Source organism: Dactylosporangium aurantiacum (assembly GCF_000716715.1).
GTDB classification, from domain to species: domain Bacteria; phylum Actinomycetota; class Actinomycetes; order Mycobacteriales; family Micromonosporaceae; genus Dactylosporangium; species Dactylosporangium aurantiacum.
Genome location: NZ_JNYJ01000011.1, coordinates 1 through 56,846, shown reverse-complemented (window position 1 = coordinate 56,846; position 56,846 = coordinate 1). Strand labels below are relative to the sequence as shown.

50 protein-coding genes, 1 tRNA gene, 1 rRNA gene and 3 pseudogenes (1 of these 55 running past the window's edge) are annotated in these 56,846 nt (G+C 73.8%); 18 read left to right on the top strand and 37 right to left on the bottom strand.

The window, feature by feature from the left end; translation table 11 throughout:
• Together OP18_RS14805 and OP18_RS14800 are read left to right on the top strand one after the other, a co-directional pair.
• Positions 1-835 carry the 3' portion of a hypothetical protein gene (locus tag OP18_RS14805; protein ID WP_033359460.1) on the top strand. It extends 161 nt beyond the left edge of the window, so only the last 835 of its 996 coding nucleotides appear in the window; the start codon falls outside the window, past its left edge; the stop codon is at positions 833-835.
• 222 nt (positions 836-1,057) lie between these two features.
• On the top strand, positions 1,058-3,682 hold the full coding sequence (locus tag OP18_RS14800) for a tetratricopeptide repeat protein (RefSeq protein ID WP_081970760.1): 2,625 nt from the start codon (positions 1,058-1,060) through the stop codon (positions 3,680-3,682).
• A 156-nt stretch (positions 3,683-3,838) separates the two neighbouring features.
• Here the strand turns inward: OP18_RS14800 and OP18_RS14795 are convergent, their stop codons facing one another.
• Positions 3,839-4,288, bottom strand: a complete 450-nt coding sequence (locus OP18_RS14795) for a hypothetical protein (RefSeq protein WP_156089528.1) — start codon at positions 4,286-4,288, stop codon at positions 3,839-3,841.
• A 350-nt stretch (positions 4,289-4,638) separates the two neighbouring features.
• Here OP18_RS14795 and OP18_RS14790 point away from each other — a divergent pair, with 350 nt between their 5' ends.
• Positions 4,639-7,641: an AfsR/SARP family transcriptional regulator gene (locus OP18_RS14790; RefSeq protein WP_156089527.1), complete on the top strand. Its 3,003-nt coding sequence runs from the start codon at positions 4,639-4,641 to the stop codon at positions 7,639-7,641.
• A 678-nt stretch (positions 7,642-8,319) separates the two neighbouring features.
• Here OP18_RS14790 and OP18_RS14785 read toward each other — a convergent pair.
• A tRNA-Pro gene (locus tag OP18_RS14785) sits at positions 8,320-8,393 on the bottom strand.
• Positions 8,394-8,488: 95 nt separating this feature from the next.
• Between OP18_RS14785 and OP18_RS14780 the strand changes: the two genes are divergently transcribed.
• Together OP18_RS14780 and OP18_RS52495 are read left to right on the top strand one after the other, a co-directional pair.
• Positions 8,489-8,896: a VOC family protein gene (locus tag OP18_RS14780; protein ID WP_033359458.1), complete on the top strand. Its 408-nt coding sequence runs from the start codon at positions 8,489-8,491 to the stop codon at positions 8,894-8,896.
• Between the two features lie 144 nt (positions 8,897-9,040).
• On the top strand, positions 9,041-9,847 hold the full coding sequence (locus tag OP18_RS52495) for a hypothetical protein (protein ID WP_156089526.1): 807 nt from the start codon (positions 9,041-9,043) through the stop codon (positions 9,845-9,847).
• A gap of 142 nt (positions 9,848-9,989) precedes the next feature.
• On the opposite strand, the gene der is transcribed toward OP18_RS52495, so the two are convergent.
• The 3 genes from der to OP18_RS14760 all read right to left on the bottom strand — a co-directional run bounded on the left by der (position 9,990) and on the right by OP18_RS14760 (position 12,675).
• Positions 9,990-11,375 (bottom strand): ribosome biogenesis GTPase Der, encoded by a 1,386-nt coding sequence (gene der / locus OP18_RS14770; RefSeq protein ID WP_211273551.1) that lies wholly within the window; start codon positions 11,373-11,375, stop codon positions 9,990-9,992.
• A gap of 39 nt (positions 11,376-11,414) precedes the next feature.
• Positions 11,415-12,086, bottom strand: a complete 672-nt coding sequence (gene cmk, locus OP18_RS14765) for a (d)CMP kinase (RefSeq protein WP_245635385.1) — start codon at positions 12,084-12,086, stop codon at positions 11,415-11,417.
• Positions 12,087-12,150: 64 nt separating this feature from the next.
• Positions 12,151-12,675 (bottom strand): MarR family winged helix-turn-helix transcriptional regulator, encoded by a 525-nt coding sequence (locus OP18_RS14760; RefSeq protein ID WP_063745512.1) that lies wholly within the window; start codon positions 12,673-12,675, stop codon positions 12,151-12,153.
• Between the two features lie 92 nt (positions 12,676-12,767).
• On the opposite strand from OP18_RS14760, the gene OP18_RS14755 reads away from it, so the two are divergent.
• Positions 12,768-13,328: an NADPH-dependent FMN reductase gene (locus tag OP18_RS14755; RefSeq protein WP_033359456.1), complete on the top strand. Its 561-nt coding sequence runs from the start codon at positions 12,768-12,770 to the stop codon at positions 13,326-13,328.
• A gap of 72 nt (positions 13,329-13,400) precedes the next feature.
• On the opposite strand, the gene OP18_RS14750 is transcribed toward OP18_RS14755, so the two are convergent.
• On the bottom strand, positions 13,401-14,372 hold the full coding sequence (locus OP18_RS14750) for a helix-turn-helix transcriptional regulator (RefSeq protein WP_033359455.1): 972 nt from the start codon (positions 14,370-14,372) through the stop codon (positions 13,401-13,403).
• A gap of 64 nt (positions 14,373-14,436) precedes the next feature.
• Between OP18_RS14750 and OP18_RS14745 the strand changes: the two genes are divergently transcribed.
• Complete coding sequence (locus tag OP18_RS14745; RefSeq protein ID WP_033359454.1) at positions 14,437-15,375, top strand: ATP-binding cassette domain-containing protein; 939 nt, start codon at positions 14,437-14,439, stop codon at positions 15,373-15,375.
• Between the two features lie 29 nt (positions 15,376-15,404).
• Positions 15,405-16,175 (top strand): ABC transporter permease, encoded by a 771-nt coding sequence (locus OP18_RS14740; protein WP_033359453.1) that lies wholly within the window; start codon positions 15,405-15,407, stop codon positions 16,173-16,175.
• Between the two features lie 10 nt (positions 16,176-16,185).
• Here OP18_RS14740 and OP18_RS14735 read toward each other — a convergent pair whose 3' ends face one another.
• The 4 genes and pseudogenes from OP18_RS14735 to OP18_RS14720 all read right to left on the bottom strand — a co-directional run bounded on the left by OP18_RS14735 (position 16,186) and on the right by OP18_RS14720 (position 20,145).
• The gene (locus OP18_RS14735; protein ID WP_081970757.1) at positions 16,186-17,013 is read right to left on the bottom strand and encodes a pseudouridine synthase; all 828 of its coding nucleotides are present in this window, start codon (positions 17,011-17,013) and stop codon (positions 16,186-16,188) included.
• Positions 17,000-17,704 (bottom strand): annotated as a pseudogene (gene scpB, locus OP18_RS14730) (SMC-Scp complex subunit ScpB); the annotation flags it as partial. The gene OP18_RS14735 and the pseudogene scpB, both read right to left, overlap by 14 nt.
• A 361-nt stretch (positions 17,705-18,065) precedes the next feature.
• Positions 18,066-19,175, bottom strand: coding sequence for a segregation and condensation protein A (locus OP18_RS14725; protein WP_245635384.1), 1,110 nt, complete (start codon positions 19,173-19,175; stop codon positions 18,066-18,068).
• Between the two features lie 34 nt (positions 19,176-19,209).
• A complete protein-coding gene (locus OP18_RS14720) occupies positions 19,210-20,145 on the bottom strand; it encodes a ParA family protein (RefSeq protein ID WP_033359452.1) in 936 nt (311 codons plus the stop codon).
• Between the two features lie 169 nt (positions 20,146-20,314).
• Here OP18_RS14720 and OP18_RS14715 point away from each other — a divergent pair, with 169 nt between their 5' ends.
• From OP18_RS14715 to OP18_RS14705, 3 genes are all read left to right on the top strand, one after another.
• Positions 20,315-21,622 carry a serine/threonine-protein kinase gene (locus OP18_RS14715; RefSeq protein WP_245635383.1) on the top strand — a complete coding sequence of 436 codons (1,308 nt, stop codon included), beginning with the start codon at positions 20,315-20,317 and terminating at the stop codon, positions 21,620-21,622.
• Between the two features lie 104 nt (positions 21,623-21,726).
• Entirely contained in the window at positions 21,727-22,407 is a 681-nt protein-coding gene (locus OP18_RS14710; RefSeq protein ID WP_063745511.1) for a SigE family RNA polymerase sigma factor, read from the top strand.
• Positions 22,337-23,554, top strand: a complete 1,218-nt coding sequence (locus tag OP18_RS14705; protein WP_033359450.1) for a hypothetical protein — start codon at positions 22,337-22,339, stop codon at positions 23,552-23,554. Before OP18_RS14710 ends, OP18_RS14705 begins: the two co-directional genes overlap by 71 nt.
• A gap of 608 nt (positions 23,555-24,162) precedes the next feature.
• Here the strand turns inward: OP18_RS14705 and OP18_RS57140 are convergent.
• Together OP18_RS57140 and OP18_RS14690 are read right to left on the bottom strand one after the other, a co-directional pair.
• On the bottom strand, positions 24,163-24,399 hold the full coding sequence (locus OP18_RS57140) for a hypothetical protein (RefSeq protein WP_033359448.1): 237 nt from the start codon (positions 24,397-24,399) through the stop codon (positions 24,163-24,165).
• A gap of 293 nt (positions 24,400-24,692) precedes the next feature.
• Complete coding sequence (locus tag OP18_RS14690; RefSeq protein ID WP_033359447.1) at positions 24,693-25,268, bottom strand: TetR/AcrR family transcriptional regulator; 576 nt, start codon at positions 25,266-25,268, stop codon at positions 24,693-24,695.
• 60 nt (positions 25,269-25,328) lie between these two features.
• Here OP18_RS14690 and OP18_RS14685 point away from each other — a divergent pair, with 60 nt between their 5' ends.
• Positions 25,329-26,492: an NAD(P)/FAD-dependent oxidoreductase gene (locus OP18_RS14685; protein ID WP_033359446.1), complete on the top strand. Its 1,164-nt coding sequence runs from the start codon at positions 25,329-25,331 to the stop codon at positions 26,490-26,492.
• Between the two features lie 5 nt (positions 26,493-26,497).
• On the opposite strand, the gene OP18_RS14680 is transcribed toward OP18_RS14685, so the two are convergent.
• Positions 26,498-27,469: a site-specific tyrosine recombinase XerD gene (locus tag OP18_RS14680; RefSeq protein ID WP_052386730.1), complete on the bottom strand. Its 972-nt coding sequence runs from the start codon at positions 27,467-27,469 to the stop codon at positions 26,498-26,500.
• 89 nt (positions 27,470-27,558) lie between these two features.
• The gene (ald, locus tag OP18_RS14675) at positions 27,559-28,674 is read right to left on the bottom strand and encodes an alanine dehydrogenase (RefSeq protein WP_033359445.1); all 1,116 of its coding nucleotides are present in this window, start codon (positions 28,672-28,674) and stop codon (positions 27,559-27,561) included.
• Positions 28,675-28,849: 175 nt separating this feature from the next.
• Here ald and OP18_RS14670 point away from each other — a divergent pair, with 175 nt between their 5' ends.
• Entirely contained in the window at positions 28,850-29,584 is a 735-nt protein-coding gene (locus tag OP18_RS14670) for an RICIN domain-containing protein (RefSeq protein ID WP_033359444.1), read from the top strand.
• A 4-nt stretch (positions 29,585-29,588) separates the two neighbouring features.
• Here the strand turns inward: OP18_RS14670 and OP18_RS14665 are convergent, their stop codons facing one another.
• The 3 genes from OP18_RS14665 to arfB are packed head-to-tail and all read right to left on the bottom strand — an operon-like array spanning position 29,589 to position 31,382.
• Positions 29,589-30,224, bottom strand: a complete 636-nt coding sequence (locus OP18_RS14665; protein ID WP_033359443.1) for an NAD-dependent epimerase/dehydratase family protein — start codon at positions 30,222-30,224, stop codon at positions 29,589-29,591.
• Between the two features lie 7 nt (positions 30,225-30,231).
• A complete protein-coding gene (locus tag OP18_RS14660) occupies positions 30,232-30,945 on the bottom strand; it encodes an RlpA-like double-psi beta-barrel domain-containing protein (protein WP_211273550.1) in 714 nt (237 codons plus the stop codon).
• 11 nt (positions 30,946-30,956) lie between these two features.
• Positions 30,957-31,382: an alternative ribosome rescue aminoacyl-tRNA hydrolase ArfB gene (gene arfB / locus OP18_RS14655; protein ID WP_033359442.1), complete on the bottom strand. Its 426-nt coding sequence runs from the start codon at positions 31,380-31,382 to the stop codon at positions 30,957-30,959.
• 122 nt (positions 31,383-31,504) lie between these two features.
• Here arfB and OP18_RS14650 point away from each other — a divergent pair, with 122 nt between their 5' ends.
• On the top strand, positions 31,505-31,909 hold the full coding sequence (locus OP18_RS14650) for an ATP-binding protein (RefSeq protein ID WP_033359441.1): 405 nt from the start codon (positions 31,505-31,507) through the stop codon (positions 31,907-31,909).
• A gap of 9 nt (positions 31,910-31,918) precedes the next feature.
• Positions 31,919-32,485 (top strand): GNAT family N-acetyltransferase, encoded by a 567-nt coding sequence (locus OP18_RS14645; RefSeq protein WP_033359440.1) that lies wholly within the window; start codon positions 31,919-31,921, stop codon positions 32,483-32,485.
• On the opposite strand, the gene OP18_RS14640 is transcribed toward OP18_RS14645, so the two are convergent.
• A complete protein-coding gene (locus tag OP18_RS14640) occupies positions 32,467-32,850 on the bottom strand; it encodes a YchJ family protein (RefSeq protein WP_033359439.1) in 384 nt (127 codons plus the stop codon). The genes OP18_RS14645 and OP18_RS14640 overlap by 19 nt on opposite strands.
• Position 32,851: 1 nt before the next feature.
• Entirely contained in the window at positions 32,852-33,775 is a 924-nt protein-coding gene (locus OP18_RS14635) for an AraC family transcriptional regulator (protein WP_033359438.1), read from the bottom strand.
• A gap of 75 nt (positions 33,776-33,850) precedes the next feature.
• Between OP18_RS14635 and OP18_RS14630 the strand changes: the two genes are divergently transcribed.
• On the top strand, positions 33,851-34,324 hold the full coding sequence (locus tag OP18_RS14630; RefSeq protein ID WP_033359437.1) for an anthrone oxygenase family protein: 474 nt from the start codon (positions 33,851-33,853) through the stop codon (positions 34,322-34,324).
• Positions 34,325-34,366: 42 nt separating this feature from the next.
• On the opposite strand, the gene OP18_RS14625 is transcribed toward OP18_RS14630, so the two are convergent.
• The 8 genes and pseudogenes from OP18_RS14625 to steA form a co-directional block, all read right to left on the bottom strand.
• Entirely contained in the window at positions 34,367-34,963 is a 597-nt protein-coding gene (locus OP18_RS14625) for an NUDIX domain-containing protein (RefSeq protein WP_033359436.1), read from the bottom strand.
• A complete protein-coding gene (locus OP18_RS14620) occupies positions 34,960-36,669 on the bottom strand; it encodes a CTP synthase (protein WP_052386729.1) in 1,710 nt (569 codons plus the stop codon). The genes OP18_RS14625 and OP18_RS14620 overlap by 4 nt, the downstream gene beginning before the upstream one ends.
• Positions 36,670-36,739: 70 nt before the next feature.
• Positions 36,740-38,836, bottom strand: a complete 2,097-nt coding sequence (locus tag OP18_RS14615) for a hypothetical protein (protein ID WP_052386728.1) — start codon at positions 38,834-38,836, stop codon at positions 36,740-36,742.
• A 25-nt stretch (positions 38,837-38,861) separates the two neighbouring features.
• Entirely contained in the window at positions 38,862-39,896 is a 1,035-nt protein-coding gene (locus OP18_RS14610) for a glycosyltransferase family 4 protein (RefSeq protein ID WP_156089546.1), read from the bottom strand.
• A 65-nt stretch (positions 39,897-39,961) separates the two neighbouring features.
• Positions 39,962-41,542 carry a murein biosynthesis integral membrane protein MurJ gene (gene murJ, locus OP18_RS14605; protein WP_033359435.1) on the bottom strand — a complete coding sequence of 527 codons (1,581 nt, stop codon included), beginning with the start codon at positions 41,540-41,542 and terminating at the stop codon, positions 39,962-39,964.
• A 269-nt stretch (positions 41,543-41,811) separates the two neighbouring features.
• Positions 41,812-42,573: pseudogene (locus OP18_RS14600) on the bottom strand (hypothetical protein); the annotation flags it as partial.
• 361 nt (positions 42,574-42,934) lie between these two features.
• Entirely contained in the window at positions 42,935-43,888 is a 954-nt protein-coding gene (locus tag OP18_RS14595) for a copper transporter (RefSeq protein WP_033359434.1), read from the bottom strand.
• A 57-nt stretch (positions 43,889-43,945) separates the two neighbouring features.
• Positions 43,946-45,118, bottom strand: coding sequence for a putative cytokinetic ring protein SteA (gene steA / locus OP18_RS14590; RefSeq protein ID WP_033359433.1), 1,173 nt, complete (start codon positions 45,116-45,118; stop codon positions 43,946-43,948).
• A 15-nt stretch (positions 45,119-45,133) separates the two neighbouring features.
• Here steA and OP18_RS62540 point away from each other — a divergent pair, with 15 nt between their 5' ends.
• Positions 45,134-45,526 carry a PASTA domain-containing protein gene (locus tag OP18_RS62540; RefSeq protein WP_081970785.1) on the top strand — a complete coding sequence of 131 codons (393 nt, stop codon included), beginning with the start codon at positions 45,134-45,136 and terminating at the stop codon, positions 45,524-45,526.
• Between the two features lie 117 nt (positions 45,527-45,643).
• Here the strand turns inward: OP18_RS62540 and OP18_RS62535 are convergent.
• From OP18_RS62535 to OP18_RS14560, 7 genes and pseudogenes are all read right to left on the bottom strand, one after another.
• Positions 45,644-46,102, bottom strand: a pseudogene (locus OP18_RS62535) (DedA family protein); the annotation flags it as partial.
• A gap of 51 nt (positions 46,103-46,153) precedes the next feature.
• Positions 46,154-46,978 carry an MOSC domain-containing protein gene (locus tag OP18_RS14580; protein WP_033359432.1) on the bottom strand — a complete coding sequence of 275 codons (825 nt, stop codon included), beginning with the start codon at positions 46,976-46,978 and terminating at the stop codon, positions 46,154-46,156.
• Positions 46,979-47,464: 486 nt separating this feature from the next.
• Positions 47,465-49,225 carry a DNA repair protein RecN gene (gene recN / locus OP18_RS14575; RefSeq protein WP_033359431.1) on the bottom strand — a complete coding sequence of 587 codons (1,761 nt, stop codon included), beginning with the start codon at positions 49,223-49,225 and terminating at the stop codon, positions 47,465-47,467.
• A gap of 39 nt (positions 49,226-49,264) precedes the next feature.
• Positions 49,265-50,188 carry an NAD kinase gene (locus OP18_RS14570; protein ID WP_052386726.1) on the bottom strand — a complete coding sequence of 308 codons (924 nt, stop codon included), beginning with the start codon at positions 50,186-50,188 and terminating at the stop codon, positions 49,265-49,267.
• Positions 50,155-51,018, bottom strand: a complete 864-nt coding sequence (locus OP18_RS14565) for a TlyA family rRNA (cytidine-2'-O)-methyltransferase (RefSeq protein WP_081970755.1) — start codon at positions 51,016-51,018, stop codon at positions 50,155-50,157. Before OP18_RS14565 ends, OP18_RS14570 begins: the two co-directional genes overlap by 34 nt.
• Positions 51,018-51,221, bottom strand: coding sequence for a hypothetical protein (locus OP18_RS57135; protein WP_156089524.1), 204 nt, complete (start codon positions 51,219-51,221; stop codon positions 51,018-51,020). The genes OP18_RS14565 and OP18_RS57135 overlap by 1 nt, the downstream gene beginning before the upstream one ends.
• Positions 51,221-51,841: a phasin family protein gene (locus tag OP18_RS14560; RefSeq protein WP_245635382.1), complete on the bottom strand. Its 621-nt coding sequence runs from the start codon at positions 51,839-51,841 to the stop codon at positions 51,221-51,223. Before OP18_RS14560 ends, OP18_RS57135 begins: the two co-directional genes overlap by 1 nt.
• 125 nt (positions 51,842-51,966) lie before the next feature.
• Here OP18_RS14560 and OP18_RS14555 point away from each other — a divergent pair, with 125 nt between their 5' ends.
• Positions 51,967-52,305 (top strand): SCP2 sterol-binding domain-containing protein, encoded by a 339-nt coding sequence (locus OP18_RS14555; RefSeq protein ID WP_033359430.1) that lies wholly within the window; start codon positions 51,967-51,969, stop codon positions 52,303-52,305.
• Positions 52,306-52,567: 262 nt separating this feature from the next.
• On the opposite strand, the gene OP18_RS14550 is transcribed toward OP18_RS14555, so the two are convergent.
• From OP18_RS14550 to rrf, 3 genes are all read right to left on the bottom strand, one after another.
• Positions 52,568-53,569 (bottom strand): HAD-IIA family hydrolase, encoded by a 1,002-nt coding sequence (locus OP18_RS14550; protein ID WP_081970784.1) that lies wholly within the window; start codon positions 53,567-53,569, stop codon positions 52,568-52,570.
• Positions 53,562-56,654 (bottom strand): hypothetical protein, encoded by a 3,093-nt coding sequence (locus tag OP18_RS62530; protein ID WP_245635381.1) that lies wholly within the window; start codon positions 56,652-56,654, stop codon positions 53,562-53,564. The genes OP18_RS14550 and OP18_RS62530 overlap by 8 nt, the downstream gene beginning before the upstream one ends.
• A gap of 96 nt (positions 56,655-56,750) precedes the next feature.
• Positions 56,751-56,846: ribosomal RNA gene (rrf, locus tag OP18_RS52485) — 5S ribosomal RNA — on the bottom strand; the annotation flags it as partial.

The window sequence follows — 56,846 nt, the reverse complement described above, 5'->3', positions numbered from 1 at the left end:
CGCCAAGCAGCTGCCGGAGCTGCAGCAGCAGGTCGAGCTCGGTACGGCGCAGTCGAAAGCCGCCGACGAGCAGGTCGCCCTCGCTCAGGAGGTCCTCAAAGCCGCCACGGCGGCGGTCCGGGAAGCGGCACGCGCCAGGACGGACGAGCGGGCTCCCCTCGTCGTCGCGCTGTTCGAGGCGCCGAAATGGCCTCCGTTGATCGATGCGACGCGTGATCGGATGCCTTACGGCAACGAGTTGCCACTGCTCGACCATCGATCCGTGGCGCAGGCCGAAGCAGCCTCGCCGGCGCGGCTCTTCCCACGAAATGAGGAGCGGACCCGGCTGCTGTGGTTTCAGACCCGGGGTGTACTGATCAACGAGGGCGCGACCACCGCACGGGTACGACTCGCCGACGAGGCGCAGTTCGTGGAGGCGACCACGGCGAAGCGGGAGCGCCTGTTGCGACCCGGAGAGGTAGCCCTGTTCGAATGGGGAGCGGGTCACACCATTGCGGAATGGGCGGTCGCCCGCGAGCGACCCGACCCACCCAACCCGCTCGGCGCCTGTTTCCTGACGATCACCGTGTTCGACTCGTTCGAGCACGGCATCTTCGACCACATCCACGTCGTCATGAGCGGCCGGCCGATCGTCCCGGTCGACGACTCATTCGACGAGGTGCGACTCGCATCCCTGGAGTCCGAGGCGGAAATGGCCGTCACCGTCTTCCCCACCCGGCGCACGTACCGCTCCGACGGCGTACGAAGGGACCCCCTGCCCTGGGACGGCACGTACGCGGCATGGTGGAGGGAGAACGGCCGGCGCGCCGCAGGACCGAAGGCACCGTCGCACTGACGGCAGCCCCGGCGGGTGCCCTCCGGCACCCTGATGCCGCGCCCGCAGGGTGATGGGCCGCCCCCGTTTGCCGGCCCATGACCCTGGCGCGCGTCTTCCCGGCGGAAGTGCGGATACCTGGTATCGGCACCTCCGCCGGACATCCCCTTACGATCGCCGGACGCGGTGGTGACCGCCAGGTCAATGGGCGGCAGTTGACCGGCAACTTCGCCAGTCGGCATCATGGGCACGGCACCGGTCGGGCCGATGCGCCGGTCCTCGCCCAGCGGGTGCTGGGGCCGGCACGGAAAGGATCGGATGTTCAGCGCGCAGGTACGGGCCCACCGCCGGCGGCTTGGTATGACGCAGGAAGACCTGGCAGCCACAACGGGTGTGAGCGTGCGCACCATCCGTAACCTCGAAGCCGGCCAGACCGGCCGCGCCCGGCCTGCAACGGTACGACGGCTGGCCGACGCGTTCGCGCTCAGCGGCACCGAACGGGACCGGTTCTGCCAGTCCGCGCTCGACGGCACCGACCAGCGGCCCGCAGACGAGGCCCCGACAAGCGCCGCCGGCACTCCCCCGGCGCACGGACGACCCGTTCCGGCGCAACTGCCCGCCGACGTGGCCGGCTTCGTCGGCCGCACCGACCAGCTGCGACAGCTCACCAAGCTGCTCGACGACGATGACCGGCCGACCGCGGTGGTGATCGCCGCGATCGCCGGCACGGCCGGCGTGGGCAAGACCGCCCTCGCGGTGCACTGGGCACACCAGACCCTCGACCGGTTCCCCGACGGGCAGCTGTACGTCAACCTGCGCGGCTATGACCCCGACCAGCCCGCCACCCCCGCCGAGGTGCTGGCCCAGTTCCTCACCGCCCTCGGGGTGCCAGGCACCGACATCCCCGCCGACCTCGACGAACGCGCCGCCCGCTACCGCACCGAGCTCACTGGCCGGCGCCTGCTCATCGCGCTCGACAACGCCGCCACCGTCGACCAGGTCCGTCCCCTCCTCCCTGGAACCGGTTCCTGCCTGGTGGTGGTGACCAGCCGGGACAGCCTCGCCGGACTGGTCGCCGTCAACGGCGCCCACCGCCTCGACCTCGACCTGCTCCCCCCGGCCGACGCGATCACGTTGCTGCGCCGGCTCATCGGCCACCGCGTCGACGTCGACCCTGACGCCGCCACCACCCTCGCCACCCAATGCGCCCATCTCCCCTTGGCGCTACGGATCGCCGCCGAGCTCGCCGTCGCCCGCCCCACCACCCCGCTGGCCGAACTGGTCATGGAACTGGCCGACCAGCAGCACCGCCTGGACCTGCTCGCCGCCGACGGCGACCCCCGCGCCGCCGTCACGGCGGTGTTCTCCTGGTCGATGCGCCACCTGCCGGCCGACGCCGCCCGCACCTTCCGGCTGCTGGGCCTGCACCCCGGCCCCGACATCGATGCCTACGCCACCGCCGCGCTCACCGACACCAGCCTGTCGCAGGCCCGCCTCGCCCTCGACCGGCTCGCCCGGGCCCACCTCGTGCACCCCACCGGCCCGGCCAGGTACGGCATGCACGACCTGCTCCGCGCCTACGCCACCACCCTCACCGCCGAACACGACGCCGACGCCGACCGCCGGGCGGCGTCGACCCGGCTGTTCGACTACTACCTGGTCACCGCCGCGGCCGCCACGCAACAGCTGCGCCTCGTCGATGCCCACAGCCGGCCCGGCACCGCCGCGCCGGCCACCACCCCGACCCCGGACCTGACCGGCCCCGGCGCCGCCCGGCGGTGGCTGGACACCGAACGGCCCTGCCTGGTGGCCGCCGCCGCGCACACCGCCACCCACGGCTGGCCCGTCCACACCGTGCAGTTGTCGATGACCCTGTACCGCTACCTCGAGAGCGGCCACTACATCGACGCGCTCACCATCCACACACACGCCCGCGACGCCGCCCGGCAGACCGGTGATCTGGCCGGGCAGGCCCACGCGCAGCTCGGCCTCGGCACCACCAACGGTCGCCTCGACCGGCTGGAGCTGGCCACGGAGCATTTCGTCCAGGCGTCAGCGCTGTTCCAGCAGGCCGGCGACCTGGTCGGCCAGGCCCGCGTGCTGACGAACCTCGGCGTCGTCGAGGACCATCGAGGCTTCTACCAGGCCGCCGCCGACCGCTCGGAGCAGGCGCTGGCCCTGTACCGACAGACCTCCCACACCACCGGCGAAGCCATAGCGCTGCACAACCTCGGTGTCGCAGAGGACCACCTGGGCCGCCATCAGGCCGCTGCCGACCACCTCGAGCAGGCACTGGCCCTGTACCGACAGACCTCCCACACCATCGGCGAAGCCATGGCGCTGCACAACCTCGGCCTCGCCGAGATGGGGCTGGGCCGCTACCAGGAAGCCGCCGACCGCCAGGAGCAGGCGCTGGCCCTGTACCGACAGGCCGGCTACCCGCGCGGGGAAGCCTGGGCGCTGTTCGGCCTCGGCAGTGTCCAGACCCACCTCGGCCGGCCCGAGCAGGCCATCGCGCTCCACAGGCAGGCCCTCACCCTCTTCCGGGAGTCAGGTGAGCGCGGCGGCGAAATCCGAGCGCTCAACGGCCTGGGCGAAGCCGCCCTCGCCGCCGGCCGCCCTGCCGACGCGCTGACCCACCACATCACGGCCCTGAGCACCAGCGTCATCCCCGATCAGCAGGCCCGCGCCCACACCGGTGCCGGCCGCGCCCACCACCTGCTCGGCGACCTCGTCCGCGCCCGGCACCACTACGAACACGCTCTGGCCCTGCACACCCGCCTCGGCTCACCGGATGCCGACGACGTGGCCGCCCGCCTCGCCGCCCTCGGCGCGCCACCCCGCACCGGCGACGACCAACGCGACTGACGGACCCTCTGCCGCGCCGGCGGACGGCAATCGCGGCCATCTCGGCGTACTGCCGCCGGATGACGTCGCCGACGGGTGCGAGAACTGTCCCCATGCACCGACGTCCGAGCCGGCCTTGGGCACCCGCCCAGGGCCGGCTCGTCACATCGACATCCCTCAGCAGGAGCTTCCGTCGGGCCTGGTCGTGCAGTTGGCCAGCCGGGAGCGCCCACCGGCGGAGAAGCCCACGGCGACCTCGAGCCGGTACTTGTGACTGGCGTTGAGACCGTAGTAGGTGTGCCAGGCGTCGTTCGCGGTGAGGCCGGAACCGGTCTGCGCGACGACGGTGCCGGTGGTGCGGTCGACGAGCTTGACCGCGGTGAGCGACGGCAGCCGGTACCGCAGCCAGTACTGGGAGGAGTGCGGGTAGATGTCCGGCGTGGTGACACAGGTCGTCTTCGAGGGAAAACTCACGTCGCAGTAGACGCTGTCGTACGCCGCCCACGCCGCACCCGGCGTGGCGATGACGGCTGTCGCGGCCGCGAGAACGGTGGCGGCGACACCGATGCTCACCTTGCTCTTCTTGCTCTTCTTGATGCTGTTCGTAGAGGGACGTGTGTCGCGCATGAAGAATTGAGCCTCTCGATAGGTCTGAGGCGGTCTCGTGGGCCGCTTTCTGTCGGCGGTAATCGTCATTCGCACCGCTTGCGCATCGGTAGCGGCGCGGTTGCGTCACTTCGTTCCTCTGCGAATCCGCAGGCCTTGCGACTTGTGAGAGCAATGCCTCGCGTGGTGTGGGCGTTCTGGCTCGGCCGCAACCGCGGCGAGGCCGGCGCGGCGGCGAGCGTGGCCGTCACCGCGAGCGCAATGCCGAGTTCGTGTGCCGGCGGTAGCGCCTCGGTTGCGGCGTGGTTGCGGCTGTCAGCGACCCCGGCCTAGTTTGGTGGCCGAGCGAGCCGATCAAAGCGGGGGACGCAGTGATTGAGTTCAACGTGTTGGGGCCGTTGACGGTGTCGCGCGGTGGCAAAGAGATCCGGCTGCATGCGCCGATGCTGCGTCGGGTGCTGGCCGTCCTGTTGTGCAGCGCGGGACGGCCGGTCCCGGTCGATGTCCTGATCGACTCGATCTGGGAGGGTGCGGCACCGCCGAGCGCCCGCAAGACCCTGCAGATCTACATCCGGCGGCTGCGCCAGGCCCTCGACGATGACCAGCGGGTCCGGCACACGCCCGCCGGGTACGCGGTGCTGGTAAGCCCGGGCGAGCTGGACGAGCACGTCTTCGCCGAGCTGGCCGCGAAGGGCCGCGCCGCCCACCGGGAGTCGGATCTTGTCGCCGCGAGCGCGTGCTTCGCCGACGCGCTTGCGCTGTGGCGCGCGGCCCCGTACGCGGACATCACTGGCGTGCCGCTGGTCACGCAACACGCGCAGCATCTGGAAGAGCAGAGGTTGGCAGTGGTCGAGGACCACGTCGGCGTCGAACTGGAGCTGGGGAGGCACCTCGAGTTGGTGGCTGACCTGACCGTGCAGGTGAAGGCGCAGCCGTACCGGGAGCGGCTGCGCGAGCACCTGATGTTGGCCCTGTACCGCGCCGGCCGGCAGGCGGAGGCGTTGGAGGCGTACCGGCAGGGCCGTGCGCTGCTCGCCGACGAGTTGGGGGTGGAGCCCGCGACAGCGTTGCAGTGGTTGCACGAGGCGATCCTCCGCTCCGATCCGACGCTGGAGCTGGTCCGCACCACCTCCGCTCACGCCGCCGCCGGCGTGCCGGCGCAATTGCCACCCGACGTGGCGGACTTCACCGGCCGGGCCGGCGAGCTCGACCAGCTCGACGCCATCCTGGACGAGACCGCGACCGTGGTGATCACCGCGATCACCGGCTCCGGGGGGATCGGCAAGACCGCCCTGGCGGTGCACTGGGCACATCGAGTGCGGGACCGTTTTCCCGACGGGCAGCTGTACCTGAACCTGCACGGCTATTCGGCCGCAACGCCGACACCGCCGCTCGACGCGCTCGGCCGGCTGCTCCGCGACCTGGGCGTGCCCGCCGAGCAGGTACCGGACGAGCTCGACGAGGCCATTGGCGCGTACCGCAGCCTGCTCGCCGACCGGCGGGTCCTGGTGCTCCTTGACAACGCCAACCATCCAGACCAGATCCGGCCGTTGCTGCCCGGTGGCCCCGGCAGCCTTGCCCTGATCACCAGCAGGGATCGGCTGAGCGGCCTCGTCGCCCGGGACGGTGCCCGCCGGGTGGTGCTCGACGTACTCGCGCCGGACAAAGCGGTCGCGTTGCTGTCCCAGATCGTCGGCGACCGCCGGATCCAGGCCGAGTCTTCGGCCGGTCTCGAACTCGCCGGGGCGTGCTGCTGTCTGCCGTTGGCGTTACGCATTGCCGCCGCCCACCTTGTGGACAACCCGCACCGGCGCGTCGCCGACTACCTCGCGGAGTTGCGTGCCGTCGGCCGCATGGACACGCTGCGCATCGACGGCGACGGCGAAGCTTCGGTACGCGACGCGTTCGACCACTCGTACACGGCGCTCAGGCCCGAGGCACAGCGGTTGTTCCGGCTCCTCGGCCTGGTGCCCGGTCCCGACTTCACTGCCGCCGCGGCGGCGGCCCTGGCCGGCGCCGCACCTGAGGAGGCCCGCCGGCTGCTCGACCAGCTGACTGCCGCGTACCTGGTGGAGCAGCGCGTATCCGGCCGGTACGCGCTGCACGACCTGCTCCGTGACTACGCCAAGGAGCGGGTATCCGACGACATCGAGCAGGGGCTGGCGCAACGGCGGCTGTACGACTGGTACCTGTCTGCCGCCGACGCCGCAGCGAGGTCGCTGTACCCGCAGATGGCCCGGCTGCCCATGCCGTCGCTGACACACGAGGCGACGGGTCTGGACGATCCGACCGCGGCGTCAGCGTTCTTCGATACCGAGCGACCCAACCTGGTGGCTGCCATCCGGCACGCGGCCGAGCACGGCCCGCCGTCGATGGCCTGGCTGCTCACCGATGCCATGCGCGGCCACTTCTGGCACCGCCGTGAGATCGCCGACTGGCTGTCGTGCGGCAGCACCGCACGGGCCGCCGCCGCGGCAGCGGGAGCGCCTGCCGGGGAGGCAGCGGGGGAGCTCGCCCTCGGCAACGCGCGCCACAGCATGGGGGACCACCGCCAGGCAGCGGAGCACCTGGCGCGGGCGCTCACCCTGTGCCGCCGCGCGCAATGGACCCGCGGCGAGATCGGCACCCTGAACAACCTCGGCCTGCTGTGCTGCTACTCCGGCCGGCTCGGCGAGGCAGAACGGTACCTCCGGCGAGTCCTTGAGCTGGCGGACCAGATCGGCACCGAGGAAGGCGTCGCCGCGGCGCTGACCAACCTGGGTCTGGTCTACCTGCAGACCGGCCGGCTGCGGCGCGCCGTCGAGCAGTACACCTTGACCCTGGCCTGGCTTCGCCGTGCCGGGGGCCGCGGCACCAGGGCCATGGCACTGGTCGGCCTCGGGTCCGCCCTCGCGGGCATGGGCCAGGTGGAGACCGCCATGGGGCATCTCAACGAGGCGCTGGCGTTGCACCGTGCGGCCGGCAGCCTGCACGGCGAGGCCACTGCGCTGGTGAACATCGCCGATGTACAGAACCAAGCCGGACAGCACCATGCGGCGCTCGACACGGCCGCCAAGGCGTTGGCCATCTCCCGCCTGGTCACGGACCTCGGCAACGAGGTCGGCGCACTGCGCATGCTCGGCACCGCTCACCGGGCGCTGGCGGATCCGCTGGCCGCGACCGTCCGGTACCGCGAGGCGATCGAGTTGTCCTCCGAGACGGTGCACGGCTACCACCACGCCGCGGCGCTGAGCGGGCTCTCGCTCGCACTCGTCGACCTGCGCCGCCCCGACGAGGCCCGCACCTACGCCCGGCGGGCACTCGCGATCAGCCGCGCGGCCGGGTACCGGCTGCTGGAAGCCGATACACTCGCCGCGCTCAGCCTGGCCCTGTGATCAGTTGACCTGGAGGTCCCGGAACCTCAATCCATGGGCGGTGACCTGCCGGTTCTCGGATACTGCCGAAGACCGCGAGACGGGGTACGCCAGGATGATGCAACGTGCTACTGCGACTGCCCTACCTGGGGCTCACGAGCATGTTCGCCTTTGTACGGCTGCTGCCGATGAGCGACACCTCGGCAGCAACGGCCGGGGCGCCACGCTCGGCCGATCACACATTCGGGACCTGGTCGACGTCACGGCGTTTCGCCCGGGGCCCGCAGGTATTTACTCAAGGCCCGTGCAGTCTTCGGCCCCTTGCCGTAATCCCACGGACTCGGTGTTCATGTCGAGGTCGGTCAGCAACAGATCGCCGACCTCGTGCAGACGGGCGCCGGTGTTGTAGTCGGCGTCTTCGGCTGATTCACCCGGTCCATCGGCGACCAGTCCATCTCGTCCTTGTCAACGAGGTACTTGAAGAACTGCTGCAGTCCCTTGTGCTTGTTCAACGTCCTGCGTGTCAGGGTCCGGACCAGTCGCCGACGAGACCTTCGGTGAGCTTTCGATCTTGAGCAGGAGCATCTCGTCATCCGTCGAGTCAAGGGGTCCAACAGCGGCGTGCTCGACCTCGACGAACTGCTCACACACGAAAAAAGGGCTCCCGCAGACTTGTGACCTGCGAAAACCCTTGCACTGTCGGGACGGCGGGATTCGAACCCACGACCCCTTGACCCCCAGTCAAGTGCGCTACCAAGCTGCGCTACGTCCCGTGCACCCGGACGCCGTCCGGTGCAGCCGCTACAGACTAGCGCATGCCCTCCCCATCCCGCGCACGAGTATCCCCCGTCCCAACTAGGGTGCGGGGATGCGACTTGATCTCGTGACGCTCGTGGTGCGGGAGTACGACCCGGCGATCGCCTTCTTCACCGAGGTGCTGGGCTTCGAGCTGGCCGAGGACTCGCCCTCGACCACGAACGCCGGGGAGCCGAAGCGGTGGGTCGTGGTGCGGCCGCCGGGTGGTGGCACGGGGCTGCTGCTGGCCAAGGCCGACGGTGAGCGGCAGCAGGCGGCGGTCGGGGCGCAGGTGCAGGGGCGGGTCGGGTTCTTCCTGCGGGTGGAGGACTTCGGGGCGGCGGTCGCGCGGATGCGGGCGGCCGGGGTCGAGTTCGTGGGTGAGCCGCGGTCCGAGGTGTACGGCCAGGTCGTCGTCTTCGTGGACATCGCCGGCAACAAGTGGGACCTGCTGGGGCCACCGCGGCGGCAGGACGGGTGACCCGCCCGGGGGAAGGACGCAACCGGCCCGCACCTGGGCACGACGCAGCGGGGTGATGGCGGGGGCGCAGTTATCCGTGGTGAGCTGGACGTATCAGGGACGTCACAGCGCGCTCTCTCTAGGTGACACCACTTGGAGGGCACCATGGGATACCTCACCCCACCGGTGGACGCTCCGCAGCGTCCCGACTCCAGCCAGGACCAGGCCGACGAGAACCTGAAGTCCCGGATCCTCTACCTGCGCTCGTTCCTGCTCATGCGCACCCTGATCGGCGTCATGGGGCTCCTGCTGCCGCTGACGCTCCTGCTCGGCGACGGGTTCCTGTTCGAGGGCGGGAAACCCCGGGGGTCGCTGAGCGCGTACTACTACTCCGGCATGCGGGACATCTTCGTCAGCTGCCTCTGCGTCACCGCGTTCTTCCTGATCTTCTACAAGTTCTTCGAGCGGAACCTGGAGAACACGCTGAGCATCGTCGCGGGTGTCGCGGCGGTGGGGGTGGCGCTGTTCGCGACCGGGCGGCCCGGCGGGGGCACCGTCGCGCTGTCGCCGCTGCAGGAGAAGCTCGGCGAGGGCCTGGTCGAGCAGGTGCACTACGTGTGCGCCGCGACGTTCATCCTGAGCCTCGGTGTGATCAGCTACTTCTTCGGCCGCCGGGAGGGGGTCAGGACGCAGCGGCGCGACGGGCACCGGGCGCGGTTCAGCCCGCGGTTCTGGCGATCGTTCCACTACACGTGCGCGGCCGGGATCGCCGGCGCGGTGGCGTACATCGCGCTGACGAAGGTGTTCGGCTGGCCCGACGCGTACAGCCTCATCATCGGCGAGACCGCGGCGGTGCTGTGCTTCGGCGCGTCGTGGCTGGCGAAGGGCCTCGAGATCGACATCCTGGGCAGCGCGGCGGCGGCCCGGGACCAGATCACGGCGGGCACGACGGAGGAGACGGCAGCAGCGTAGGTGCGGCCGTGGTGCGCGCCTCATCCGGGGCGCGCACCGGCCGAACTCGCCGGCATGGGACTGACCGTCTTCGCCGTGCTGATCGTCGTGGCCGTGGCCGTCGAGGCGCTGCTGCCGCGCCGCGCCGCGCCGCGACCAGAGGCTACTTCTTCCCGCGGGGGCTGTTCTTCTTGCGGGGCTTCACGGTGATGTGGATCGGGGTGCCGAGGAAGTCGAACTCCTCACGCAGCTTGCGCTCCACGAACCGGACGTAGCCGGGGTCGAGCGCGCCGGTGGTGAAGAGCACGAACTTCGGCGGGGACACCCCGGCCTGGGTGGCGAACAGCACGCGCGGGGCGCGCCCGCCGCGGACCGGGTGCGGGGTCTGCTGCACGAGCGCGGTCAGCCACTGGTTCAGCTGGCCGGTCGGCACGCGACGCTCCCAGTTCTCCAGGGCGGTGTTGAGCGCCGGGGCGAGCTTGTCGACGGCCCGGCCGGTCAGGGCGGACACGTTGACCCTGATCGCCCACGGCACCCGCCGCAGCTCCCGCTCGATCTCCTTGCCGAGCTGGTGGCGGCGGTCCTCGTCGACGAGGTCCCACTTGTTGAACGCGATGACGAGGGCCCGGCCGGACTCGATCACCATGGTGATGATCCGCTGGTCCTGTTCGGAGATGACCTCGCTCGCGTCGAGCAGCACGATCGCGACCTCGGACGCCTCGATCGCCGCGTTGGTGCGCAGGGAGGCGTAGTACTCGGTGCCGCTGGCGTGCGCGACGCGCTTGCGCAGCCCGGCGGTGTCGACCATGTGCCAGGTCTGGCCGCCGAAGTCGACGAGGCTGTCGACGGGGTCGACGGTGGTGCCGGCGACGGAGTCGACGACCGCCCGCTCCTCCTTGGCCAGCTTGTTGAGCAGGCTGGACTTGCCGACGTTGGGCCGGCCGACGAGGGCGATGCGGCGCGGGCCGGCCTCGCGCGGCGCGGTGGGCCGGGCGGCGGGCAGCGCGTCGAGGATCTTGTCGAGCAGGTCGCCGGAGCCGCGGCCGTGCAGGGCCGAGACCGGGAACGGCTCGCCGAGGCCGAGCCCCCAGAGACTGGAGATCTCGCTCTCGATGCGGGCGTTGTCGACCTTGTTGGCGACGAGGATCACGGGGCGGCCGCTGCGGCGCAGCATCCGCACGGCGGCCTCGTCGTCGGCGGTCGGCGGGATCGTGGCGTCGACCACGAACAGCACCACGTCGGCGGTCTGCGTGGCGATCTCCGCCTGGGTGGCGATCGCCTTGGCGCGTTCCTTGGCGTCGGGCAGCCAGCCGCCGGTGTCCACGACGGTGAAGTGCCGCCCGGTCCACTCGGCGTCGTAGGCGACCCGGTCGCGGGTGACGCCGGCGACGTCCTCGACGACCGCCTGCCGGCGGCCCAGGATCCGGTTGACGAGGGTTGACTTGCCGACGTTGGGCCGGCCGACGACGGCGACGATCGGCACACTCAGCTCGACGTCATCGACAACGTCGACGTCGACCTCGGCACCTGTGGATGCCTCAGCGCTCACGGGGATCCTTTGTTCACGGCCGGGGGGGCCGGCGCTCGCCTATGCGGTGACCTTGTCCAGCATCCGCTGGAGGCGCTCGACCACCTCGTCGATGCCGAGCGTGGTGGTGTCGAGCACGACCGCGTCGTCGGCTTGGCGAAGTGGATCCGCGGCGCGCGTCGAGTCAAGTCTGTCACGCCGGGCCAGGTCGGCTGCGGTCGCGGCCTGGTTGGCGGCGTTCTCGGTGCTCCGGCGCCGGGCCCGCTCGTCCGCGGAGGCGGTGAGGTAGACCTTGAGGTCGGCGTCGGGGGCGACGACGGTGCCGATGTCGCGGCCCTCGACCACGATGCGCGGCGCGCCGGCGATGATGTCCCGCTGCAGCGCCACGAGCAGCGCCCGCACGCCGGGGACGGCGGACACGGCGGACACCGCCTGGGTGACCTCGGCGCCGCGGATCTCGCGGTCGACGCCGACGCCGTCGACGCTGATGTGCGGCGCGGCCGGGTCGGTGCCGATGCCGATGGTGACGCCGGTCGCGACCGCGTGGATCTTCTCCGCGTCGCCCAGGTCGACGTTGTCGCGCAGCACGGCCCAGGTCACGGCCCGGTACATGGCGCCGGTGTCCAGGTAGCGGGCGTCGAGCGCCTGCGCCACCCGGCGCGAGATCGTGGACTTGCCGGAGCCGGACGGCCCGTCGACGGCAACCACCAGCTGGCCGCGCTGTCCTGACACGCCCACTCCTTCACCCTGACGACCCCTGCTGTTCGACAGTACTTGACCGGCCAATGGCCCTACCTCACGGGAGGACGTCGTCGCAGGAGGGTGGCACATCGCACGGTGGACACGCCGCACCGTCGGTGCGGTCCGCCTCGCGCAGGTGCGCCAGGACGGTGTCGTTGAGGTCGAGTAGCGCCTCGACGTGCCGCGGGTCCAGCGCGTCGAAGAACCAGCGCCGCACGTGCGCGACGTGCAGCGGCGCGGCGGCGGTGATCGCCTCCCAGCCGGCCTCGGTGAGCGTGACGAACGCGCCGCGGGGGTCGTCGGGGCAGGGCTCCCTGACGACCAGGCCGCGGCTGGTCATGCGGGTGATCTGGTGGGTGAGGCGGGTCTTCTCCCAGTCGGCGGCGACGCGCAGCTGGAACACCCGCAGCCGCCCGCCGGGCGCCTCGGAGAGGCTGACCAGCACCGCGTAGTCGGCGCTGGACAGCCCCGTCTCCTGCTGGAGCTGGCGGGCAATACGACCCCGGACGGCGGCGTTGACCGCGAGGAAGCCGCGCCAGGCGCGCTGCTCGCGCTCGTCGAGCCAGTTGGGATCCGTCACACCTGCATCCTACGTCCTTGGGTGACATGTCACCGTGGGTCTGCGCTAGTGTGTCGGTGACACGTCACCCATGACGATGAGAAGGTTGTGCCATGACCAAGATCGGAATCATTCTCGGCAGCACCCGTCCCGGCCGGAACGGTGAAGCCGTCGCCAAGTGGGTCTACGACATCGCGAGCCGCCGCTCCGACGCGGAGTACGAGCTGGTCGACCTGCTGGACTACGCCCTGCCGCACCTGGATGAGGCCGTCCCGGCGGCGATGGGGCAGTACGCCAACGAGCACACGAAGCAGTGGGCGGCGAAGATCGCCGAGCTGGACGGCTTCGTGTTCGTGACGCCGGAGTACAACCACTCCACCAGCGGCGCGCTGAAGAACGCCATCGACTTCGTGTACGCGGAGTGGAACAACAAGGCGGCGGGCTTCGTCAGCTACGGCTCGGCCGGTGGCACCCGCGCGGTCGAGCACCTGCGCCTGATCATGGGCGAGCTCCAGGTGGCGGACGTGCGGGCGCAGGTGGCGCTGTCGCTGTTCACCGACTTCGAGAACTTCTCGTCGTTCAAGCCGGGGCCGCAGCACGAGGGCACGCTGGGGGTCGTGCTCGACCAGACGGTGAGCTGGGCCAAGGCTCTGGAGGCGGTCCGCAAGGGCTGACCCGTGGACGCGCGACCGGACCCGGCAGGCGCGCCGGGCCCGGCCGCGACCGTACCGGCGGCGGCGGGCGGGTCAGCCCGCCGCCGCTCGGGCGAACCGAGCCGCCAGGGCGGCGGTCGCCTCCCGCAGCTGCGGCGGCCCGATCAGCTCCACCTCCACGTCGAACATGCCGAACCACGCGGCCAGCCCGGTCCACGACCACGACCCGGCGCTGACCCGGCACCGGTCCGGGGCGACGTCCTCCACGATCGCCTGGCCCCTGGTCCACTCCGTGATCGCCGCCGCCGGCGCGTGCAGGATCGCCTCGCCGCGGCACGGCAGGGGGTCGTGGCCCTCGAAGCGCTCCGCCACGAACGCGGCCACGTCCGCCGCCGGCAGCGGCCGCGGCGCGAACCGGGGACCGTTCGGCGTGCGCAGCGTCATCCGGTCCACCCGGTACGTGCGCCAGTCCGCCCGGTCGAGGTCGTAGCCGATGAGATACCAGCGCCCGCCCCAGGTCACCACGTGGTGCGGCTCGACCCGGCGCCGGTCCCCGGCCTGCCCCGCGGCGAGCTCCCGCACGCCGGCGTAGTCGAAGCGCAGGACCTCCCGGGCCCGCACCGCCTGCCCGATCGCCAGCAGGACCGCGGTGTCGACCCGCGACGGCTGCCAGCCGGCCTTCGCCACCCTGGTCACCTGCAGCGCGTCGACCCGCTGCCGCAGCCGGGCGGGCATCACCTGGCGCACCGTCGCCAGGGCGCGCAACGCCGCCTCCTCCACCCCCTCGACCGACATCGTCGCGGTCTGCAGCGCCACCGCGACCGCGACCGCCTGGTCGTCGTCGAACAGCAGCGGCGGCAGCTCCGAGCCGGCGTCGAGCCGGTACCCGCCGTCCGGGCCGCGGGTGGCCTGCACCGGGTACCCGAGCTCGCGCAGCCGGTCGACGTCGCGCCGCACCGTGCGCGGGCTCACCTCGAGCCGGTCGGCGAGGGTCTGCCCGGGCCAGTCGCGGCGCGCCTGCAGCAGCGACAGCAGCGCGAGGAGGCGGGCCGAGGTCTCCAACATGTTCCCCAGTATCGCCCGGCGTTCAGGACAGGAACTGTCCGCATCTGCTGGCAACGTCACCGGCATGATTCACACCAGGGCACTGACGAAGGACTTCGTCGTCAACCGGCGCACCACGGTGCACGCGGTGCGCGGCATCAGCTTGGACATCGGTCCCGGTGAGCTCGTCGCGGTCCTCGGCCCCAACGGCGCCGGCAAGACCACCACGCTGCGGATGCTCACCACGCTGATCGCCCCGACCAGCGGCACCGCCACCGTCGCCGGGCACGACGTGGCGACCGAGGCCGCGCGGGTTCGCCGGCAGATCGGGTACGTCGGGCAGGGCAACGGCGCCGGGCACATCCACCGCGTCCACGACGAGCTGCGCACCCAGGGCCGCATCTACGGCCTGGACCGGGCCGCCGCCACCCGGCGCACCGACGAGCTGCTCGAGGCGCTCGACCTCGCCGAGCTGCGCGACCGGAAGGTCTCCGACCTGTCCGGCGGCCAGCGGCGCCGGCTCGACGTGGCGATCGGCCTGGTGCACGCGCCGCGGCTGCTCTTCCTGGACGAGCCGTCCACCGGTCTCGACCCGCAGAACCGGGCGAACCTGTGGCAGCACATCCTGCGCATGCGCGAGGAGCACCGGATGACGATCGTGCTCACCACCCACTACCTCGACGAGGCCGACACCATGGCCGAGCGGGTCGTGGTCGTCGACCACGGCGAGGTGATCGCCGACGACACCGCCGCCGCGCTGAAGGCGAAGCTCGCCGGCGACAAGCTGATCCTGACCGGCGACGACCTGACGCTGCTGGCGAAGGCCGCCGCGCAGCTGCCCGGCGCCCGGGACCTCACCGAGACGTCCGGGGTCCTGAGCCTGCGGGTCAACGACGGACCCGCGGCGCTGCCGGAGCTGATCGCCGCAGTGCCGGGCGGTGTGCGTACCGCCGAGATCCAGCGCCCCACCCTCGACGACGTCTTCCTGTCCCTGACCGGCCGCAACCTCCGGGAGCACTCATGAGTGGCCCGCAGCGCAGCGGAGGTGACGTCATGAGCACCTTGGCACTTCGTGACGTCGGCATCGTCGCGGCCCGCGAGCTGCGGCCGCTGCTGCGCTCGCCGTTCTCGCTGATCTTCGGGATGATCCAGCCGCTGGTGTTCCTGGCCCTGTTCGGGCCGCTGCTCGTCGGCTCGCTGCGCGGGCAGCAGGGCGGCCTCGGCGACGACGTGTGGCAGTGGTTCGTCCCCGCGATCCTCGTCATGACCACGCTGTTCGGCACGTCGACGGTCGGGGCGAACCTGCTCGGCGAGTTCGTCACCGGCGCCCACGAGCGGATGCTCGTGACCCCGCTCGCCCGGCACGCGCTGCTCGTCGGCCGCGCCCTGAAGGAGATGGTGCCGCTCGCCGGGCAGGCGCTCGTCATCGTGCTGGTGATGCTGCCCTTCGGCTTCGACCTGCACCCCACCGGCGCGCTGCTCGGCCTGGCCCTGCTCACCGTCTTCGGCGTCGGGCTCGGCTCGCTCAGCTACGCGCTCGCGGTGGCCGTACGCCGCAACGACTGGATGTTCTGGGTCGTGCACCAGACGCTGCTGTTCCCGCTCATGATCCTGTCCGGGATGCTGCTGCCCCTGGAGACCGGGCCGGGCTGGATGCGGGCGCTGTCGCACTGCAACCCCCTCGCCCACATGGTGACCGCGGAGCGTCTGCTCTTCGCCGGTACGGTCGGCGACCGCGCCGTGCTGTGGGGCGCGATCGCCGCGGCCGCGACGGCGGTCGTCGGGCTGGCCGTCGGCATCCGGGCGATGCGCCGCTCCACCTGAGGTCCGGGGGCTACTCCCCCACGGCCTTGAACAACGCGCCGATCTCCGCCTGGGACAGGTGCCGGGTCCTGCCCGGGCGGAGATCGCCGAGCCGGATCGGGCCGATCTGCGTGCGGATCAGCCGCTGCACCGGGAACCCGACCGCGTCGAACATCCGCCGCACGATGTGGTTGCGCCCCTCGTGCAGGACCACCTCGACGAGCGCGACCTTGCCGTACGCGTCGACGACCCGGAACGAGTCGACCTTCGCCGGCCCGTCGTCGAGCTGCACGCCGGCCTTCAGCTCGCGGCCCATCGCCCGCGGCACCGGCCCGGCGATCTCCACCTGGTAGGTCTTCGCCACCTCGTACGAGGGATGCATGAGCTTGTGCGCGAGCCCGCCGTCGTTCATGAGCAGCAGCAGGCCCTCGCTGTCGAGGTCGAGCCGGCCGACGTGGAAGACCCGGGTGGTGAGGTTGGGCACGTAGTCGGCGAGCGCCTCGCGGCCCTTCTCGTCGTCCATCGTGGACACCACGCCGCGCGGCTTGTTCAGCGCGAGGTACACCAGCCGCGTGTCGGTGACCAGCCGCGACCCGTCGACGTGGATGACGTCACGGGTCGCGTCGGCCTTGTCGCCGAGGGTGGCCTCCTTGCCGTTGACGGTGACGCGGCCCTCGTCGATCATCCGCTCGCAGGTGCGCCGCGACCCGAGCCCGGCCGCGGCCAGGATCTTCTGCAGCCGCTCCTCGTGCCGGGGCGCGACCGCGTCCGGCGGCGCGTCGAACGCGGAACCCTCGAAGGTCAGCGGCGGGTCCTCGAACCGGTCGTCGGGATGGGTGGACGGGTCAACGCTGGGCATCGGCGATCTCATCAATGTCGTCGGGAAGGAACGGGGCGAGCGGCGGCAGCTGGTCGACGCTGTCCAGGCCGAGTTTCTCCAGGAACAGCGACGTCGTCCGGTACAGGAACGCCCCGCTTTCGGGCTCACTGCCGGTCTCCTCGATCAGACCCCGCGTCACCAGCGTACGGACCACGCCGTCGCAGTTCACACCGCGGATGGCCGAGATGCGCGATCTGGTCACCGGCTGCTTGTACGCGACCACGGCGAGTGTCTCCAGGGCTGCCTGGGTGAGGCGGATCTGCTGGCCGTCGAGGACGAACTTCTCCACGTACGGGGCGTACTCCGCCCGGGTGTACAGCCGCCACCCGCCCGCGACCCGGCGCAGGTCGAAGCCGAGGCCGAGCTGCGTGTAGTGCCGGGAGATGTCCTCCAGCACCGCGCGGATGCGGTCGACGGGCTGGTCGAGCACCTGCGCGAGGCTGACCTCGGTGGCCGGCTCGTCGACGATGAGCAGGATCGCCTCGACGGCGCCGCGCAGCTCGGCGTCGGACATGACCGGGGCCGGGGCCTCGGCGGGCGCGGTCTGCGCGGCGGGCGGCTCCGCCTGCGCGGGCACGTCGAGCTCCGCGACCGGCTCCGCGACCGGCTCCGCGACCGGCTCCGCGACCGGCTCCGCGACCGGCTCCGCGACCGGCTCCGCGACCGGCTCGGTCTCAAGGTCCGTCTCGGTGGCCGACTCGGGCTCGGCGACCGGCTCGGCCTCGGCAACCGGCTCAGGCTCGGGCTCGGGCTCGGGCTCGGCGACCGGCTCGGCCTCAGCGACCGGCCCGCAACCGGCTCAGGCTCCGCAACCGGCTCAGGCTCCGCAACCGGCTCAGGCTCCGCAACCGGCTCAGGCTCCGCAACCGGCTCAGGCTCCGCGACCGGCGCAGGCTCCGCGACCGGCGCAGGCTCCGCGGCTGGTTCGGGTTCGGGTTCCGGGGTGGGTTCGGCCGGCGGCTGGGGGCGCGCCCAGGGCGGGACCCAGTTCGCCGCCTGGTCGGCGAGCGACCTCGACTGGTCGTCCTGGCTCACTGGTCCACCTCGCTGTCCTGACCGTCCTGCTCACGCACGTGTGACCCGCCGCCGGCCGGCCCGTCCCCGTCCCGGTCCTCGGCGTCCGGTGGGGCCGCCGGGGCCGGGGCCGCCGCGGGGTCCGGGGGCGGTGCGGGCGTGCCCTCGTACTCCTCGACCTCGATCGTGGCGGCCGCCGCGTCGTCCGGCCCGGTCCACCGCACGAGCAGCTCGCCGAGCGCCTGGACCTGCTCGAAGGAGACCAGGTCCTCCCGGTACAACTCCAGCAGGGCCAGGAACCGGGCGACAACCTCCAGGGTCGACCCGCAGTCGATGCACAGCGCGCTGAACGTCGCCTCGCGCTGCTCGATGAGCCGGTCACGGACGATGTTGGCGTGTTCGCGGACGCTGACGCGGACCATGTGGATGTGGGCGATCGACACGACGGGCGGGCCGGCCTTCGGGGTGAACGCCTTCAGCGCCAGCTTCAGCAGGCGGGCCGGGCCGACGCCGAGGACCAGGTCGGGCAGGGCCTCGGCGTACTGCGGCTCGAGGGACACGGAGCGGGGGTAGCGGCGCGAGCCGACCGCTTCGAGGCCGGCGATGTGCGCGGCGGCCTCCTTGAACGCCTTGTACTGCAGCAGCCGCGCGAACAGCAGGTCGCGGGCCTCGAGCAGGGCGAGGTCCTCCTCGTTCTCCACGGTGGCCGACGGCAGCAGCCGGGCCGCTTTCAGGTCGAGCAGGGTGGCGGCGACGACCAGGAACTCCGAGGCCTCGTCGAGGTCCCAGTCGTCGCCCATGGCGCGGATGTACGCGATGAAGTCGTCGGTGACCGTGTGCAGCGCGACCTCGGTGACGTCGAGCTTGTGCTTGCCGATCAGCTGCAGCAGCAGGTCGAACGGGCCGGTGAAGTTGGCCAGCCGCACCTGGAAGCCCGACGGCGCCGGGTCCGTGCCGGCGGCCGCCGCGAGCGCGTCCCCGGGCGCCGGCGACGCGCCGGGGGACGGCGCGGCAGCAAGGGCCGGTGCGGCGTCGGGCGACGGCGCGGCGGGTTCGGCGGCAGGCGCCGGCCCGGCATCCGCGGTGGCGGGCGCCGACGCGGCGTCCACGGTGGCGGGGTCGGTCACCGGAAGACCGTAGCGCAGCGGGACCGGATCGCCGCTACAGGCGCCGCTCGGCCTGCTGGGCGATGACCTCGCGGGCCAGCTGCCGGTAGTTGCGGGCGCCGGACGACGACGGGTCGAGGGTGGTGATCGGCGCGCCGGCGACCGTGGACTCGGGGAACTTCACGGTCTTGGTGATCACGGTCTGGTACACCTTGTCGCCGAACGCCTCGACGACCCGCTGCAGCACCTGGCGGCAGTGCGTGGTGCGGCTGTCGTACATGGTGGCGAGGATGCCCTCGAGCTCGAGGTCGAAGTTGAGCCGCTCGCGGACCTTGTCGATCGTGTCGAGCAGCAGCGCGACACCGCGCAGCGAGAAGAACTCGCATTCGAGGGGGATCATGACGCCGTGCGCGACGGTGAGCGCGTTGATCGCCAGCAGGCCCAGCGAGGGCTGGCAGTCGATCAGGATGTAGTCGTACTCCTTCAGCACCGGGCGCAGCACCCGGGCCAGGGCCATCTCCCGGGCGACCTCGGTGACCAGCTGGATCTCCGCGGCCGACAGGTCGATGTTGGCCGGCAGCAGGTGCAGGCCCGCGATGTCGGTCTTGATCCGGATGTCCTCGACGGTCACGTCGGAGTCCATCAGGATGTTGTAGATCGTCAGGTCGAGGTTGTGCGGGTTGACGCCGAGGCCGACCGACAGGGCACCCTGCGGGTCGAAGTCGACGAGCAGGACCCGCCGCCCGTACTCGGCGAGGGCCGCGCCCAGGTTGATGGTCGACGTGGTCTTGCCCACGCCGCCCTTCTGGTTGGCCATCGCGATGATCCGCGCCGGGCCGTGCCGGTCCATCGGCATCGGCTCGGGGATCGGCTTGCGCATCGTGTAGGCCGTCGGATCCGCCGGCCCGAGCTCCGCGCCGAGGTCAAGCGATGCCTGCTCGGCGCGCATCGTGGTCGTCCACGACTCCGCCTGGTCGCCCATGCCTGTCATCGAAACTCTTCGCCCCTCCCGGCGGCTCATCTCCACCCGGGGCCGATTCGTCGTCGGCGATCTGGGGAAGCGGGACGGCCGTTGCCCGACTGTACGTCACTGCAGGGTACATACCCCACTCTGTGCGCCCGGCGTGTCGCGGATGCCTTCGTTGGGTACGGTCATCGTCGTGTTGGGACCAGGGGACGTGCTCGGCGACAGGTACCGCCTCGATGAGTTCGTCGCCAGCGGCGGCATGGGGCAGGTCTTCCGCGCCACCGACAAGACGCTCAACCGCACGGTCGCGGTGAAGGTGCTGCTGCCGGGCCTGACCAGCGACGCCGAGTTCGGCAGCCGGTTCCGGGCCGAGGCGCGGATCATGGCGTCCATCGGGCACCCGGGCGTGGTCGGCGTCTATGACTACGGCGAGAGCCCCGAGGGCACGATGTTCCTGGTCATGGCGTACGTCGAGGGCCGGCCCCTCGGCGAGCGGATCACCCGTGAGGGTGCGCTGCCGGTGGCCGACACGATGGCGATCGTGGCCCAGGCCGCCGACGCGCTGCACGCCGCGCACCGCAACGGGATCATCCACCGCGACGTGAAGCCCAACAATCTGCTGGTCAGCGACAACGGCGCGGTGACCCTCGTCGATTTCGGTGTGGCCCGCTCGTCCAACGTGACGTCCGTCACCAAGGTCAACGCTGTGATCGGCACCGCCCTGTACATGTCGCCCGAGCAGGCGTCCGGCAAGCCGATCTCGCCGGCGACCGACATCTACGCCCTCGGCGCGGTCGCGTACCACTGCCTGACGGGCGCCCCGCCGTTCACCGGCAGCTCGCCGCTGGAGATCGCGATCAAGCACCTGCAGGACGAGCCGCCGCCGCTGCCGGCCGAGCTGCCCGGCAGCGTCCGGGCGCTGGTCGAGCGGGCCATGGCCAAGGATCCGCAGGACCGCTTCCCGACGGCCGCCGCGCTCGCCGCCGCCGCGCGGGCCGCCCAGGACCCGACGTTGCAGGACGCGGCGGTGGCACCGGCGCTCGCGCCGCGACGCACCGCGACCGTCACGGCACCGAGGCCGGCGGTCGTCGTGCCCCCGGACGGCACCGGCCCCCGGCGGGACCGGCCGGCCTGGATCCCGGTCGCGGTCGGGGCCGCCCTGCTCGCGGTGGCCGGTGGCGTGGTGCTCGCGATCCTCGCGCTGACCGGCGACAACGACCGCAAGGAGCCGCCCGCCGGCGGGCCGGGCGTCTCGCCGACCGCCACCGTCGTCACGTCCGGCCCGGCACCGGGCGGCGGGGGCGCCACCCGTACGTCGGCGGCGCCCTCGACGAGCGCGCCGGCGTCCGCGTCGCCGAGCACCGCGGCGACCACGGCCGCGCCGCCGCCCGCGTCGAGCGAGCCGCCGCCGGTCGTGACGACCCCGCCGCCCGCGCCCACCACCGGTGGTGGCGGCGGCGGCACGACCCCGCCTGTCGACGCCTCGGTCCCGCCCGCGTAGCCGGTCGGGCACATCTCGCGACGGGGGTGAGGATTTGTCTCACCCTCGTGCAACCCTTTCGTGCCGGGGCTCCGTCTACCCCGCGACGAAGGGAGCCCGAGCGGGTGAACGAAGACGACGAGGCGCAGTTCCGGGAGTTCGTCGCCGCACGGTTCGACGGTCTGCGCTCGCTCGCCTACCTGACGTGCGGGGACTGGCACACGGCCGAGGACGCCGTGGCCTCGTCCCTGGCGAAGCTCTACGTGCACTGGCACCGCGTCGACACGCCCCTGGCCTACGTGCGGCGGGCGGTCGTGCACGCGCTGGTCGACGAGAGCCGCCGGCCGTGGCGGCGCAGGGAGCGGTCGGCGGGCTACAGCCTGCCCGAGCTGCCCGGCCCCGACCACGCCGACCAGGTGGACGAGCGGATCCGGATCCGTGCCGCACTCGCCCGGATGGCCCCCGGCCAGCGCGCCGTGCTGGTCCTGCGGTACTACGAGGGGCTGAGCGTTGAGGAGACCGCCGAGGTGCTCGGCCGGCAGCCGGGCACCGTCAAGAGCCAGACCGCCCGCGGGCTCACCGCCCTCCGCGCGCTGCTCGGCGCGGAGCCGCGCGACGACGACGACCCGGGCGTCCCAGGCCTCGGATCCGGCCTCCCGGGGCTCGGTGCCGGGCCGGGCCGGCACGCACGGCCACAGACCGGTGCCCACGAGATGGCGGACAGGAGGGAAGGGCATGGAGCACGACCTGCACAGTCTGCTGGCGGCGGCCAGGGACGACGCGCCGCCACCGCGACTCAGCATTGACGACATCACCTCCGCCGGCCGCCGGCTCGCCCGCCGTCGCCGCCGCCGCACGCTGATCTCGTCCGTCGCGGGCGGGGTCGCCGCGGTCGTCGCCGGCGCGACCGCCGCGGTCGTGCTGCTCGCCCCGCCGGCCGGCACGCCGAGCGTCGGCCCGAACGGCAACCCCGGCGGCGTCGCCGGCGCGACCCCGTCCCCGGTGCGCAGCGGCGGCTTCGTCCCGGCCGGTGCCTTCGAGACGAACTTCTCCGGGTACACCTCCGGCCGGTACGTCGTCAGCGACCCCGACCTGGTCACCACCGGCTACCAGCAGGCCGACATCGACCTCGCCCAGGCCGCGCCGTCGGTGTCCGCCTCCCCGCGGCAGACGGTCGACGCCGCCCCGAGCGCCGCCCGCAGCACCCTGCCGGGTGCCCGCGGCGACATGGTGCCGCGCGAGGGCCGCCTCGTCGTGTACAACGCCGGCGCCTTCGACACCCGCGAGTTCATCAAGGCCGAGAAACTCCAGGTCGACGGCCGGACCGCCATGCTGCGCCTCGCCGGCGACCCGACCTCCCCGGCCACGCCCCTCGGCGGCAAGGACGGCTGCTGCCTGCCGGCGACCGTGCCGACCCTGGCGTGGCAGTACTTGCCCGACGCGTGGGCGGTCATCTACTGGTCGACGCCGCAGACCGCCCCGACCCGCGCCGAGCTCGTCGCCCTCGCCGAGGACATGCCCCCCGCCGAGCCCCGCGCCTTCCCGGCCGCGCTGCGCATGAGGGACATCCCGAAGGGGTACCGGCTGATCGCCGTCAGCACCCGCACGTCGTCCTACGACCGGACGAACCTGTCGGTGGTGCGGCTCGCCCAGAAGCCCCCGGGCCCGCCGTTCACCGGCCCGGCCGACCTCGACGCCCACCCGTCGATCGTGCTCAGCCTCGGCGTCTCCGACCCGGAGACGAGCGCGGTCATCGCCAAGGCGTCCTGCCGCCCGGGCACCACCGCGTGCGCCGTGCTGCTGCCCGACCGCCAGTACTTCCTGCAGGTGGAGAGCTTCGGCGACCGCGCGATGAGCCCGTCGGAGCTGCTCCAGCTGCTCAAGTCGATGACGACGGAGGACCCCGAGGACCCGTCGACCTGGCCCGCGGCGAAGGACAGCTTCACGACCTGAGTCGGACGGGAGGGGGCCCGGCACAGGGGTCCGGCACAGGGGTCCGGCACACCGGGGGTCCGGCGTCCGGAGGCTCACCTGGGGCGCCCGGCGCACTGACGGTCCGGCGCACCGCAGCGGACGGCAACTGCGGCGACCGCGTTGCCCTGCTGCCGAGCGGGCTCAGCGGCTCAGCGGGTTGAGCGGGCGGGCGCGCCCGACCGGCTCAGCGGGCGATTCGAGGGGGGAGCACCGCGGCGAGTGCCTCGCGGGCGGCGGGAACATTCCGGCGAGGACGACGGCGAACCGACGGCACGGACGAACCAGCCAACGCGGACGAACCAGCAGGCGCGGGCGAATCAACGGCGCGGGCGAACCAGCGGCGCGGGCGAACCAACGGCGCGGACGAACCAGCGGCGCGGACGAACCAGCGGCGCGGACGAACCAGCGGCGCGGGCGAACCAGCCGGCGCGGGCGAACCAGCCGGCGCGGGCGAACCAGCCGGCGCGGGCGAACCAGCCGGCGCGGACGAACCAGCGGGCGGCGGCACGGGGCACTGCACGGCGTCGCCGGCAGCGGACAAAAGCCGCGGGGCGCCTGCCGGGTGGCGGGCGCCCCGCGGGCGTGGGTCACTTGTGCCGGTTGTACATGCGGGGCGACTTGGCCTTGGCGCCCTTGCCGGCGGAGGACTTGCCGCCGCCGTGCTGCTGGACGCCCGGGGGCAGGGAACGGTTGGCCTGGGCGCGGCGGATCGCCTCGAGGGGGTTCCGCGGTGGCGCCTCGGTGTCGGGTCCGGCGTCCTCGGCCGCGGCGGTCCGGGTGGCCTCGGCGTTGTCGGGGTGGTTGTCTGCGGCAGCGGCAGGCATGGCGTCTCCTTCGCGGATGACGTGCGCGATCGGTGCGATGGGAACGGTGCGCGGCCGGCCGGCGCGCCGACTGCTCGGCGCCCGGCGGCTCGCGCGACCGGAGCTTTTTCCGCGGATGAGGTGCGGACGGGGGCCCCGCGGGAACGGGACATGGACAGGCGTCGGCCGCACGGTGCGAAGCGGGAGTCAGCGAGAACCCACAACGGGGGCCGCTGGCAGACCCCGGATCAGGGGTGCGGCGGCACGCGCGGCGTCAATGGGCTCAGGAACGCATGCGCCTACGGTAGCACGCCTCACAAGGGCCCGGTGAGGTACCGCTGCACCGTCGCCCCCACCTGGACGACGAGGGTCTCGGGGGTGGCGCCGGCGACCGGGGGCAGCCGCAGGATGTGGCGGCACAGGGCGAGGCCGAGCATCTGGGTGGCGACCAGGCCGGCCCGCAGCGCCGCCTCGGCGGGGTCGGCGCTGACCCGCACGGCGACCGGGGCGACCTGCTCGCGGAACACGCCGCGCAGCCGCTGGGCGGCGTCCTCGTCGGTGGCGGCGGAGCGCAGCAGGGTCAGCAGCGCGTCGTCGGTCGGGTCGCCCTCCCAGCGCCGGATGAAGTGTGCGACGAGGGTCTCGCCGAGCTGGTCGCGGGGGATGCCGTCGACGTCCGGCAGCCGCAGGTCGGCGTTGACGGCGGCGGCGAACAGCTGGGCCTTGTTGCCGTAGTACCGCATCACCATGGAGGGGTCGATGCCGGCGTCGGCGGCGATGGCGCGGATCGTGGCTCGCTGGTAGCCGTCGGCGGCGAACCTGGCCCGGGCGGCCCGCAGGATCCCGGCGCGGGTGGTGTCGGAGCGCCGCGCCGGCTGCGAATCGGTCATGCCCACAACCGTAGGCCAACGGCCGTTGACACTCCAGTCAACGCGTGTTGGCATAGACGGGTGTACGACGTCATCGTGGTCGGCGCGCGGCCGGCCGGCGCCGCCACCGCCGTGCTGCTGGCCCGGCGCGGGCTGAAGGTCCTCCTCGTCGACCGGGCCCGGTTCCCCAGCGACACCCTGTCGACGCATCAGGTGCAGCCGGCGGGGATCGACCGCCTGCGCCGCTGGGGGCTCCTCGACGGGCTGCTGGCCGCCGGCACCCCGGTCACCGAGCGGGTCCGCTTCGACGTCGGCGGCACCGTCCTGGCCGGCGGGTTCCCGCAGGGCGGCACCCTGTGCAGCCCCCGCCGGACCGTCCTGGACACGCTGCTGGTCGACGCCGCCCGGCAGGCCGGCGCCGAGGTCGTCGAGGGCTTCCACGTCGCCGGCCTGACCAGGGACGGCACGGGCCGGGTCGACGGCATCCGCGGCCGCGACGGCGGCGAGCACCACGCCCCCGTGGTCGTCGGCGCCGACGGCAAGCACTCCCTGGTCGCGAAGGAGGTCGCCGCGCCGGTGCTGCGTGCGGCGCCGGCGCGGACCGTGGCCAGCTACGCGTACTGGGAGGGCGTCGAGCTGCCCCAGGGCGAGCTGTACCACCGGCCGGGCCGGGCCGTCGCCGCGTTCCCCACCAACGACGGCCTCACGATGGTGTACGCGGCCGCCCCCGTCGAGGAGTTCGGCGCCTGGCGCACCGACGTGGAGGGGCACCTGCTGGCGGCCGTCGACGGCTGCGGCGACCTCGGCGCCCGGGTCCGCGCCGGGCGGCGGGCCGAGCGGCTGCGCACCACGATCGACCTGCCCAACGTGGTGCGCCGCGCGTACGGGCCCGGCTGGTTCCTGGCCGGTGACGCGGCGACCGTCATGGACCCGGTGACCGCGCAGGGCATCAGCAACGCCCTGGCGGACGCCGAGCTGCTCGCAGACACCATCGCGGAGGGGCGCGGCGGGGAGGCGTACCAGCGCGCCCGGGACGAGGCGAGGCTGCCGCTGTTCGAGCTGACCATCGGGCTGGCCCGGCTGCGGCCGCCGCGGGGCCTGGCCCGGCTGTTCCTGCGCGCGGCCGCCCGCCGGCGGGCGAGCACCGAGCAGTTCCTCGGCGTGTTCGCCGGCACCGTGCCGGTGCGGACCTTCCGCCGCCCGGGCAACGTGGCGCGGATCCTGCTGCAGCCCCCGGGCGGGTGAGCGGGTCAGCGCGCCCGCGGGTGGGCCGTCGCGTACACCTCGCGCAGCTTGTCCACGGTGACCAGGGTGTACACCTGGGTCGTGGTCACCGAGGCGTGCCCGAGCAGCTCCTGCACGACCCGGATGTCGGCGCCGCCGTCGAGCAGGTGGGTGGCGAACGAGTGCCGCAGCGTGTGCGGTGACACGCCGTGCGGCCCGTCGACGGGCAGCCCGGCCCGGGTGGCGGCCTTGCGCAGGATCGTCCACGCGCTCTGCCGCGACAGCGCGCCGCCGCGGGCGTTGAGGAACACCGTCGGCACGCCGGTGCCGTTGGCGACCAGGGTCGGGCGGGCGCGGACCAGGTAGGCGTCCAGCGCGGTGCGCGCGTAGCTGCCCATCGGCACCAGGCGGGTCCTGCCGCCCTTGCCGCGCAGCAGGACCATGCCGTGCGTGCCGGTGAGGTCGAGGTCGTCCACGGCGATGCCGACGGCCTCGGAGATGCGGGCGCCGGTGCCGTACAGGAACTCCAGCAGCGCCTGGTCGCGCAGCCCGAGCGGCCCGGCGTCGGCGGCGGTGGCGAGCAGCCGCGACACCTGGTCGACGTCGAGGGCCTTCGGCAGCCGCTTCGGCAGCGACGGCGGTTTCACGTCCCGCGACGGGTCGGTCGGGGCGAGCCCCTCCAGCAGCAGGAACCGGTGCAGGCCGCGCACGGCGCTCGCGGCCCGCGCCGCCGAGGACGCCGACAGCGCCGGGTGCTCCTCGTCGCCGGCCCGCAGCGCCGCGACGTGCCCGGCGATGTCACGCGCGCCGACGTCGGCGAGGTCGGTGAAGCCGCCCGCGGCGAGCCACTCGACGTAGCGGTCGAGGTCGCGCCGGTACGACGCCAGGGTGTTCTCGGCGAGGGCCCGCTCGACGGTGAGGTGGTCCAGGTACACGTCGACGGCCTTGCGCAGCACCGCGGCGCACGCGGCGACCGACGCGGCCGCGCCCGAAGGCATGCCGGCGGCCGCCGTGGCAGCGCCCGAAGGCACACCGGCGGCTGCCGGTGTGCCTTCGGGGGTGTCCGCCGGGTCGGGGTGCACCGTCGCTAGGCCAGCACGTCCGCCAGCGGCAGGTGGCTCATGCCGTGCGCGTCGGCGACCGGCCCGTAGGTCACGTGGCCGTCGTGGGTGTTCAGCCCGAGCGCGAGGGCCGGGTCGCGGCGCAGCGCGTCGCGCCAGCCCCGGTTCGCCAGCTCCAGCGCGTAGGGCAGGGTGACGTTGGTCAGCGCGTACGTGCTGGTGTGCGGCACCGCGCCGGGCATGTTCGCCACGCAGTAGAAGATCGAGTCGTGGACCTTGTAGGTCGGCTCGGCGTGCGTGGTGGGGCGGGAGTCCTCGAAGCAGCCGCCCTGGTCGATGGAGATGTCGACCAGGACGCTGCCGGGCTTCATCCGCTTCACCAGGTCGTTGGTGATGAGCTTCGGGGCCTTCGCGCCGGGCACGAGGACCGCGCCGATGACGAGGTCGGCGTCGAGCACGGCCCGCTCGATCTCGTAGCTGTTGGACGCGACGGTCTGCAGGTGCCCCTGGTAGATCGCGTCGGCGCCGCGCAGCCGGGAGATGTTCTTGTCCAGCAGCAGCACCTCGGCCTGCATGCCGAGCGCGATCGCGGCGGCGTTGAGGCCGGAGACGCCGGCGCCGATGACGACGACCTTCGCGGCGTAGACGCCGGAGACGCCGCCGAGCAGCACGCCGCGCCCGCCGCCGGCCCGCATCAGGTGGTACGCGCCGACCTGCGGGGCGAGCCGCCCGGCGACCTCCGACATGGGGGCGAGCAGCGGCAGGGACCGGTCGGCGAGCTCGACGGTCTCGTAGGCGATGCCGGTGACCTTGCGCTCGACGAGCGCGTCGGTGCACGCCTTCGACGCGGCCAGGTGCAGGTAGGTGAAGAGGACCTGCCCGGGGCGCATCCGGTCGTACTCCTCGGCGATCGGCTCCTTGACCTTCAGCACCAGGTCGCCGGCGGCCCAGGTGTCGTCGGCGGTCGGCAGGATCTGCGCGCCGGCCTCGCGGTACTCCTGGTCCGTGATCGAGGAGCCCTCGCCGGCGCCGGCCTCGACGAAGACCTCGTGCCCGTTCGCGGCGAGCTCGTGGACTCCGGCCGGGGTGATGGCGACCCGGTACTCGTGGTTCTTGACCTCGCGCGGAACTGCGACCTTCACGTTTCGTGACCCCTCTCCAGCGGCGACCGTGACGCTGCGTGTACCAGCGGCAGTCTATGGCCCCGCAACGGCCCGCGAAGGCTGCACAGTGTGAACTCCTCCGCCGGCGGATTGACACAGTGTCGCCTGCTGGCCGGCAACGGCCGCCCGGACGGCTGATCTATGCTGTGCGGCCATGACCGTCTACGGCGGGCCCCGCCCGACGCCGCCCGGTGCGCCGGCCGGCGCACCGCCTGGCGCACCGCGCGGTGCGTGGCCGCGCATCACGCAGGACCCGCTGCTGTTCGGCGCGTTCGCGTTCCTGGTGGTCGCGGTCATCGCCGGTCTCATCTTCGCCTTCCAGGGCGGCGGCGACGGCGAGGGCGGCCCGAGCCTCGCCGAGCAGCAGACCGCGGCGCCGGCCGGGCCGCCCCCGTCGCAGGCCGGGTCCAGCGCCCCGGCGCCGCCGCCGTCGAGCGCCGCGGCGTCGACGGCACCGCCGCAGGGGCTGCTGCCGGCGAAGCCGACGCTGCTGCGGGCCTCGCACTCGGGGCTGTGCCTGCAGGCCGCGGAGGGCAACGGCGGTGCCGCGACCCAGATGCCGTGCGACAACAACCCGACGCAGGTGTGGATGCCGCAGGCGGTGGCCGGCACCCAGGACGTGTACGCGTTCGTCAACACGAAGGACAACCGCTGCCTGGACGTCAACGGCGCGTCGAAGGACAACGGGGCCCAGGTCCTGCAGTGGGACTGCCACGGCGGGCCCAACCAGCAGTGGCGGCTGCAGCGCGACGGCGACGGGTTCCGGTTCGTCAGTCTCAACAGCGGCCGCTGCATCGGCGTCGACTCCGGCAGCCCCGCCCCGGGCGCGGCGGCCCGCCAGTGGGACTGCGACAACTCCGCGAACCAGCGCTGGCAGGTGCCGAAGTAGGGGTTCAGAGCGCGGCGATGTCGCGGGACTCCAGGATCCGTTTCGGCGCGCCCTCCCGGGCGACCCGCAGCATCGCCCGGCCGATCTGCTCGGTGCTGGTGGCGATGCCGGGCGCGAAGCGCACCAGCGGGCCGGTCACCGGGCGCAGCAGCGTGTACAGCACGCGGAACAGCCGGACCTTCGACACGGCGCCGTGCCGGGGTTGGATGAACCCGGGCCGGAACATGTAGGCCCGCAGGTCCATGCCGAGCAGCGCGTCCTCGGTGGCGCCCTTCACCTGGGCCCACCGGGCGCGGCGGGTGGTGCCGGTGCCGGCCCCGGACACGTAGACGAAGGTGCTGCCCGGTGACACGGCCCGCGCGGCGGCGAGGGTGTAGTCGACCGTGATGTGCCGGTACACCTCCGCCGACATGCCGACGGAGCTGACGCCGAGGCAGAAGAAGCAGGCGTCGTAGCCGGTGAGGCCGACGCCGGTGAAGTCGGTGAAGTCGGTGTGCGTGACCTCGCGCAGCTTCGGGTGCCGCTGCCCGGTCGGGGACCGCCCGACGACGAGGACCTCAGTGACGTCCCCGGCGAGCAGGCACTCGCGCAGCACACCCTTGCCGACCATGCCGGTGGCGCCGAAGACGATGACCTTCATTCCTTCATCATGCCCGCAGCACGGACAGAGTGGCGTTGTCGAGGGTCGTGTACAGGTCGGAGCCGGTGAAGCCGGGGCCGGTCTCCTCGCCGATGTAGACGTCGACGTGCTTCGAGCCGCCCAGGCCGGGGGTGAACTCGTCGACGACGGTCCAGGTCGGGGCCTTGAGCCGGGCGCAGACGGCGGCGGTCACCTCGGCGGTGCCGCACCGCAGGACGCTGAAGCGGGTGCCGGCGGGCAGCACGTCACCGTCGGCGGCGGCGGACACCCACGGCACGAGAGGGCGGCCGGCGGTGTCGCGCGGGGCGGTGTCCATCCAGTACCCGGTGTCGTAGGACCAGTTGAGGTACCGCCCGTCGGCGGTGCGTCCGGTCCCCTCGTCCTTGACGGCCTTGACGAACGACGCCGGGAACGTGCCGAGGTCACGCTGGTCGCGGCCCTTGCGGCAGTCGATCGTCGGGCAGCCGGTGACCTGCTGCGACGCGCCGCCGTGCAGGTCGGCGACGGCGGTGTAGTAGACGGTGACCTCCCAGCCGGTGGACGGCACGGGGCTGCGGCCCGCGGCCGGCGCCGGCACGTCGGAGATCCCGGGCAGGGCGCCGGTCTGCGGCGGGTGGCCCGGCGTCTCCTGCGCCCGCGCCGTCCCGCCGGGCGACGGCGCACCGGAGGTGCAGGCCGCGAGCAGGGTCACGACGAGCAGGAGGGCCGGGAGTCGTACCACATCCTGATCTTCTAATCCTGGGGGCGGCGGCGCTCCTGTTTGCGCAGCGCGGTGCGGCGCTTGTCGGTGAGCCGCCGCTCGATGGCACCTTTGGAGGGTTTCGTCCGTTTCCGCGGCCTGGGTGGCGGGGCGATCGCCTGCGCGATCACCGCGACCAGGCGCTCCTCGGCCGCGCGCCGGTTCTGCAGCTGCGAGCGGTGCTCCGACGCGACGATCGACAGCACCCCGTCGACGAGCCGGTTGGCCAGCCGCAGCAGCGCCCGCTCCTTGAGCGGCTCCGGCAGCGCCTGCGTCGCGGCCAGGTCGAAGCGCAGCTCGACGCGGGAGTCGGTGGTGTTCACCGACTGCCCGCCGGGCCCGCCGGAGCGGCTGAACCGCCACCCGAGCTCGGCGCGCGGCAGTGCAATGTCGTCGGTGACCCGCAAGTCGTCGTCCACGCCGTCAAGGATGCGGGTTCCGGTCTGCATCTTGCACTGCAGGGTGACTTCGGCGCGTGTTCCGCGGCGGGGCGGGGTACTCTCGGCACGTCGCAGCGGAGACGCAGCGGAAAGGTGACACCGTGGCCGAGGCCGTCGAGACGGCGCTGCTCGTCGAGGAGTTCGACGCTGAGCAGATCACCCCGGTGCGGCACGCCGTGAGCCGTGCCGCCGCGGCCGTCGGGCTGCTCGGCCAGCGCCTCGAGGACTACGTGCTGGCCGTCAACGAGATCGTCACCAACGCGGTGCGCCACGCCGGCGGGCGCGGCGCGGTGCGGCTGTGGACGTCCGGCGGCGAGCTGCTGTGCGAGGTCACCGACAAGGGCTCCGGCATCCCCGCGGAGCGGCTGGACGGCCGGACGCTGCCGCCGAGCCACGCGGTCAGCGGCCGCGGCCTGTGGCTGGCCCGGCACCTGGTCGACGAGGTCACGGTGCTGTCGACGCCCGCCGGCACAATTGTCACGCTGCGCAGCTCACTGGCGGGTTAGCATCCTGACGTGCTCCGCCCCTCCTACCCCATCCGGACCGCGCGCCTGGCGCTGCGCCCGTTCACCGAGGGCGACTTCGACGACCTGCACGCCCTCACCGGCGATCCCGACGTGGTGCGCTACCTCTACTGGGAGGTCCACGACGAGGAGATGACCCGGGCCTCGCTGAAGAACCGCATCGCCCAGGACGCGCTCACCGCCGAGGGGCAGTGGCTGGTCCTGGCGATGGACCTCGGCGGCCGGGTCATCGGCCAGGTCGTGCTGAAGTGGGAGAGCGCGCTGAGCCGCCAGGGCGAGCTCGGTTTCGTCCTGCACCCCGACTTCCAGGGCAGGGGCTACGCCCGGGAGGCGTCGGAGGCGATGCTGCGCCTGGGCTTCGACGAGCTCGGCCTGCACCGCATCTGCGGCAAGTGCGACACCCGCAACGTGCCCTCCTGGCAGCTGCTGTCCCGGCTCGGCATGCGCCGCGAGGCGCACTTCGTCGAGGACGAGCTGTTCAAGGGCGAGTTCGGCGACCAGTACGTCTACGCGATGCTCGACCGGGAGTGGCGGGCCCGTCAGACCTCGTCGACGTAGTACCACACCCCGTCGGCCTTCACGAACCGGCTGGTGTCGTGCATCACCCCGGGCTTGCCGTCGGCCTCGTAGCGGGCCTTGAACTCCACGGTGCCCTCGGTGTCGAACAGGCCGCCGCCGGTGCGCCCCAGGATGTGCAGGCCCTTCCAGTGCTGGCCGTCCTCGACCGTGAGCAGCCGCGGCCGGGTCTTGTCGTGCCAGGTGCGCAGCAGGAAGTCGCGGTCGCCGACCACGTACGCGCTGTACCGGGCACGCATCAGCAGCTCGGCGCTCGGCGGTGTCCCGGCGCCCCGGTGGAAGCGGCCGCAGCAGTCGTCGTAGGGCTCGCCGAGCCCGCACGGGCAGAGTGACATGTCACGTGACATGTCAGGATTGTCCACGATGCTGCTGGGGGCTCACGCCGCGGACACGCTTGAACGCCGCGCTGAGCGCGAAAGCACCCCCGTAGCCCACCCGCCGGGCCACCGCGCCGAGCGTCGCGCCGGGCTCCAGCAGCAGGTCGGCGGCGAGGGCGAGGCGCCAGCCGGTCAGGTACGCCATCGGCGGCTCCCCCACGACCTCGGCGAAGCGCCGCGCCAGCAGCGCCCGGGACACGCCGACCTTCGCGGCGAGGGTGGCGACCGTCCACGGGTGCGCCGGGTTGTGGTGCAGCAGCGCGAGGGCCGGGCCGACGACGGGGTCCGCCTGCGCCCGGTACCAGCCGGGGGCGCCCGCCTCGGGCCGGTCGAGCCAGCCGCGCAGCGCGGAGATGAGCATCAGGTCCAGCAGCCGGTCCAGGACCGCCTCCTGCCCGGCGCGGTCCTTGGCGATCTCCTGCGCCAGCAGCCCGACGAGGGGCCCCTCCTCGCGGACCACGAGCGCGTCGGGCAGCGCGGTGAGCAGGCGGCGGCCGACCTCGCCGGCCAGCTCGTAGGCGCCGGTGAGGACGAGCGTCGGGCCGTCGGGGTCGGTGCCCCAGGTGCGGACCCCGAGGTGCATCTCCGCGGCGAGGTCCCGGCCGTCGGGGGTGGTGCACCGCTGCCCCGGGTGGATGACGACCTGCGGCGGCGTGCCGGGCGGGTCGGCCACCGTGTAGTGCCCGGGCCCGCGCACCACCATCACGTCACCGGGCCCGATGGTGCGGGCGGCGCCGTGGTCGGGGACGTACGTGGCCTCGCCGCGCACCATCGCGACCAGTGCAAGGGGCGCCTCGTCGCGGATCCGCAGCGACCACGGCGGGGTGAGCACCGAGCGCAGCAGGAACGCCCCGCGGGCCCGCGGCCCGTCCAGCAGCGCCGTCAACGCGTCCACACCGTAGACGATGACACATGCATCGGCGATGCTCGGCCATGGCCCGTCTGCGCCGCGGGGGATTGACTGGTCGGCATGGAACAGTTGCGCAGCGCCGTCCTCGCCGCGGCGACCCTCTTCGTCGGCCTGTCCGCGGGCGTCTTCTTCGCCTACTCCACCTCGGTGATGCTCGCCCTGCGCCACGTCGAGGACCGCACGTTCGTCGACGTCATGCAGAAGATCAACACCGCGATCCTCAACGGCTGGTTCCTCACCGCGTACGTCGGTGCCCTGCTCGCCGCGCTCGCCGCGGTCCTGCTGCACCTCGGCGGCGCGCACCGGGCGATGCTGCCGTGGCTGGTCGCGGCGACCCTGCTCTACGCCGTGGTCTTCGTCGTCACCGCGGCGGTGAACGTGCCGCTGAACGACCAGCTCGACGCCGCCGGCCTGACCGACCCCACGGCGGCCCGGGCCGCGTTCGAGGCGTCGTGGAACCGGTGGAACACGGTCCGCACGGTCTCCTCGGCCGGTGCGCTGCTCACCCTCGCCGTCGCGCTGCTGCGGCACTGACGGGCGCCGGCCCGGGGACGCCCCCGGGCCGGGCCGCGGACGTCAGGTGGCGGAGGCGGCGGGGCGCAGCGTCTTCCAGCCCCGATCGCGGGCGTGCGCGGCGCCGAGCACCCCGACCAGGCAGGCCGCGTTGGTGATCTCGCCGCTGAGCGCCATGCCGACCGCCGCGTCGAGGTCGATCCAGTGCAGCTCCATCTCCGCCTCCTCGTGCGTACGGGCGTGCCGGTCGCCGTCGGGCACCGGCGCGATGTCCCGCGCGAGGAACAGGCGGATCTTCTCGTTGGAGCAGCCCGGCGACGGATGGACCTCCGTCAGCAGGTCCCAGGTGGCGGCGGTGAGGTCGACCTCCTCGGCGAGCTCCCGGGCGGCCGCGTCGACGAGCGGCTCGCCCTCAACGTCGACGAGCCCGGCGGGCAGCTCCCACAGCACCTGCCGCACCGCCGGGCGGTACTGCCGCACCAGCGCGACCCGCCCGTCGTCGTCGACGGCGACGACACCGACCGCGCCGACGTGCACCATGTAGTCCCGCTTGGCGGTGTCGCCGCCGGGCATGACGACGTCGTCGGTGAAGATCGCGAAGACCTTGTTGCGCAGCCGCTCGGTGTGCGACAACACCTCGTAGGTCGCGCGAGCGCTCACGCGTCCACCGTCTCGAGCTCGACGGGCAGCCGGTCGGCGGCGTTGTAGGCGACGGCCGCGCCGACGAACGCCGCGAACAGCGGGTGCGCCCGGGTCGGGCGGCTCTTGAGCTCCGGGTGCGCCTGGGTGGCGACGAAGAACGGGTGCCGCTCCCGGTCCAGCTCGACGAACTCGACCAGGCGCCCGTCCGGCGACGTGCCGGAGATCAGCAGGCCGGCACCGGTCATCGCGTCGCGGTAGGCGTTGTTCACCTCGTACCGGTGGCGGTGCCGCTCCGACACCTCGGGCGCGCCGTACGCCTCCGCGGTCAGCGTGCCGGGGGCGAGGACCGCCGGGTACGCGCCGAGCCGCATGGTGCCGCCGAGGTCGCCCTTGCCGGCGACGATGTCCTCCTGGTCGGCCATGGTGGAGATGACCGGGTCCGCGGCGTCGCCGTCGAACTCCAGCGAGTTGGCGCCGGCGATGCCGGCCACGTTGCGCAGCACCTCGATCGTCATGCACTGCAGGCCGAGGCACAGTCCGAGGGTCGGGATGCCGTGCTCGCGGGTGTACTGGGCGGCGCCGATCTTGCCTTCGATGCCGCGCACGCCGAAGCCGCCGGGGATGACGACGCCGTCGACGCCGGCGAGGGCCTGGGCGGCGCCGGCCGGGGTGGTGCAGGTGTCGCTGGGCACCCAGCGGATCTCGACCCGGGCGCGGTGCGCGAAACCGGCGGCGCGCACGGCCTCGGTGACCGACAGGTACGCGTCGGGCAGGTCGACGTACTTGCCGACGATCGCGACGGTGACCGTCTGCCGCGGGTGGTGGACCCGCTCCAGCAGGTCGTCCCACTTCTTCCAGGCCACGTCCCGGAACGACAGGCCGAGGCGGCGCACGACGTACGCGTCGAGGCCCTCCTCGTGCAGCACCCGCGGGATGTCGTAGATGCTCGGCGCGTCCGGGGCGGACACGACCGCCTCGGTGTCGACGTCGCAGTACAGGGCGAGTTTGTTCTTCGTCTTCTCCGGGATCTGCCGGTCGGAGCGGCACACCAGCGCGTCGGGCTGGATGCCGATGCTGCGCAGCGCGGCGACGGAGTGCTGGGTCGGCTTGGTCTTCAGCTCACCGCTCGGGGCGAGGTACGGCACCAGCGACACGTGCAGGAAGAAGCAGTTGTCGCGGCCGATGTCGTGGCGCACCTGGCGGATCGCCTCGAGGAACGGCAGCGACTCGATGTCGCCGACGGTGCCGCCGACCTCGGTGATGACGACGTCGGGGGCGACGCCGTCGGCGTCCGGCGCCGACATCGCCCGGATGCGGGCCTTGATCTCGTTGGTGACGTGCGGGATGACCTGCACGGTGTCGCCCAGGTACTCCCCGCGCCGCTCCTTGGCGATGACCGCCGAGTAGATCTGGCCGGTGGTGACGTTGGCGTTGCGGGACAGGTCCTGGTCGAGGAACCGCTCGTAGTGACCGATGTCGAGGTCGGTCTCGGCGCCGTCCTCGGTGACGAACACCTCGCCGTGCTGGAACGGGTTCATGGTGCCGGGGTCGACGTTGAGGTACGGGTCCAGCTTCTGCATGACGACCCGCAGACCGCGGGCGCTGAGCAGACTGCCGAGGCTGGAGCCGGTCAGACCCTTGCCGAGTGAGGAGGCGACGCCCCCGGTGACGAAGATGTGCTTAGCCTGCCGGCTCGCACCGGTCCGTGTCGAAGAGCGATCCACGGGAGTTCAGCCTAACAGCAGGTGAACGGCCCCGCTCCGGACACTCCGGCCGGTTCAGCCGGTGGGACGCTCAGCGGGTGCGGTCGTCGGCGTGGTCCAGCACGCGCAGGCACGCCAGGACCGTCAGCGGCGCGGCGGTGGCGAGGGCGGCGCCGAGGACGTTGAGCGACACCCCCTCCACGACCCCGGCGAGCAGGCTGGCCAGCACCAACCCGGCGAGGGCGCCACGCATCGGCGGGAACACCCCGAGCAGCCGGCGGACCCCGCCCCAGTCGCGCAGCAGCACGAACGTCACGTACAGCACGGTGCCGATCACCAGGATCGTCAACGGGCTGGTGACCGTTGTCACCACGTTCGCCTCGCCGATGCGCCGGGCGATGTACCCGGCGGTGCCGTCCTGCGTGCGCACGAGGAGCCGGCCGACGCTGCTGCGCTGGTCCTCGGGGCGGAACAGGTCGAGCACGCCGATGCCGGCGGTGACCGCGAGCGCCGCCGCGACCGCCCAGACGAACCGGGTGATCGTCAGCCAGCCGCCGACGGCCATCGCCGCGGCCGCGCACACCCCGGCGGTCAGCGCGACCGCGCCGGAGGCGTCGGCACCGAGGTACGGGCTGGCGATGACGACCATCCCGGCGGCGCCGACGACGGCCATGACGAACGGCCGCCACCGCCGCTCGAAGCGCTGCGCGAGGCTGGCACCGCCGAGCAGCACCCCGGTGACGAGCAGCCCGAGGCCGATGACGCCGACCCCGGCGTAGCGGCCGCCGGCCGCGGCGGAGTACCCGGCGACGCCGTTGAGCTGCAGCCGCGCGCCGGTGAGCACGTCGAGCGCGACGGCGAGCGCGCCGACGGCCGCGACCCCGCCGAGCGGCGCGTTGGCCCGGCTCCGCGACGACGTCCACGCGATGACGAGGGTCGCGGCGGCGAGCGCGGCGAGGGTCACCCCGGCGAACCCGAGCCCCGGCGACGACCACCGCCACCACGGCAGCAGGTCCGCGACGAGCGCCGCCGGCACCGCCAGCGACGCCGCGATGAGCAGCACCTCCGCGGCGCGCACGACGACGCGCGGCGCGGGCGGGTGCGCGACCGGGCCGGCGGGCCGCCGCGCCCACCGCAGCAGCGGCACCACCAGCAGGAACAGCGCCAGCTCGGCGACCACGAGCAGGGTGAAGAACGTCGAGCCGACCCGTTGCTGGACGCTGGCCTCCCGGTCGGCGTCGGCGAGGCGCTCGACGGCCTGCTCGACGGAGCCGGGCCGCCCGTCGCTCATGGTGGCGGCGCCGCCGGCGAAGAGCTTGCCGGGGATCGGCCGGTCCAGGGCGGCGAGGGCGGTCGGGGCGAGGTCGACGACCTGCACGTACCCGGGCCGCGACGTCGACGGCGAGGTGAGCCAGCCGCCGGTGTACCCGGGGCCCTGCGCGATCGCGACGTGCAGGCGGGTGCCGGCCTCCAGGTCGGACAGGCCGGCGAGCACGACGACGGCCCGTTGCGGCCGGTCGGCGATGACCTGGGCGAGCGCGGCGTCGGCGCGGCGGGCGTCACCGGCGCGGGTCGCGGCGTCGGTCCCGGTGATCTCGCCGAGGTCGACGAGGGTCAGCGCGCACGCCGACAGCAGGTTCTCGTCGACGGCGTCGGCGTACCGGTCGACCCGCCCGTACGGCCTGGCCGCGGCGACGGCGGCGCCCGGGCCGACGGCGGTGGTGCAGCGCACGCCCTCGGCGAGGGCCCCCGGCTGGGCGCCCCAGTGCAGCGCCCGGTTCTTCGCCACGACCCCGCCGTGGTCGGGCAGCGACGCGCCGGTCCTCGTCCCGTCCGGCGAGATCGACACCGCCAGCGGCGGGCACTGCGAGGTGACCGGGCCGGTCGTGAACGTCGCGTAGTTGCCGGCGCCGAGCGTGAGCCAGCCGTCGCCGGCGCAGGTGACCCGCCGCGCGGAGCGCACCGACAGCGCGCCGATCGCGCCGTCCTGCGCCAGCTGCCACATCGTCGGGGTGTCGGTCGGGTTGACGTCGTCCCAGCGCAGCCCGGCGACCCCGACGATGATGACGTAGTCGGCGGACGGCGCCACGGTGTCCGACGCGGGCCGCGGGATGAGCGCGAGCAGGGCGACCAGCCCGACCAGCAGGGAGAGCAGCGCCGGGGTGAGTCGGTGCAGCCGGTGCCGCATCAACGGTCCCCGCGGGGGTGGCGTGTCACGACCTTCCGGCAGCCTTCGGCAGCTGCGCGTACACCGCCTCGACCTGCTCCAGGGTGTCGCGCTCGGTCGGCCAGGTCGCCGCCCGGGCCAGCCCCCGCCGCCGCAGGTCCTGCAGCGCGGCCGGGTCGGCGAGCAGCGCCTCGACCGCGGCGGTGAACCCTTCCACGTCGTGCGGCTCCACCAGCCGCGCCGCGCCGCCGACGACCTCGGGGATCCCGCCGACGGCGGTCGCGACGAGCGGCACCCCGGCGGCGAGGGTCTCCTGCACGAACAGCGGCTGACCCTCCCACACGCTGGTGACGGCGACGACGTCGGCGGCGCCGAGCAGGTCGGCGATGTCGTCGCGGTAGCCGAGCAGGTGCACCGGCGCGTGCTCGGCGGAGATGCGCTGGGCGAGCGTCATGTACGACGGCCCGCTGCCGGCGATCGCCACGAACGGCTGCGGCTCGGTCCACTTCGCCGCGACCAGGGTCTCGAACCCCTTCTGCGGGTGCAGCCGGCCGACGGCCAGCACCAGCGGCCGGCCCGGCTCGACGCCGAGCTCGTCGCGGACCTCGTCGCGGCCGCGGGCGGCGGGCGGGCGCACCGGGGCGGGCACCAGCGCGAGCCGCACGTCCCGGCCGCCGAGCTCACGGACCCGCGCGACGAGGTCGCTGGACACGCCGAGGGTCACGTCGGCGGCGCGGGCGACCCGCCGCTCGAGCGGGTGGTAGAGCTTCGCCCGCAGGCCCTGCGCCAGGACGAGGTTGTGCCAGGTGACGACGAGCGGGGTGCCGGCGGGGCGGGCGAGCGCGGCGACGAACCCGGCGCGCAGCCCGTGCGCGTGCACGACGCCGTCGCCGTCGAGCCGGCGGCTGAGCGAGCGGCGCAGCGCCCGCACGGCGAGCAGGTCGCCGGGCTGGGGGCTGGCGGGGATCTCGACCGGCACGAACGTCGCGCCGCGGTCGCCGAAGCCGAACTGGGCGTCGGTCGCGGCCGGGCCGTGCACGCTGACCTCGTGGCCGTGCCGGGCCAGGCCCTCGGCGAGCATGGCGACGTGCCGGCCGACGCCGCCGGTGCTCGACGCCAGGACCAACGCGATGCGGGCGCCCACGCTCAGCCCCTCCTGTGTATGAGCCGCTGCAGGCTCCCCCGGTCCGTAGCGGCCACTCCGGCGAGGAACACCACCGCCACCGCGACCCCGCACAGCATGCCCTGTGCGGTCGCCCCGAGGACATCTGGGGTCCCGCCGCCCCACACCAGATCCTTGAGTGCCGATGCGACGGCCGCCGCCAGGACCGCCGACCCGACGGCGGCGGCGGTGGTACGGCCGGCGCCCGCGACCGCCGCGGCGCCGGCGGCCCGGCGGACGGCCACCAGCAGCGCCGCCGCGAGCACGAGCATGCCCACGGAGTTGGCCGCCGCGAGCGCCGCGACCCGCCGCTGCAGGGGCAGGGCGGCGGCGAGGGGCACGGCGGTGGCCGCGACGACCGCCCAGCCGAGCGCGGTCGCCCGGGCCGCCCGGTACGCGTCGCGGTGCGCGTACAGGGCCCGGGACAGCAGCGCGAACAGCCCGTAGCCGAGCAGCCCCGGGGCGAACCAGGCGATCCCGCCGGCGAGCTGCCCGATGTCATGCGGTTTGGAGGACGCCCCGGCGAGGATCACCGCGACCGGCTCGGCGAGCACCACGAGCGCGGCCGCGCCGAGGCAGGTCAGCACCACCACGGTGCGCACCGCGGGGGCGAGCACGCCGGCGAAGCCGGCCCGGTCGCCGGCCGCGCCCGCCTCCGCCAGCCCCGGGTACGCGGTCGTGGCGACCGGCACGGCGAGCACCGCCCACGGCAGCAGGAAGATCGTCTGGGCGAGGCTGTACACGAAGATGGCGCCCTCCCCCGCGTAGCCGCTCAGCGCGACCGCGAGGCCGAACACCAGCTGCTGCCCGCCGACCGTGACGACGCCCGCGACGACGAGCGGCCGCAGCGTGCGCACCTCGCCCACGTCGAACCGCAGCCCCGGGCGGATCCGCAGGTCGAGCCGGCGCAGCGGGATGAGCAGGCTCAGCGTCAGCACCGCCACCGCCAGGGTGGTGCCGCCGGACAGCAGCCACAGCTCGGCGTCGCCCACCCGGCCGAGGTCCGCGCCGCGCCCGGCGAGGGCGCCGAACGTCACGTACACCGTCATCACCGTCACGCTCGACAGCAGCGGCGCGATCACCGGCCAGGCGAAGCGCCGGTACGACTGCAGTGTGCCGGTGAGCACGATGCCGATGCCGTACAGCGGCAGCTGCGGCGCGAACACCCGCAGCATGTCCGCGCCCGCGTCGACGGCCGCGGCGGGCTGGTTGCGCATCAGCAGCGCGACGAGCGGTCGGGCGAGCAGCGCCATGAGCACCGCCAAGGGCACGAGCAGCACGAACACCCAGCCGAGCAGCGCCGACACGGTCTTGGCGACGGCGTGGCGGTCCTGCCGGGCGACGGCCCCGGCCAGCAGCGGCACCACGAGACTGGCGAGGGCCCCGCCGGCGACGAGCTCGAAGATGATGTTCGGGATGACGTTGGCCGCGGTGTACGCGTTGCCGAGGTACGTCGGCCCGACGGACCAGTTGAACACCAGAATGCGCGCAAATCCGGCAATCCGGCTCAGCATGGTGAGCGCCGCGACCACCGCCGCGGCCCCGAGCAGCCGCTTACCCGTCACCCGTCGCGACGCGGTCTCGGCGACGGCTTCGGCCGCACCCCGGCGTCCGCCTGCTCCTCGGCCGGCCGGCGCCGGGCCTCGGCTTCCGCTGCCTGAACTTCCGCTGCCTGAACTTCCGCGGCCTGAACTTCCGCGGCCTGGACTTCCGCGGCCTGGACTTCCGCGGCCTCGGCTTCCGCGGTGGTGCCGGTTTCGGTGGGTGCGGTCGCGTCCGCGGATGTCCGGGTAGCGGGTGGTGCGGCCATCACCGGTGGTGCGATGGGTCGCAGCCGGCCGAGCCGGTCGATCGCCCGCAGCGCCGGGGTCCGCTCGATGACCTGGGTGAAGCTGACCTTCTCGCTCGCCGCGGTCAGCGCGACGAGCCCGGCGAGCGCGGCGAGCCGCCCGAACGTGCCGGTCCTGGCCACGTACGCCGTGCCGAGCACCGCCCCGAGCGCGTTCGCCCCGGCGTCGCCGAGCATGATCTCCTCACCGAGGTCCGCCGCGAGCAGCGCCCCGGCCGCGCCGAGAGCGCCCGCGGCGGCGCCGCCACCCTTGCCCGCGGCGAGCGGCGTCCCGGCGATGATCCCGGCCTTGATCGCCCGCCCGGGGCGCAGGTCGAGCAGGTTGAACAGGTTCGCCGCCCCGGCGATGACCCCGGCCCCGAGCAGCACGTCGACCTTGCGCCGCCCCGGCAGCAGCGCCGCCGCCGCGACGAGACCCGCCGCGCCGACCCCGGCGATCTTGACCAGGCCGCTGGTGACCCGCCCTTCCTTCAGCGCACCGAGGTGCCCGCGGAACCCTTTCGCCGCGTGCTCGGGCCGCCCGCCGACCAGGTCGTCGTAGAGGCCGACGGCCCCGGCGCCGAGCCCGGCGACCGCCACGGCTCCCATGACCCGCGGCCCCCGCCCGCTGCGGTCCACCGCGCGGATCCCACGCCCGGCCGTGCTCCGCCCCGTCGCGGCCCGGCCCGTCGCTGCCCTGCCCGTCGCGGCCCGCCCTGCCGCTGCCCGGCCTGCCGCACTCCGGCCCGTCGCGGCCCGGCCGGCCACGGCGCGTCCGGCCCGGCCGAGGTCCGCCGCGCCAGGTGCGGGCCTGTCCCAGTGGCCGGTCGCCGCGTGGCCGGCGCCGTGGCGCCCGACCTGGTCACGGCGCGCCGTTTCGAGCGGCGCCGCGCCGCCGGCCGCCGCCGCGCGCTTCGCTGCGGCGCGGCGGTCACGCCCGGCGCCGGTCTTGGACGACCTGCCGGCGGCGCCGAGGAACGCGCCCGCGGCGGCGCCGGCGGCGAGGGCGGGGCCGCCGGCGAGGGAGACGGTGCGGCCGCGGAAGTTGGTGCGGTCCAGGGCCGGCAGGCCGCGCAGCTCACGCAGCACGGCCCGGGCGGTGGCCGCCCCCGCGGCGGCGGCGAGCAGCTTACGAACCACTGGTCACGCTCGCGGTCTTGGGCAGCAGGCTGGTGGCGCCGTTGCCGATGCCGTAGTGGCCGGTCTTGCCGCCGAGCCGTTCGACGAGGGCCATGACGGCGGCGACCTGGCCGTACGCGGTGAAGGCGTTGTCGACGGTGGACACGTCCTTGGCGATGGAGGCGTCGTCGCGGACCGAGGACACGAGGCCGTTGGCGGACAGGCCGGCCACGACGACGTCACCGGCGAGCGCGACGTCGAGGCGGCTCACCACGGTCAGCGCGGCGGCGTTGCGCTCCTTGGCGTCCTTGCCGGTGGCGGGCGCGCCGGCGACGACGATGACCACGTCGGCGGGGGTCTTCAGGTCGCCGTCGAGGCCGATGTACCCGCCGGACTGGTACGCCGACAGCACCGCGCGGGCCCCGTCGACCTGCGGGGTGCCGGGCTTGTCGGCGACGAGGACCGCGGCGAGCAGGGCGGCGGAGGTCTCCTGGCCCTTGCCGTTGTTGGGCAGGGCGCCGCTGATCGCCGGCGGCGCCGAGGACTCGGCGAGGTCCAGCAGCGTGTTGTCGCTGGCGGCGGCGGTGAACTTCTCCTTGACCGTGACGGTGCCGGTGAGCTTGGCGCCGGCGGTCTGCAGCATGGCGGCGATGCCGTCGGCGGCCGTGTCGACGTCCTTGTCACTGCCGTCGATCTTCACCAGCAGGGCGGTGCGGCCGGCGAGCTTGCCGTTGAGCAGCATCGGGGCGACCTCGGTGGCGAAGTCCGAGTTCTTCTTCAGCTCCGCCCGCGACTGGTCCAGGTCGTCGCGCAGCTGCTCCTTCTCGTCAGTGATCTTGTTGACCTGGTTGTTGAGGTCGTCGGCCAGCGGCCCGTTCGCCGCCGCGGTCCCGACGACGAGGCCGATGGCCAGTGCCAGGAAGACGGCGGCCAGCGACACCACGTGGTACCGGAAGTTGATCACAGGAAACGGTCCCGTCCAGGAGAAGCAGCGCCGGACACCAGCGCCAGGAGAACAGCGCTAGGAGAACAGCGTGAAGATCAGGTTGTCCCACCACTCGGCGATGACGCTCAGGTAGGCCCGGCCGATCGTGGTCACGGCCAGGGCCGCGGCCATCGCGGCGATCGCCGAGGCCAGCAGCAGCACCAGCGACGAGCCCGACAGGCTCTGCCGGTAGAGCCGGCTGACGCCCTTCGCGTCGACCAGTTTGCCACCCAGCTTGAGCCGGGTGAGGAAGGTGGAGGCCATGCCGCCGCGACCCTTGTCGAGGAACTCGATCAGGGTGTTGTGGGTGCCGACCGCCACCAGCAGTGACGCGCCCTTCTCGTCGGCGAGCAGCATCGCGATGTCCTCGCTGGTCGCGGCCGCCGGGAAGGTGATCGCCTCGACACCGAGCCGCTGCACGCGGGCCAGCCCCGGCGCCCGCCCGTCCGGGTAGGCGTGCACGACCACCTCGGCGCCGCAGCGCAGCACGTCGTCGGAGACCGAGTCCATGTCACCGATGATCATGTCCGGGGTGTAGCCGGCCTCGACGAGCGCGTCGGCGCCGCCGTCGACCCCGATGAGCACGGGCTTGTACTCGCGGATGTAGGGCCGCAGCACGTCGATGTCGGCCTTGTAGTCATAGCCGCGGACCACGATCAGGCAGTGCCGCCCGGCGATCTCGGTCTGGATCTCGGGCACGCCGACGCCGTCGAGCAGCAGCGCGCGCTCCTGCTTCAGATACTCCATCGTGTTGGCGGCGAACGCCTCCAGCTGCACCGACAGGCCCTCGCGGGCGTCGGCCATCGACAGCGCGACCGTCTCGGCGTCCTGCCGCTGCCCCTTGGCGACCGCGTCGTCACCGACATAGACGGTGTCGCCCTCGACGCGCACCGTGTCACCCTCGCGCAGCCGCTCGAACAGCTCCTCGCCGAGGTCGTCGACGAGCGGGATACCCGCCTTGATCAGGCCTTCCGGCCCCAGGTTGGGGTAGCGACCCGACACCGACGGCTTCGCGTTGAGCACCGCCGCGACCCCGGCCGCGACGAGCGAGTCGGCCGCCACACGGTCGAGGTCGACGTGGTCGATGACCGCGATCTCGCCCGGACGCAGCCGCCCCACCAAGCGTTTGGTCCGCCGATCCAGCCGCACGACGCCACCGATGACACCCGGCTCGGCGGGCCGGGTGCGGCGCAAGGTTGGAAGTCGCATCTCAACCATCCTGGCATGACCCCCCGACAAAAGCCGCGCGCGACATGTCCACTAGCAGGTGGAACGCCACTTTTCGGGCAGAGGGTGACCCCCGTCACCCTCTGCGAGTGTCAGCCAGGCGACACATTCCGCGCGTATTCACGACGGCTCCGGATGCCTCTTGTCGGTGTGCCAATCGGAAGGAGTGCCGCAGTGAACCTCTCCTCGATCAGCCTGACCCTCGTGCCCAACCTCACCGGCAAGTCGCCCACCGAGGCCGCCACGGAGCTGCGTGCCGCCGGCCTCGAGCTCGGCGTCATCCGCGAGGTCGGCCCCAGCGGCAGCATGATCGTGCTGGAGCAGTCGACCCTCCCCCTCACCGTCGCCCCCCGCGGGACCAGGGTGAACCTCCTCGTCGGCGTACCGTGACGTGACCCGCCTGAGCACCTCGGCGAGCACCAGCAGCAGCGCGGCGGCGGCATAGGCGAGCAGCAGCGCCTGCCAGGGCCGCCCGTCGAGGAACCGGCCGCTCGCGTACCCGATGAGCCCGGCCGTGCCCGCCCACACGCTCACCCCGAGGGCCGTCCACGCCTGGAAGCGCCCGGCGGGGTAGCCGACGACGCCGGCGGCGAGCGCCGAGGCGGACCGGCCGCCGGGCAGGTACCTCGCGAACACGAGCACCTGCCCGCCGCGGCTGGTCAGGGTGCGGTGGGCGAAGGCGTACACCCGCGGCCCCCGCCGGCCGGTCCGCAGCCGCCGCAGCACGCCGGCCCCGGCCCGGACCCCGATCCGGAACGACGCGACGTCCCCGGCGAACGCCCCGGCCGCCGCCGCGACGATCACCAGCCAGATCGCCGGCCGCCCCGCCTGCGCCGACACCACCGCGACCGCGATCAGCGTCGACTCGCTCGGCGACAACGGCACGACCGCGTCCAGCGCGGCCACCACGAACACGACCAGCACCACCCACGGCGTCGCCGCGACCGACTCCACCAGGTCCCGCATCGCCCGACTGTCCCGCGACGGACCGAACACCGACCGTCGCCGGGGCGACCGTCACCCGTCGATTTCGATACGTCCAGCCTGTCCGGCCTCGACGCGCCCGGGCCGCTCGACGGTGGCGTACCAGCCGAAGCACGCCGCGGTGCCGAAGTCCCCGACCGGCATCCGGTAGTGCCGGGCGAGCGTCCGCAACAGTCCGGTGTCCCCCGCGCCGCCGCCGTGCCCCAGCGACGGGACCACGCACCGCGGCGTCGGCACCAGCACCCGCAGCCGCACCCCGCCGATCTCCACCACACCGCCGGGCGCCGGGTCGCCGGGCAGGTCGAGCAGCAGGTTCGGCCGGAACCGCCGGTGGTCGACGGCCGCCCCGTGCACCTCCCCGAGCCGCGCCAGGGCGCCGGTCGTCACGACGTGCACGGCCCCGAAGTCGTGGAACCTGCCGCTGCCGATCACGCTGAGCACGTCACTTCCGGCCTCGGCGCCAGCCGCCCAGGTCGGGATCATGCCGGGCTCCCGCGGCCAGAACCGGTGCAGCACCGCCCCGTCCGGCACGACGTCGGTCACCGTCACCCGCCGTCCCAGCCACGACGACAACAACGCCCCGGCGTCCGTGTCCCCGCCCGCGCCGTCGGTCGCGGCGAGGGCCGCGGTCCTGCCGTCGGGCAGCCGCACCGTGCCGCCGGCGACGGTGACCCGCAGCAGCCGCTCCCAGAGCCGCGGCTGTTTCGCGCTGACCACGACCCCGTCCTCGTCGAGGCACGCCCACCGCCGGTCCCCCACGAGACCGTCCGCGGTGATCTCTGCCGCGTCGAGGCGCTCCCCTCCCGCGGACTTCATCGGGAACCGCCACAGCTCCACCACCCGCACGGGCTCCCCCATCCCTTGCCTGCGCCGGACGCTGTACCTCCGGCCCCACGACACTCCTGGCCGGCGACACTCCTGGCCGGCGACACTCCTGGACGGCGACACTCCTGGACGGCGACACTCCTGGACGGCGACGCTCCTGGACGGCAGCGCGACACCGGGGCCGCCGCCACCCGCGAGACGGCCGGCACCATGGCCTCTCACCGCCGGCGGACACCACCGTGGCGCGGACCTGGGCAGGGTCCAACGTCAAGGCCCACGTCGACGTCAACGGCGGCGCCAATCCCCACGCGCCACCCCCGACCGCACCCGGCCGGACCGCCACGGCACCCGGCCGGTCCGCGACCCCTCAGACCACCGTCAGGCCACCGGTCAGGCCACCGGTCAGGCCACCGTCGATGCCCGAGGGCAGACACCGCATCGGCGCCCCGGGCAGGCCGCCATCGACCTCCCCGGCAGGCACGGCACCGGCGCCCCGTCAGGCGGAGCGCCGGGCGGCCGTCAGGGGTGGGACTTCTCGCGGTCGGCGACCGACAGCAGCTCCTCCGCGTGCGCGATGCCGAGGTCCGAGTCCGGCAGGCCGGCCAGCATGCGGGCCAGCTCGCGGGCCCGGTCGGTGTGCTCGACGACCCGCACGCCGCTGGTGGTGACGGCGCCGCCGGTGTCCTTGGCGACCACGAGGTGCCGGTCGGCGAACGCAGCCACCTGCGGCAGGTGCGTCACGACGAGGACCTGGTGGTCGCGGGCCAGCCGAGCGAGCCGCTTGCCGATCTCGACCGCGGCCGTGCCGCCGACACCGGCGTCGACCTCGTCGAAGACCAGGGTGGGCGGGCCGCCGACACCGGCGAAGACGACCTCGATGGCGAGCATGACCCGGGACAGCTCACCGCCGGACGCGCCCTTCTGCAGCGGCTGGGCGGGGGCACCGGGGTGCGGCAGGAGCCGCAGCTCGATGTCGTCGGCGCCGTCGGGACCGACACCGGCCTCGGCGCCGCCGGCGGTGGGGACGGTGGGGCCGCCGCCAGCCGGCTTCGGGGCGACGACCACGTGGATGCGGGCGTGCGGCATGGCCAGGCCGGCCAGCTCGACGGTCACGTCGGCGGCGAACCTGCCGGCCGCCTCCTGCCGGGCCGCGGACAGCGCCGCGGCAAGCTCGGCGACCTCGCCGTGCAGGCGGCGCCGCTCCTTGTCCAGCTCCTCGAGCAGCTCGTCGGACGTGTCGAGCTGCTCGAGCTTGGCGCGGGCCCGGTCGGCCCAGGCGACCACGCCGTCGACGTCCTCCGCGTACTTGCGGGTGAGGGCGCGCAGGGCGGCGCGTCGCTCATACACCTCCTGGAGGCGGCCCGGGTCGGCGTCGAGGGACGCGAGGTAGCTGCCGAGCTCCGTCGACACGTCACCGGCGAGGGTGGCGACCTCGTCGAGGCGGGCGGCGAGCTCGCCGAGGACCCGGTCGACGCCCGTCTGCGCCTCGAGGGTCCGCCGGGCCGTCGACAGCAGGCTCAGCACGTCGGCGACGTCGTCGCCGCCGTCGCCGGTGCCGGTCAGCGACACGTGCGCCAGCTGCGCGGCGCTGCGCAGGCCCTCGACGTGCTCGAGCCGCTGGGCCTCCTCGCGCAGCAGCTCGTCCTCGCCCGGCTGCGGGTCGACCCGGCTGATCTCGTCGAGCCCGAGCCGCAGCAGGTCTGCCTCCTGGCTGCGCTGCCTGGCGTTGGCGCGGCGGTCGGCGAGGTCGTCCTCGACGGCGCGCCAACGGCTGTACAGCTCGGCGAACCGCCCGAGCAGCTTCTCGTGCTCCGGCCCCGCGTAACGGTCCAGGGCGGCGCGCTGCTCGGCGGGGCGCAGCAGCCGCAGCTGGTCGGACTGGCCGTGCAGCGCGAACACCCGCTCGCCGACCTCGCCGAGGACCGCGACGGGCACGGTGCGGCCGCCGACGTGCGCCCGGGAACGGCCCTCGACCGTGACGGTGCGGCTCATCAGCAGGGTGCCGTCGTCGTCGACCTCGGCGCCGGCGTCCACGATGCGGCTCTCGACCGCGGCGCGCAGGTGCGCGGGCAGCGTGAGCCGGCCGTCGACGGTGGCGCGGCCGGGGTCGGCGCGGACCCGGCCGGCGTCGGCGCGACCGCCGAACAGCAGACCGAGGCTGGTCACGACCATGGTCTTACCCGCGCCTGTCTCGCCGGTGATGACGGTCAGGCCCGGGCCAAGGGGCAGTGTGGCGTCTTCGATCACGCCGAGTCCGGTGATGCGGAGTTCCTCCAGCACAGTCAGAGACACTAGCCGCGGGGTACGACACTTCTCCACTCAGCCGTGCCGTTTGTTGTGTCTCCAACCATCGACCGGCAGCCCGAACTTCGCCACGAGGCGGTCGGTGAAGGGTCGCTCACGCAGACGGACCACCCGAACGGGGAGCGCGCCGCGCCGCACGGTGACCGTCGATCCCGGGGCGAGGTCCATGACCCGCCGGCCGTCGCAGGACAGCAGCGCGAAGCTGGTGAACGGCTCGACGTTCACCGTGATCGTCGACGACGGCGCGATGACGAGCGGCCGGCTGAACAGGGCGTGCGCGCTGATCGGCACCAGCAGCAGCGCCTCCAGCTCCGGCCAGACGACCGGCCCGCCGGCGGAGAACGCGTACGCCGTCGAACCCGTCGGCGTGGCGCACACGACACCGTCGCAGCCGTACCGGGACAGGGGCCGCCCGTCGACCTCGACGAGCAGCTCCAGCATCTTCTCCCGGGCGCCCTTCTCGACCGTGACCTCGTTGAGCGCCCAGGACGAGCCGACGGGCCGGCCGTCGTGCTCGGCGAACACGTCGACGGTGAGCCGCTCGTCGACGCTGTACGTGCCCTCGACGACCTCCCGGACGGCCTTGTCGACGTCGCCGATCTCGGCCTCGGCGAGGAACCCGACCTTGCCGAGGTTGATGCCGAGCAGCGGCGCCATCGCCGGCCGGGCCAGCTCCGCCGCACGCAGCAGGGTGCCGTCGCCGCCGAGGGCGAACACGATCTCCACGCCCTGCGCCGCGGTCTCCCCGCTCACCGGCACGGCCCGCGGGATGTCCAGCTCACCGGCCTCCTCGGCGAGCACCCGGACGGTGAACCCGGCGGCGAGCAGGTCCGCGGCGACGGTCCTGGCATGTTCGTTGTTGCTGCGCTTGCCGGTGTGCGTGACCAGTAGCGCTTCCCGGTCGCTCACGCCGTCACCTCCGCTGCGCTCCGGCGCCACCGTGAGCCAACACTGCGCCCATGGTTCGCGGCTCCTCCGCTGCGCTCCGGCCCGCTCACGCCCGCTTCGGGTGACACCGGCGGCGCGTCGCGGCGCAGCCAGAGGAAGAACTCGACGTTGCCCGACGGGCCGGGCAGCGGGCTGACCGTCACCCCGGCGACGCCGAGGCCGAGCTGCGCGGCGGCGGCCGCCACGTCGAGGACCGCCTCCGCCCGCAGCGCCGGGTCGCGCACCACACCGCCGTCGCCGACCCGCTCCCGGCCGACCTCGAACTGCGGCTTCACCATCGGCACCAGGTCACCGTCGGGTGCCGTGCAGTCGGCGAGCGCTGCCAGTACCAGCCGCAACGAGATGAACGACAGGTCGGCCACGGTCAGGTCGGCGGGCCCGCCGATCACGTCCGGGGTCAGGGTGCGCACGTTGGTGCGCTCGATCACCGTCACCCTGGCGTCGGTGCGCAGTGACCAGGCGATCTGCCCGTAGCCGACGTCGACCGCCGCTACGGACGCGGCCCCGCGGCGCAGCAGCACGTCGGTGAACCCGCCGGTCGACGCCCCCGCGTCGAGACACCGCCGCCCCTGTACGGCCAGCGCCCCGAACGCCGTCAACGCCCCGGCGAGCTTGTGCCCGCCCCTGGACACGTACTCGTCGCCGGCGGGCTCGCCCAGGACGCGGACCGCGTCGGCCGGGTCGACCTGGGCGGCGGCCTTCCCGGCCGGGACGCCCCGCACCTCGACGCGCCCGTCGGCGATCAACGCGGCCGCCTGCTCCCTCGAACGGGCCAGGCCGCGGCGCACCAGCTCGGCATCGAGTCGTGTCCGCCGCGCCATCACCGTTCCTCGATCGTGCCCAACGTCTCCTGCAGGGTGCGGTGGGCGTCGGCGTACACCGAGACCTGCCGCTGCAACGGCAGCGACGCTACCCCGTTGAGGGCCTCGACCGCCGCCTCGACCCGCCCGAGCGCCGCGGCACCCGGCGGACCGGGCACCGGCCCGGGCTGCGGACCAGGCACGGGACCTGCGGTGGTGCTCATCAGGACGACGCCCGCTTCCGCGGCGTGGCCTTCTTCACAGGCGCCACGTCGGACGCCTCGGCGATCTTCTCGACCGCGGCCTTCGCCGCCGCCTTCTTCGCCGGGCCGCTGCGCTTGACCGGCGGCAGGGGCGCGGCGGGCACCGGCTCAGGGGCCGCCTTCTTCGCCACCGTCTTCTTCGCCACGGTCTTCTTGGCGACCGTCTTCTTCGCCGCGGCCACCGCCGGCGACGCGGTGGCGTCGGGCTCGACGACCTCGGCGCCGACCGGCAGCGCCGGCTCCGGCTCGACCGCCGAGATCTTCGCCGCGGCCGCCGCGGAGGCGGCCTTGAGCTGCGCCTCGAGCTCGTGCACGCGGCTGGTCAGCGCCGCGACCTCCTCGGCCGTGGCGAGACCGACGGCGCCGAGGGCGCGGTCCAGCTCGTACCGCACGAGCTTGGTCACCGCCTCCCGGTTGGCGGTGCCGGCCTTCAGTAGGTCCTCGGCCATCGCCTGCAGCTGCTCGGCCGTCGCACCGCTGCGGCCGACGAGCTGGCGGACGGTCTTGGTGGCCTTCTTGGTCGTCGCCTCGGTCATGCCGTAGGCCAGTTCCAGGTATGCCCGCCAGGCTTCCTGCGCCATGGTTGCGCCTCTCCTCCAAGTGGTGTACCGCTGTTCACGCTACCGGGCGGTCCGTGACGCCGTACGGTACGGTCACAATCCAAGTGTCCGCATTGGACATTTGGATGCAGGGAAACGGGGGAATCATGGCCACGGTTGACGAGTGCCGCGCGGCGCTGGAGAAGCTCGCGACGCGCCTCGCCGAGAACGCGGCGGCGGCCCGGGAGAAGCTGGACTTCGACCGTTCCCTCGCCTGCCGGGTCACGGACCTGAACGTGGCGTTCCACGGGCAGCTGCAGGGCGGGCAGATCTCCGGCCTGACCGAGGGCGACGACCCCCGCGCGAAGATCAAGCTCACGTCGACGAGCGACGACCTGGTCGCGCTGGTCAACGGCGAGCTGAACGTGATGCAGGCCTGGACCAGCGGCCGGATCAAGATCGACGCCGGGGTGTTCGACCTGCTGAAGCTGCGCAAGCTGCTCTGACCTGGGCGGACGCCGACGTCTGCGTCTGCGCTTCGCGCGGCGGGCCGCCAGGTCTCGTTTCCCCGGCGCGCCGTCGTCCCGGCGGCGCTGTGTTCCGCGGCGCTGTGTTCCGCGGCGCTGTGTTCCGCGGCTCTTGTTTCGCGGTGCTGTTCCGGCGGGCCTTGTTTCGCGGCCCGCCCACGCGCGGGTCCCCGCCGGCGACGGCAGGTCGGTGCGTCGCCGGCGGGCCGGCCCCGGTGTCAGCGGAGCCGGCCGCCGCCCGCTACAGCTTCATCCAGCTCAACGCGGCCTCCGCCGCCTCACCCGCCGCCGTGACGGGCCGCACCTCGCCGGCCGCCCACGCCACCGCGCACAGCGCCTTGAGGGCGTCCACGCGCCGGCCGTCGCCGGTCAGCTCCCACCGGTCGCCGTGGTCGTCGACCCGCCACTGGTTCGTCCCGGCCGCCGGCGGCGCCTCGAACAGCCCACCGAGGTCCTCGGCGACGAACGTCGGCCGCCGCTCCACGGGCGCGGCGAGCAGCTCGGCGGCGTCGCTGACCCCGGTGAGGACGAGCAGGCTGTCCATGCCGGCCCGGTACGCGCCCTCGATGTCCGTGTCGAGCCGGTCGCCGACGACGATCGGGTGGGTGGCCGCCCGTTCCCGCGCCGCCTCGAGGAACAGCGTCGGGTCGGGCTTGCCCACGATCGTGTCCGGCTGCCTGCCGAGGGCCGTGGCGAGCGCCACGACCAGCGAGCCGTTGCCGGGCAGCGGCCCGCGCGGTGACGGCAGCGTCTTGTCCGCGTTCGTCGCGATCCACGTCGCGCCGGCCCGGATCGCGACCGACGCGTCGGCGAGGTCCCGCATGGCGACGTCGGGCCCGTACCCCTGCACGACCACCTCGGCCTCCTCGGCCGCCGTGACCGGTCGCAGGCCGACGGCCCTGACCTCCTCCTGCAGCGCGGGCGCGCCGAGGATGAGCACGGGCGTGCCCGCCGCGAACCGCTCCGCCAGCAGCAACGCCGTCGCGTGCGCCGACGTGACCACCTCCCGCACGTCGGCGGGGATGCCGATCCTGGTCAGCAGCGCCGCCACGTCCCCGGGCAGCCGCGAGGCGTTGTTCGTCGCGTACGCGCTCGGGATCCCCCGTTCACGCAGCTGCGCACACGCCTCCGCGGCACCCGGGATGACCTGGTCGACCAGGTACAGCACCCCGTCGAGGTCAAAGATGACCAGGTCGTAGTGGCTGACCAGGTCGCCGGCCGGGCCGGCCGCCGGGTCAGCCACGCGCGGTCCCGTCGCCGCGGGGGCCGGCCGGGGGCTCGACGTCGCCGTCACGGTCGTCGTCGGCTTCGTCGTCGTCCTCGCCGGTACGCCCACCGCCGGCCGACTCCTCGTCGCCCTCAGCGGCGGCCGGGACGTCACCGTCACGGTCGTCGTCAGCGTGGTCGTCGTCGTAGTCGTCCGCGCCGTCGTCTACGTCGTCGTCCTCGTCGTCCTCGTCGTCGTAGTCGTCTTCGTCGTCGTAGTCGTCCGCGTCCTCGTCGTCCGCGTCGTCTTCGTCGTCGTAGTCGTCTTCGTCGTCCTGGTCGCGGTCGTCCTCGTCGTCCTCGTCGTCGTAGTCGTCCGCGTCCTCGGCGTCCTCGGCGTCCGCGTCGCCGGCGGCGCGGGGCTCGTCGAGGTCCTCGTCGTCCTCGTCACCGTCCAGGACGATGCCGTCGAGCTCGAGGAGCCGCTCCGCCGCGTCGGTGGCCAGGTCCTCGTCGAGGTCGGCGGCGCGCGCGAACCACTCACGCGCCTCCTCCCGCCGGCCGGCGCGCAGGAGGGCGTCGGCGTACGCGTACCGCAGCCGCGCCGCCCACACCGCCTCGGGCGCCGACGTCAGCTCACGCACCTGCAGCATCGCCACGGCCGCGTCGTGCTGCCCCATGTCGCCCCGCGCCCCGGCGGCGACGATGAGCAGCTCGACGATCTCCTCCGCGGTCAGCTTCTCCCGGTCCGCGGTGCGGAACAGGTCGATCGCCTTCTCCGGCCGCCCGAGCGCCCGCTCACAGTCGGCGATGACGGCGATGTGCGTCTGCCGTCCCGTCATCCGGTGGTACGTCCGCAGTTCCCCGAGCGCCGTCTGCCACTCCCCGGCGTGGTACGCGGCCAGCCCGGCCGCCTCCCGCACCACCGCGATCCGCGACGCCTTCCGCCGCGCGACGAGCGCGTGCGCCAGGGCCAGCTCCGGGTCGTCGTCGATGAGCTGCCCGGTCGCCACGAGCCGCCGCGCGACCTCCTCCGCGACGGGCCGCGCCAGGGAGCTCAGCTCGCTGCGCACCTCACGGTCCAGCTCCGACGGGTCGATGTCGTCGGCGAGCACCGGGTCGGCGACCCGGCTGACCGTCTCCTCGCCCTCGATCTCCTCAGCCACGAACCCGGGGTCGCTCTGCCGCGGCCGGTACCCCCCGGCGTCGTCGCGCCGCAACCCCTCGGGCCGCTGGAACCCAGCACCCCGCCCACCGGCGTCGCGGTCACGGTACCCACCGGGCCGCTCACCACGATCGCGGTAGCCGGGCCGGTCGTCGCGGCCGCGGTACCCCCCGGGCCGCTCGCCGCGGGCGCCGCCGTCCCGGTCCCGGAAGCCACCGGGCCGGTCGCCACGGGTGCCGCTGTCCCGGTCGCGGAACCCTCCCTGCCGGTCGCCACGCGGGCCGCCGTCCCGGTCCCGGAAGCCACCGGGCCGGTCGCCACGCGGGCCGCCGTCACGTCCGCCGTCACGTCCGCCGTCACGTCCGCCGAAGCGGTCGCCGCCCGGACGGTCGCCGCGGTCGCGGTACGCCGGCCGGTCGCCACCGTCACGGTCGCGGAACCCGCCACGGGGCCCACCGTCACGGAACCCACCCTCGCGCGGCGCGCCGTCACGCGGGCCGCCGTCCCGGTCGCGGAACCCGCCACCGGGCCGGTCGCCACGCGGACCACCGTCACGGAACCCGGGACGGTCTCCCCGGTCGCCCCCGCTGCGGAAGCCGGGCCGGTCGCCACGGTCGCCCCCGCTGCGGAACCCGGGCCGGTCGCCACGGGAAGCGTTGTCGCGGAACGGCGGCCGGTCACCGGTCGGCCGGTCGCCACGGGGGCCACCGTCCCGGTCACGGAACCCGCCGCCCCCACCGTCGCGGAAGCCGGGCCGGTCCCCGCGGTCACCACGCGGGCCACCGTCGCGGAACCCGGGACGGTCACCGCGGGAAGCGTTGTCCCGGAACGGCGGACGGTCCCCACGGCCGCCCTCGCGGTCGCGGAAGCCGCCGCCCTCACGGTCGCGGAAACCACCGGGGCGCTCGCCACGCGGGGCGCCGTCACGGTCGCGGAAGCCACCGGGCCGGTCACCACGGGGAGCGCCGTCACGGTCGCGGAAGCCGCCGGGGCGCTCGCCACGCGGCGCACCGTCGCGGTCGCGGAACCCGCCGCCCTCGCGGTCGCGGAAGCCACTGGGCCGGTCGCCACGCGGGGCGCCGTCACGGTCGCGGAAACCGCCGCCACTACCTCCCCGGAAGCCGCCGGAGCCGCCCGGCCGGTCACCACGGTCACCGCGCGGGCCACCGTCACGGTCACGGAACCCACCGCTGCGGAACCCGCCCGAACCGCCATCGCGGTCGCGGAACCCACCGCCCTCGCGGTCACGGAACCCACCGCCGCTGCCACCGCGGAACCCGCCGGCACCACCGGGCCGCTCGCCGCGGTCGCCGCGGTCACCGCGCGGACCACCGTCGCGGAACCCGCCGGACCGCTCACCGTCGCGGAACCCGGGCCGGTCGCCGCTGGAGCGGTACCCGCCGCCGGCGCCGCCGGGCCGGAACCCGCCCTGCCGGTCGCCCCGTTCGCCACGGTCGCCGCGGAAGCCACCCTCGCGCGGGCCGCCGTCCCGGTTGCGGAAGCCACCCGATCCGCCGTCACGGTCGCGGAAACCGCCGCCGCCTTCGCGGTCGCGGAAGCCGCCGGGCCGGTCGCCGCCTTCCCGTGGGCGGTACCCACCGGAACGGTCCCCGCCCTCGCGAGGCCGGTATCCGCCGCCGGAGCGGTCGCCGCCGTCGCGGTAGCCGGGGCGGTCACCCGATCCGTAGCCGCCGGAACGGTACCCTCCGGAACGGTCACCGCCGGTCGTCCGGTCGCCGGAACGGTACCCGCCACCGGTCCCACCGGTGCGGGGTCCGCCGTCACGGTCGCGGTACCCGCCGGAGCGGTCGCCGCCGTCGCGCGGGGTTCGGGAGCTCGAAGACGATCCGCGGTCGCGGTCGGCACCGGTCCAACGAGGCTTGCGGTCGCCGGAGCCGGCGCGCTCGCCGCGGTCCTGGCCGCCCTGGTTGTCGCGGTCGTTGGGTCCTGCAGTCACGACTTCATCCTTCCCGACCGGGGTGCGCTGCATGCACTCGACCCGGTAAACGAATTAAGGGCCGCCCCATGAAGGGCGGCCCTTAATCGAAAATTTGTCCGGCGGCGTCCTACTCTCCCACACTCTCTCGGGTGCAGTACCATCGGCGCTGGAGGGCTTAGCTTCCGGGTTCGGAATGGGACCGGGCGTTTC

Excerpts from the sequence above, each read along its gene's own strand:
- OP18_RS14800 (WP_081970760.1), top strand. The coding sequence starts at position 1,058 with ATGGGCACGGCACCGGTCGGGCCGATGCGCCGGTCCTCGCCCAGCGGG.
- OP18_RS14795 (WP_156089528.1), bottom strand. The coding sequence starts at position 4,288 with ATGCGCGACACACGTCCCTCTACGAACAGCATCAAGAAGAGCAAGAAG.
- OP18_RS14780 (WP_033359458.1), top strand. The coding sequence starts at position 8,489 with ATGCGACTTGATCTCGTGACGCTCGTGGTGCGGGAGTACGACCCGGCG.
- OP18_RS52495 (WP_156089526.1), top strand. The coding sequence starts at position 9,041 with ATGGGATACCTCACCCCACCGGTGGACGCTCCGCAGCGTCCCGACTCC.
- OP18_RS14755 (WP_033359456.1), top strand. The coding sequence starts at position 12,768 with ATGACCAAGATCGGAATCATTCTCGGCAGCACCCGTCCCGGCCGGAAC.
- OP18_RS14750 (WP_033359455.1), bottom strand. The coding sequence starts at position 14,372 with ATGTTGGAGACCTCGGCCCGCCTCCTCGCGCTGCTGTCGCTGCTGCAG.
- OP18_RS14745 (WP_033359454.1), top strand. The coding sequence starts at position 14,437 with ATGATTCACACCAGGGCACTGACGAAGGACTTCGTCGTCAACCGGCGC.
- OP18_RS14740 (WP_033359453.1), top strand. The coding sequence starts at position 15,405 with ATGAGCACCTTGGCACTTCGTGACGTCGGCATCGTCGCGGCCCGCGAG.
- OP18_RS14735 (WP_081970757.1), bottom strand. The coding sequence starts at position 17,013 with ATGCCCAGCGTTGACCCGTCCACCCATCCCGACGACCGGTTCGAGGAC.
- OP18_RS14720 (WP_033359452.1), bottom strand. The coding sequence starts at position 20,145 with ATGACAGGCATGGGCGACCAGGCGGAGTCGTGGACGACCACGATGCGC.
- OP18_RS14705 (WP_033359450.1), top strand. The coding sequence starts at position 22,337 with ATGGAGCACGACCTGCACAGTCTGCTGGCGGCGGCCAGGGACGACGCG.
- OP18_RS57140 (WP_033359448.1), bottom strand. The coding sequence starts at position 24,399 with ATGCCTGCCGCTGCCGCAGACAACCACCCCGACAACGCCGAGGCCACC.
- OP18_RS14690 (WP_033359447.1), bottom strand. The coding sequence starts at position 25,268 with ATGACCGATTCGCAGCCGGCGCGGCGCTCCGACACCACCCGCGCCGGG.
- OP18_RS14680 (WP_052386730.1), bottom strand. The coding sequence starts at position 27,469 with ATGCCTTCGGGCGCGGCCGCGTCGGTCGCCGCGTGCGCCGCGGTGCTG.
- OP18_RS14670 (WP_033359444.1), top strand. The coding sequence starts at position 28,850 with ATGACCGTCTACGGCGGGCCCCGCCCGACGCCGCCCGGTGCGCCGGCC.
- OP18_RS14665 (WP_033359443.1), bottom strand. The coding sequence starts at position 30,224 with ATGAAGGTCATCGTCTTCGGCGCCACCGGCATGGTCGGCAAGGGTGTG.
- OP18_RS14640 (WP_033359439.1), bottom strand. The coding sequence starts at position 32,850 with ATGTCACGTGACATGTCACTCTGCCCGTGCGGGCTCGGCGAGCCCTAC.
- OP18_RS14630 (WP_033359437.1), top strand. The coding sequence starts at position 33,851 with ATGGAACAGTTGCGCAGCGCCGTCCTCGCCGCGGCGACCCTCTTCGTC.
- OP18_RS14615 (WP_052386728.1), bottom strand. The coding sequence starts at position 38,836 with ATGCGGCACCGGCTGCACCGACTCACCCCGGCGCTGCTCTCCCTGCTG.
- OP18_RS14610 (WP_156089546.1), bottom strand. The coding sequence starts at position 39,896 with ATGCTCGCCGAGGGCCTGGCCCGGCACGGCCACGAGGTCAGCGTGCAC.
- steA (WP_033359433.1), bottom strand. The coding sequence starts at position 45,118 with ATGCGACTTCCAACCTTGCGCCGCACCCGGCCCGCCGAGCCGGGTGTC.
- OP18_RS62540 (WP_081970785.1), top strand. The coding sequence starts at position 45,134 with ATGACCCCCCGACAAAAGCCGCGCGCGACATGTCCACTAGCAGGTGGA.
- OP18_RS14580 (WP_033359432.1), bottom strand. The coding sequence starts at position 46,978 with ATGGGGGAGCCCGTGCGGGTGGTGGAGCTGTGGCGGTTCCCGATGAAG.
- OP18_RS14565 (WP_081970755.1), bottom strand. The coding sequence starts at position 51,018 with ATGGCGCGGCGGACACGACTCGATGCCGAGCTGGTGCGCCGCGGCCTG.
- OP18_RS57135 (WP_156089524.1), bottom strand. The coding sequence starts at position 51,221 with ATGAGCACCACCGCAGGTCCCGTGCCTGGTCCGCAGCCCGGGCCGGTG.
- OP18_RS14560 (WP_245635382.1), bottom strand. The coding sequence starts at position 51,841 with ATGGCGCAGGAAGCCTGGCGGGCATACCTGGAACTGGCCTACGGCATG.
- OP18_RS14555 (WP_033359430.1), top strand. The coding sequence starts at position 51,967 with ATGGCCACGGTTGACGAGTGCCGCGCGGCGCTGGAGAAGCTCGCGACG.